This window comes from Pseudomonas sp. GW821-FHT09E12 (genome assembly GCF_059416085.1).
In genome coordinates this window covers 52,943-108,492 of record NZ_JBWKOM010000009.1, presented here as the reverse complement: position 1 = coordinate 108,492, position 55,550 = coordinate 52,943, and the positions used below count along the sequence as shown (strand labels likewise).

The 55,550-nt window shown below is 62.9% G+C and carries 55 protein-coding genes and 1 pseudogene (2 of these 56 running past the window's edge); 29 read left to right on the top strand and 27 right to left on the bottom strand.

Annotated elements, in window-relative coordinates; genetic code table 11:
* The 5 genes from miaB to lnt form a co-directional block, all read left to right on the top strand.
* On the top strand, window positions 1-511 hold the 3' end of the coding sequence (gene miaB / locus AC07PQ_RS24605) for a tRNA (N6-isopentenyl adenosine(37)-C2)-methylthiotransferase MiaB (RefSeq protein ID WP_493186594.1). 839 nt of this gene lie to the left of the window's left edge; the window shows 511 of its 1,350 coding nt (coding positions 840-1,350); its start codon lies off the left edge, out of view; it ends in the stop codon at window positions 509-511.
* Window positions 512-668: 157 nt separating this feature from the next.
* Window positions 669-1,688 (top strand): PhoH family protein, encoded by a 1,020-nt coding sequence (locus tag AC07PQ_RS24600; protein ID WP_007927082.1) that lies wholly within the window; start codon window positions 669-671, stop codon window positions 1,686-1,688.
* Window positions 1,681-2,175: an rRNA maturation RNase YbeY gene (gene ybeY, locus AC07PQ_RS24595; RefSeq protein WP_007927084.1), complete on the top strand. Its 495-nt coding sequence runs from the start codon at window positions 1,681-1,683 to the stop codon at window positions 2,173-2,175. The genes AC07PQ_RS24600 and ybeY overlap by 8 nt, the downstream gene beginning before the upstream one ends.
* Window positions 2,176-2,180: 5 nt before the next feature.
* On the top strand, window positions 2,181-3,020 hold the full coding sequence (locus AC07PQ_RS24590) for a CorC family transporter (RefSeq protein WP_007927086.1): 840 nt from the start codon (window positions 2,181-2,183) through the stop codon (window positions 3,018-3,020).
* A gap of 8 nt (window positions 3,021-3,028) precedes the next feature.
* The gene (gene lnt / locus AC07PQ_RS24585; protein ID WP_274304774.1) at window positions 3,029-4,552 is read left to right on the top strand and encodes an apolipoprotein N-acyltransferase; all 1,524 of its coding nucleotides are present in this window, start codon (window positions 3,029-3,031) and stop codon (window positions 4,550-4,552) included.
* Window positions 4,553-4,633: 81 nt separating this feature from the next.
* On the opposite strand, the gene AC07PQ_RS24580 is transcribed toward lnt, so the two are convergent.
* The gene (locus AC07PQ_RS24580) at window positions 4,634-5,404 is read right to left on the bottom strand and encodes a YdcF family protein (protein WP_493186564.1); all 771 of its coding nucleotides are present in this window, start codon (window positions 5,402-5,404) and stop codon (window positions 4,634-4,636) included.
* 127 nt (window positions 5,405-5,531) lie between these two features.
* Window positions 5,532-5,852 (bottom strand): hypothetical protein, encoded by a 321-nt coding sequence (locus AC07PQ_RS24575; RefSeq protein ID WP_009045783.1) that lies wholly within the window; start codon window positions 5,850-5,852, stop codon window positions 5,532-5,534.
* A 260-nt stretch (window positions 5,853-6,112) separates the two neighbouring features.
* Here AC07PQ_RS24575 and leuS point away from each other — a divergent pair, with 260 nt between their 5' ends.
* The 5 genes from leuS (at window position 6,113) to AC07PQ_RS24550 (ending at window position 12,188) form a co-directional block, all read left to right on the top strand.
* A complete protein-coding gene (leuS, locus tag AC07PQ_RS24570; protein ID WP_007927090.1) occupies window positions 6,113-8,719 on the top strand; it encodes a leucine--tRNA ligase in 2,607 nt (868 codons plus the stop codon).
* An 88-nt stretch (window positions 8,720-8,807) separates the two neighbouring features.
* Entirely contained in the window at window positions 8,808-9,413 is a 606-nt protein-coding gene (locus tag AC07PQ_RS24565) for an LPS-assembly lipoprotein LptE (protein ID WP_053262795.1), read from the top strand.
* A 39-nt stretch (window positions 9,414-9,452) separates the two neighbouring features.
* Window positions 9,453-10,490: a DNA polymerase III subunit delta gene (gene holA, locus AC07PQ_RS24560; RefSeq protein ID WP_493186565.1), complete on the top strand. Its 1,038-nt coding sequence runs from the start codon at window positions 9,453-9,455 to the stop codon at window positions 10,488-10,490.
* Between the two features lie 152 nt (window positions 10,491-10,642).
* Window positions 10,643-10,804 (top strand): alternative ribosome rescue factor ArfA, encoded by a 162-nt coding sequence (gene arfA / locus AC07PQ_RS24555; RefSeq protein ID WP_007927093.1) that lies wholly within the window; start codon window positions 10,643-10,645, stop codon window positions 10,802-10,804.
* 61 nt (window positions 10,805-10,865) lie between these two features.
* Entirely contained in the window at window positions 10,866-12,188 is a 1,323-nt protein-coding gene (locus tag AC07PQ_RS24550) for a lytic murein transglycosylase (RefSeq protein WP_493186566.1), read from the top strand.
* Between the two features lie 78 nt (window positions 12,189-12,266).
* Here the strand turns inward: AC07PQ_RS24550 and AC07PQ_RS24545 are convergent, their stop codons facing one another.
* From AC07PQ_RS24545 to AC07PQ_RS24485, 13 genes are all read right to left on the bottom strand, one after another.
* Entirely contained in the window at window positions 12,267-13,214 is a 948-nt protein-coding gene (locus tag AC07PQ_RS24545; protein ID WP_493186567.1) for a S66 peptidase family protein, read from the bottom strand.
* A gap of 168 nt (window positions 13,215-13,382) precedes the next feature.
* Window positions 13,383-14,405: a lipoyl synthase gene (gene lipA / locus AC07PQ_RS24540; RefSeq protein WP_103330761.1), complete on the bottom strand. Its 1,023-nt coding sequence runs from the start codon at window positions 14,403-14,405 to the stop codon at window positions 13,383-13,385.
* Between the two features lies 1 nt (window position 14,406).
* The gene (lipB, locus tag AC07PQ_RS24535) at window positions 14,407-15,054 is read right to left on the bottom strand and encodes a lipoyl(octanoyl) transferase LipB (protein ID WP_114761526.1); all 648 of its coding nucleotides are present in this window, start codon (window positions 15,052-15,054) and stop codon (window positions 14,407-14,409) included.
* Window positions 15,054-15,329, bottom strand: a complete 276-nt coding sequence (locus AC07PQ_RS24530) for a DUF493 domain-containing protein (RefSeq protein ID WP_493186568.1) — start codon at window positions 15,327-15,329, stop codon at window positions 15,054-15,056. The genes lipB and AC07PQ_RS24530 overlap by 1 nt, the downstream gene beginning before the upstream one ends.
* Before the next feature lie 80 nt (window positions 15,330-15,409).
* On the bottom strand, window positions 15,410-16,567 hold the full coding sequence (locus AC07PQ_RS24525; RefSeq protein WP_007927104.1) for a D-alanyl-D-alanine carboxypeptidase family protein: 1,158 nt from the start codon (window positions 16,565-16,567) through the stop codon (window positions 15,410-15,412).
* A gap of 185 nt (window positions 16,568-16,752) precedes the next feature.
* The gene (locus tag AC07PQ_RS24520) at window positions 16,753-17,754 is read right to left on the bottom strand and encodes a septal ring lytic transglycosylase RlpA family protein (RefSeq protein WP_007927105.1); all 1,002 of its coding nucleotides are present in this window, start codon (window positions 17,752-17,754) and stop codon (window positions 16,753-16,755) included.
* On the bottom strand, window positions 17,754-18,767 hold the full coding sequence (gene mltB, locus AC07PQ_RS24515) for a lytic murein transglycosylase B (protein WP_009045789.1): 1,014 nt from the start codon (window positions 18,765-18,767) through the stop codon (window positions 17,754-17,756). The genes AC07PQ_RS24520 and mltB overlap by 1 nt, the downstream gene beginning before the upstream one ends.
* A gap of 17 nt (window positions 18,768-18,784) precedes the next feature.
* Window positions 18,785-19,888, bottom strand: coding sequence for a rod shape-determining protein RodA (rodA, locus tag AC07PQ_RS24510; RefSeq protein WP_051003959.1), 1,104 nt, complete (start codon window positions 19,886-19,888; stop codon window positions 18,785-18,787).
* Between the two features lie 31 nt (window positions 19,889-19,919).
* Window positions 19,920-21,815: a penicillin-binding protein 2 gene (mrdA, locus tag AC07PQ_RS24505; protein ID WP_007927109.1), complete on the bottom strand. Its 1,896-nt coding sequence runs from the start codon at window positions 21,813-21,815 to the stop codon at window positions 19,920-19,922.
* Between the two features lie 12 nt (window positions 21,816-21,827).
* Window positions 21,828-22,295, bottom strand: a complete 468-nt coding sequence (gene rlmH / locus AC07PQ_RS24500) for a 23S rRNA (pseudouridine(1915)-N(3))-methyltransferase RlmH (protein ID WP_493186569.1) — start codon at window positions 22,293-22,295, stop codon at window positions 21,828-21,830.
* A gap of 9 nt (window positions 22,296-22,304) precedes the next feature.
* On the bottom strand, window positions 22,305-22,727 hold the full coding sequence (gene rsfS, locus AC07PQ_RS24495) for a ribosome silencing factor (RefSeq protein ID WP_007927111.1): 423 nt from the start codon (window positions 22,725-22,727) through the stop codon (window positions 22,305-22,307).
* 60 nt (window positions 22,728-22,787) lie between these two features.
* Window positions 22,788-23,432: a nicotinate-nucleotide adenylyltransferase gene (nadD, locus tag AC07PQ_RS24490; protein ID WP_007927112.1), complete on the bottom strand. Its 645-nt coding sequence runs from the start codon at window positions 23,430-23,432 to the stop codon at window positions 22,788-22,790.
* A complete protein-coding gene (locus tag AC07PQ_RS24485) occupies window positions 23,432-24,697 on the bottom strand; it encodes a glutamate-5-semialdehyde dehydrogenase (RefSeq protein WP_007927113.1) in 1,266 nt (421 codons plus the stop codon). Before AC07PQ_RS24485 ends, nadD begins: the two co-directional genes overlap by 1 nt.
* 176 nt (window positions 24,698-24,873) lie before the next feature.
* On the opposite strand from AC07PQ_RS24485, the gene AC07PQ_RS24480 reads away from it, so the two are divergent.
* Both AC07PQ_RS24480 and AC07PQ_RS24475 read left to right on the top strand, forming a co-directional pair.
* Window positions 24,874-25,560, top strand: coding sequence for a DNA-3-methyladenine glycosylase (locus AC07PQ_RS24480; RefSeq protein WP_007927114.1), 687 nt, complete (start codon window positions 24,874-24,876; stop codon window positions 25,558-25,560).
* 95 nt (window positions 25,561-25,655) lie between these two features.
* Window positions 25,656-26,972 carry a bifunctional DedA family/phosphatase PAP2 family protein gene (locus tag AC07PQ_RS24475; protein ID WP_007927115.1) on the top strand — a complete coding sequence of 439 codons (1,317 nt, stop codon included), beginning with the start codon at window positions 25,656-25,658 and terminating at the stop codon, window positions 26,970-26,972.
* 133 nt (window positions 26,973-27,105) lie between these two features.
* Here AC07PQ_RS24475 and AC07PQ_RS24470 read toward each other — a convergent pair whose 3' ends face one another.
* From AC07PQ_RS24470 to AC07PQ_RS24460, 3 genes are read right to left on the bottom strand one after another with little or no spacing between them, the layout of a single operon-like run.
* Entirely contained in the window at window positions 27,106-27,696 is a 591-nt protein-coding gene (locus tag AC07PQ_RS24470; RefSeq protein WP_007927116.1) for an LON peptidase substrate-binding domain-containing protein, read from the bottom strand.
* Between the two features lie 10 nt (window positions 27,697-27,706).
* A complete protein-coding gene (locus tag AC07PQ_RS24465) occupies window positions 27,707-28,423 on the bottom strand; it encodes an LrgB family protein (protein WP_493186570.1) in 717 nt (238 codons plus the stop codon).
* Window positions 28,420-28,782: a CidA/LrgA family protein gene (locus AC07PQ_RS24460; protein WP_009045794.1), complete on the bottom strand. Its 363-nt coding sequence runs from the start codon at window positions 28,780-28,782 to the stop codon at window positions 28,420-28,422. The genes AC07PQ_RS24465 and AC07PQ_RS24460 overlap by 4 nt, the downstream gene beginning before the upstream one ends.
* A gap of 183 nt (window positions 28,783-28,965) precedes the next feature.
* Between AC07PQ_RS24460 and AC07PQ_RS24455 the strand changes: the two genes are divergently transcribed.
* The 3 genes from AC07PQ_RS24455 to AC07PQ_RS24445 all read left to right on the top strand — a co-directional run bounded on the left by AC07PQ_RS24455 (window position 28,966) and on the right by AC07PQ_RS24445 (window position 31,913).
* Window positions 28,966-29,421 (top strand): MaoC family dehydratase, encoded by a 456-nt coding sequence (locus AC07PQ_RS24455; RefSeq protein WP_007927121.1) that lies wholly within the window; start codon window positions 28,966-28,968, stop codon window positions 29,419-29,421.
* Between the two features lie 103 nt (window positions 29,422-29,524).
* Window positions 29,525-31,243: a C13 family peptidase gene (locus tag AC07PQ_RS24450; protein ID WP_007927122.1), complete on the top strand. Its 1,719-nt coding sequence runs from the start codon at window positions 29,525-29,527 to the stop codon at window positions 31,241-31,243.
* A gap of 28 nt (window positions 31,244-31,271) precedes the next feature.
* The gene (locus tag AC07PQ_RS24445; RefSeq protein ID WP_007927124.1) at window positions 31,272-31,913 is read left to right on the top strand and encodes an oxidoreductase; all 642 of its coding nucleotides are present in this window, start codon (window positions 31,272-31,274) and stop codon (window positions 31,911-31,913) included.
* Between the two features lie 154 nt (window positions 31,914-32,067).
* Here the strand turns inward: AC07PQ_RS24445 and AC07PQ_RS24440 are convergent, their stop codons facing one another.
* From AC07PQ_RS24440 to AC07PQ_RS24425, 4 genes are all read right to left on the bottom strand, one after another.
* Window positions 32,068-32,355: a YceK/YidQ family lipoprotein gene (locus AC07PQ_RS24440; protein ID WP_009051050.1), complete on the bottom strand. Its 288-nt coding sequence runs from the start codon at window positions 32,353-32,355 to the stop codon at window positions 32,068-32,070.
* Window positions 32,348-32,980, bottom strand: a complete 633-nt coding sequence (ubiX, locus tag AC07PQ_RS24435) for a flavin prenyltransferase UbiX (protein ID WP_493186571.1) — start codon at window positions 32,978-32,980, stop codon at window positions 32,348-32,350. Before ubiX ends, AC07PQ_RS24440 begins: the two co-directional genes overlap by 8 nt.
* Window positions 32,977-34,326 carry a UDP-N-acetylmuramate:L-alanyl-gamma-D-glutamyl-meso-diaminopimelate ligase gene (gene mpl, locus AC07PQ_RS24430; protein ID WP_009045799.1) on the bottom strand — a complete coding sequence of 450 codons (1,350 nt, stop codon included), beginning with the start codon at window positions 34,324-34,326 and terminating at the stop codon, window positions 32,977-32,979. Before mpl ends, ubiX begins: the two co-directional genes overlap by 4 nt.
* Window positions 34,327-34,619: 293 nt before the next feature.
* The gene (locus tag AC07PQ_RS24425) at window positions 34,620-36,533 is read right to left on the bottom strand and encodes a sigma-54-dependent Fis family transcriptional regulator (RefSeq protein WP_284170943.1); all 1,914 of its coding nucleotides are present in this window, start codon (window positions 36,531-36,533) and stop codon (window positions 34,620-34,622) included.
* A 429-nt stretch (window positions 36,534-36,962) separates the two neighbouring features.
* On the opposite strand from AC07PQ_RS24425, the gene exaC reads away from it, so the two are divergent.
* The 9 genes and pseudogenes from exaC to AC07PQ_RS24380 all read left to right on the top strand — a co-directional run bounded on the left by exaC (window position 36,963) and on the right by AC07PQ_RS24380 (window position 46,618).
* Window positions 36,963-38,483: an acetaldehyde dehydrogenase ExaC gene (gene exaC / locus AC07PQ_RS24420; protein WP_007924088.1), complete on the top strand. Its 1,521-nt coding sequence runs from the start codon at window positions 36,963-36,965 to the stop codon at window positions 38,481-38,483.
* Between the two features lie 165 nt (window positions 38,484-38,648).
* The gene (gene eat, locus AC07PQ_RS24415) at window positions 38,649-40,097 is read left to right on the top strand and encodes an ethanolamine permease (RefSeq protein WP_007924089.1); all 1,449 of its coding nucleotides are present in this window, start codon (window positions 38,649-38,651) and stop codon (window positions 40,095-40,097) included.
* A gap of 55 nt (window positions 40,098-40,152) precedes the next feature.
* Entirely contained in the window at window positions 40,153-41,547 is a 1,395-nt protein-coding gene (locus AC07PQ_RS24410) for an ethanolamine ammonia-lyase subunit EutB (protein ID WP_493186572.1), read from the top strand.
* A gap of 10 nt (window positions 41,548-41,557) precedes the next feature.
* Complete coding sequence (gene eutC / locus AC07PQ_RS24405) at window positions 41,558-42,382, top strand: ethanolamine ammonia-lyase subunit EutC (protein WP_493186573.1); 825 nt, start codon at window positions 41,558-41,560, stop codon at window positions 42,380-42,382.
* A 107-nt stretch (window positions 42,383-42,489) separates the two neighbouring features.
* On the top strand, window positions 42,490-42,948 hold the full coding sequence (locus AC07PQ_RS24400) for a GNAT family N-acetyltransferase (protein WP_007924092.1): 459 nt from the start codon (window positions 42,490-42,492) through the stop codon (window positions 42,946-42,948).
* Window positions 42,949-43,200: 252 nt separating this feature from the next.
* A complete protein-coding gene (locus AC07PQ_RS24395; protein ID WP_007924093.1) occupies window positions 43,201-43,857 on the top strand; it encodes a DedA family protein in 657 nt (218 codons plus the stop codon).
* Between the two features lie 5 nt (window positions 43,858-43,862).
* On the top strand, window positions 43,863-44,672 hold the full coding sequence (locus AC07PQ_RS24390) for a M90 family metallopeptidase (RefSeq protein WP_493186574.1): 810 nt from the start codon (window positions 43,863-43,865) through the stop codon (window positions 44,670-44,672).
* Between the two features lie 264 nt (window positions 44,673-44,936).
* Complete coding sequence (gene ppa / locus AC07PQ_RS24385) at window positions 44,937-45,464, top strand: inorganic diphosphatase (protein ID WP_003228599.1); 528 nt, start codon at window positions 44,937-44,939, stop codon at window positions 45,462-45,464.
* Between the two features lie 807 nt (window positions 45,465-46,271).
* Window positions 46,272-46,618 (top strand): annotated as a pseudogene (locus AC07PQ_RS24380) (hypothetical protein).
* 112 nt (window positions 46,619-46,730) lie between these two features.
* Here AC07PQ_RS24380 and AC07PQ_RS24375 read toward each other — a convergent pair.
* Together AC07PQ_RS24375 and AC07PQ_RS24370 are read right to left on the bottom strand one after the other, a co-directional pair.
* The gene (locus AC07PQ_RS24375) at window positions 46,731-47,024 is read right to left on the bottom strand and encodes an addiction module antidote protein (protein ID WP_007924096.1); all 294 of its coding nucleotides are present in this window, start codon (window positions 47,022-47,024) and stop codon (window positions 46,731-46,733) included.
* Complete coding sequence (locus tag AC07PQ_RS24370; protein ID WP_493186575.1) at window positions 47,021-47,320, bottom strand: type II toxin-antitoxin system RelE/ParE family toxin; 300 nt, start codon at window positions 47,318-47,320, stop codon at window positions 47,021-47,023. Before AC07PQ_RS24370 ends, AC07PQ_RS24375 begins: the two co-directional genes overlap by 4 nt.
* Before the next feature lie 171 nt (window positions 47,321-47,491).
* Here AC07PQ_RS24370 and AC07PQ_RS24365 point away from each other — a divergent pair, with 171 nt between their 5' ends.
* Window positions 47,492-47,941, top strand: a complete 450-nt coding sequence (locus AC07PQ_RS24365; RefSeq protein ID WP_007924098.1) for a DUF3828 domain-containing protein — start codon at window positions 47,492-47,494, stop codon at window positions 47,939-47,941.
* A 24-nt stretch (window positions 47,942-47,965) separates the two neighbouring features.
* Here AC07PQ_RS24365 and AC07PQ_RS24360 read toward each other — a convergent pair whose 3' ends face one another.
* From AC07PQ_RS24360 to nirK, 3 genes are all read right to left on the bottom strand, one after another.
* Window positions 47,966-48,970: a zinc-dependent alcohol dehydrogenase family protein gene (locus AC07PQ_RS24360; protein WP_493186576.1), complete on the bottom strand. Its 1,005-nt coding sequence runs from the start codon at window positions 48,968-48,970 to the stop codon at window positions 47,966-47,968.
* A gap of 63 nt (window positions 48,971-49,033) precedes the next feature.
* The gene (locus tag AC07PQ_RS24355) at window positions 49,034-49,333 is read right to left on the bottom strand and encodes an ArsR/SmtB family transcription factor (RefSeq protein WP_007924100.1); all 300 of its coding nucleotides are present in this window, start codon (window positions 49,331-49,333) and stop codon (window positions 49,034-49,036) included.
* Window positions 49,334-49,399: 66 nt separating this feature from the next.
* Window positions 49,400-50,488 carry a copper-containing nitrite reductase gene (gene nirK, locus AC07PQ_RS24350; protein ID WP_493186577.1) on the bottom strand — a complete coding sequence of 363 codons (1,089 nt, stop codon included), beginning with the start codon at window positions 50,486-50,488 and terminating at the stop codon, window positions 49,400-49,402.
* A 226-nt stretch (window positions 50,489-50,714) separates the two neighbouring features.
* Here nirK and AC07PQ_RS24345 point away from each other — a divergent pair, with 226 nt between their 5' ends.
* From AC07PQ_RS24345 to AC07PQ_RS24330, 4 genes are all read left to right on the top strand, one after another.
* Entirely contained in the window at window positions 50,715-50,957 is a 243-nt protein-coding gene (locus AC07PQ_RS24345) for an exodeoxyribonuclease VII small subunit (protein WP_493186578.1), read from the top strand.
* Window positions 50,954-51,841, top strand: coding sequence for a (2E,6E)-farnesyl diphosphate synthase (gene ispA / locus AC07PQ_RS24340; RefSeq protein ID WP_101339231.1), 888 nt, complete (start codon window positions 50,954-50,956; stop codon window positions 51,839-51,841). The genes AC07PQ_RS24345 and ispA overlap by 4 nt, the downstream gene beginning before the upstream one ends.
* A gap of 111 nt (window positions 51,842-51,952) precedes the next feature.
* A complete protein-coding gene (gene dxs, locus AC07PQ_RS24335) occupies window positions 51,953-53,851 on the top strand; it encodes a 1-deoxy-D-xylulose-5-phosphate synthase (RefSeq protein WP_007924104.1) in 1,899 nt (632 codons plus the stop codon).
* 112 nt (window positions 53,852-53,963) lie between these two features.
* Window positions 53,964-55,550, top strand: the 5' portion of a protein-coding gene (locus AC07PQ_RS24330; RefSeq protein WP_493186579.1) for a TonB-dependent receptor domain-containing protein. The gene runs 303 nt beyond the window's last position; the window shows 1,587 of its 1,890 coding nt (coding positions 1-1,587); it begins with the start codon at window positions 53,964-53,966; the stop codon falls past the right edge of the window.

Here is a 55,550-nt window from a genome sequence, read left to right as displayed (position 1 = left end):
CCATACGGCGCTGGAATACAAATCCAAGCTGCGCAAACTGCGCGCCGCCGTGCCGGGCATCTGCATCAGCTCGGACTTCATCGTCGGCTTCCCCGGCGAGACCGAAAAAGACTTCGAACAGACCATGAAGCTGATCGAAGACGTCGGCTTCGACTTCTCCTACTCGTTCGTCTACAGCCAGCGCCCGGGCACCCCGGCGGCCGACCTGGCGGACGACACCCCGGAAGAGTTGAAAAAGGAACGCCTGAACGCGCTGCAACATCGGCTGAATCAGCAAGGATTCGAAATCAGCCGACAGATGGTCGGCTCGATCCAGCGCATCCTCGTCACCGACTATTCGAAGAAAGACCCGGGCGAACTGCAGGGGCGGACCGAAAACAACCGCATCGTCAATTTCCGCTGTGACAACCCGACGCTGATCGGCCAGTTTGCCGATGTGCACATCGACTCGGCCCAGCCTCACTCGCTGCGCGGATCGCTGCTGCAACAATCTCCTGCCGATGCTGGCTGACCAGCGGTAGCGGCCTCGGGCCCGCCATCGCCGGGAAGCCGGCTTCCAAGGAAAATGTGGCGAAAGACATTGCTTTGTATAAGAGCTTTCGCACCCAGGCCGCTGGCGTTATCCTTGAATTCATCCCTTATTGCCGTTGGGCGGCTAAAAAACGACCTTGAACGCACCCATAGAACCACATCGTTTCATCCTCGAGCCCTTTGAGGCTCGCCGCTTCGCCAATCTGTGCGGGCAATTCGACGAGCATTTGCGCTTGATCGAGCAGCGCCTGACCATCGAGATCCGCAACCGCGGCAATCAGTTCGAACTGATCGGCGAACCCAAGCACACCACCTCCGCGGAAAACCTCCTGCGCCGCCTGTACCGGGAAACCAAGGGTACCGAGCTGTCGCCGGACATGGTGCATCTGTTCCTCCAGGAATCCGCCGTCGAAGAACTGGACAATCACCCTGTCGCCGAAGCGGCCGTGGCCCTGCGCACCAAAAAAGGCATGATTCGCCCCCGCGGCTTGAATCAGCAGCGCTACGTCAAGGAAATCCTCGGCAACGACATCAACTTCGGCATAGGCCCGGCCGGTACCGGCAAGACCTACCTGGCCGTGGCCTGTGCGGTGGACGCACTGGAGCGCGAGCAGGTACGACGCATCCTGCTGGTGCGTCCGGCGGTCGAAGCCGGTGAGAAACTCGGTTTCCTGCCGGGTGACCTGGCCCAGAAGATCGACCCGTACCTGCGCCCGTTGTATGACGCGCTGTATGAAATGCTCGGCTTCGAACACGTGGCCAAGCTGATCGAGCGCCAGGTCATCGAGATTGCGCCGCTGGCGTATATGCGAGGCCGTACGCTGAACAACAGCTTCATCATTCTCGACGAAAGCCAAAACACCACCGTCGAACAGATGAAGATGTTCCTGACCCGGATCGGCTTCGGCTCCACCGCCGTGATCACGGGCGACATCACCCAGGTCGACCTGCCCAAGGGCACCAAGTCCGGCCTGGCCCATGTGATCAACGTCCTCAAGGACGTCCCGGGCATCAGCTTCACCCACTTCATGCCCAAGGACGTGGTGCGCCATCCGCTGGTGCAACGCATCGTCGAAGCCTATGAGCGCTTCGAGCAGCGCGTGGCCGACGAGTCCGCCCAGTCCGCCGCGGAAAAAGGCAATCGCCACGATGCTTGAGCTTGATCTGCAACTGGCAAGCGACAAGCCTGCTCCCAGTGAAGCCCTGTTCCGCCAATGGTGTGAGCTGGCCCTGCGCCAGCGCACGGCCGACTCGGAACTGACCATCCGCCTGGTGGACGAACCCGAAGGCCGCGAACTGAACCGCACCTGGCGGCAGAAGGACTACGCCACCAACGTCCTGTCGTTCCCTGCCGACGTGCCGGACGAGCTACTGGACATTCCATTGCTCGGCGACCTGGTGATCTGCGTCGAAGTGGTCGAGCGCGAAGCCGCCGAACAAGGCAAGGACCTCCAGGCCCACTGGGCCCATCTGGTGATTCACGGCTGCTTGCATCTATTGGGTTACGACCATATAGATGACGACGAAGCCGAAGAAATGGAAGCACTGGAACGAACGTTGCTTGCAGAACTGGGTCATCCCGACCCTTATGCGGACGACGAAACCGAAGAACATCCATCTGTAACAACCAAGGATTTAGAGTAATCGCTATGAGCGAAGACCGATCGAGCAGCGGGCAAAAGTCGTGGCTGGGTAAACTGACCCAGGCTTTTGCCCATGAGCCGAAAAACCGCCAGGAGCTGCTGGAGCTGCTGCGCGAAGCCCATCAGAACAAGTTGCTGGACAGCGAAGCGCTGGCCATCGTCGAAGGCGCCATCCAGGTCGCTGACCTGCAGGTACGGGACATCATGGTTCCGCGCTCGCAGATGATCAGCATCAAGGCGACCCAGACTCCCCGCGAATTCCTGCCATCCGTCCTCGATTCCGCGCACTCGCGTTATCCGGTGATCGGCGAAAGCCATGACGACGTCATGGGCGTCCTGCTGGCCAAGGACCTGCTGCCGCTGATCCTCAAGGAGAACGGCGACAGCTTCAACATCAAGGACCTGCTGCGTCCGGCGACCTTCGTTCCCGAATCCAAGCGCCTGAACGTGCTGCTGCGCGAATTCCGCGCCAACCACAATCACATGGCCATCGTCATCGACGAATACGGCGGCGTGGCAGGCCTGGTGACCATCGAAGACGTGCTGGAACAGATCGTCGGCGACATCGAAGACGAGCACGACGTCGAGGAAGACAGCTACATCAAGCCCCTGCCGAGCGGCGATTTCCTGATCAAGGCGTTGACGCCGATCGAGAACTTCAACGAGTTCTTCGACAGCGAGTTCTCCGACGACGAGTTCGACACCGTCGGCGGCCTGGTGATGAGCGCGTTCGGGCACCTGCCTAAACGTAACGAAATCACCGAAATCGGTGCCTATCGCTTCCGTATCCTGAACGCCGACAGCCGTCGGATTCATCTGCTGCGACTAACGCCTATCCCCCGCTAAGGATCGACATGCTGCGCTTAACCCGCCCCGGCTGGCCCGGTAACCTGCTAGCCATGGCGGCTGGCGCAATCACCACCCTGGCCCTGGCGCCGTACGACATCTGGCCGCTGGCACTGCTGGCGGTCGGCTTCTTTTATGCCGGCCTGCGCGAGCTGAGCCCGCGTCAGGCGCTGTGGCGCGGCTGGTGTTTCGGTTTCGGCCTGTTTGCCGCCGGCACCAGTTGGATCTACGTCAGCATCCATACCTACGGCGGCGCCTCGGTGCTGCTGGCCGGTTTACTGATGCTGGCCTTCATTGCCGCCATCGCCTTCTTTTTCGCCCTGCCGGCCTGGCTCTGGGCGCGTTGGCTGCGTCGCAATGAAGCCCCTCTCGCCGATGCCCTGGCCTTCGCCGCCCTTTGGGTGGGCCAGGAAGCCTTCCGCGGCTGGTTCCTGACGGGCTTCCCCTGGCTCTATTCCGGCTACAGCCAACTCGACGGCCCGCTGGCCGGCCTGGCCCCTCTGGGCGGCATGTGGCTGATCTCCTTTGCCCTGGCGCTGACCGCCGCCCTGCTCTACAACCTGCCCGGTCTGATCCGTGCCGGGCGCAAGGGGTTTATCGCCGCCGGCCTGGTGCTGCTGGTCGCCCCCTGGGTGATCGGCATCGCACTCAAGGGACATGCCTGGACCAGCCCGTCGGGCGAGCCGCTGACCGTGGCGGCGATCCAGGGCAATATCGAACAGAGCCTGAAATGGGACCCTGCGCAACTCAACTCCCAGCTGGCGCTGTACCGCGACATGAGCTTCAGTTCCAAGCGCGTGGATCTGCTGGTATGGCCGGAAACCGCGGTGCCCGTGCTCAAGGAGTCGGCCGAAGGTTATCTGAACATGATGGGCAATTTCGCCGCCGACCGGCATTCGGCGTTGATCACCGGCGTACCGATCCGCCAGGAAGTGCACCACCAGAAACGCTACTTCAACGGCATTACCGTGGTCGGCGAAGGCGATGGCGAGTACCTCAAGCAGAAGCTCGTGCCATTCGGTGAGTACGTGCCCCTGCAGGACTTGCTGCGCGGCCTGATTGCGTTCTTCGACCTGCCCATGTCGGACTTCGCCCGCGGCCCCGCCGACCAGCCTTTACTGCAAGCCAAGGGTTACCAGATCGCGCCGTTCATCTGCTACGAGGTGGTTTACCCGGAATTCGCCGCCAGCCTGTCAGCCCGCAGCGACCTGCTGCTGACCATCAGCAACGACACCTGGTTCGGCACTTCGATCGGCCCGTTGCAGCACTTGCAGATGGCCCAGATGCGAGCTTTGGAGGCCGGCCGCTGGATGATCCGCGCCACCAACAACGGGGTGACCGGCCTGATCGATCCATTCGGCAAGATCACCGTGCAGATTCCGCAGTTCGAACGCGGCATTCTCTATGGCGAAGTGGTGCCGATGCACAACCTGACGCCTTACCTGCAGTGGCGCTCGTGGCCCCTGATCATCCTGAGCGTCCTGCTGTTCGGCTGGGCCCTGCTGGCCAGCCGGATCGCCAAGACCGTCTGACCTTATCGCGGGCCATCGAACGTCGAGCGGCTGCTCCTGGTGGGAATTTGCGATTCCAGCAGGAGCAGGCTCGAGATGAACCTAGTCCTCTCCACGATAAAACAGCTTGTAGCCCACCAGCCCCACCGCCTCGTTCAACAACTGGCCGCTCTGCCAGATCGACTTGAACTCCGGCATCCAGCCACCCAGCGGCCTGGCGTTATCCACCCCGAGGAACCCCACGGGCGCCGGCACCACGGTGAATCCTGCCTGTTCGAAACTCCAGACAGCCCGCTGCATATGCCAGGCCTGGGTGACCAGCACCACACGCTTGATGCCTTGCGGCTCCAGCACTTGCGCGGTGAATTGGGCGTTTTCCCAGGTCGTGCGGCTACGCCCTTCCTGCCAGCGCACCGTCACGTCAAAGTCGTTCAGCAACGACTCGGCCATCAGCGCGGCTTCCGTTGGCGGCGTGCCGTAGTGCAGGCCACCGCTGGTCAGGATCGGCAGCCCGGAAGCCTTGGCCAGGCGCGCCGCATAACGCTGGCGCTCCAGGCCAACACCGGTCGGCTGGTCGGAACCCCAGGCCGGATCGCCACGTTCACGCCCCGACCCCAGCACCACAATCGCATCGGCCTGTTTGGCCAGGGTCGACCACTGGCTTTGCGTCAGCGCCGGCTCACTTTCCAGGGCACTGGCGCCCCACTCCACCATCACAGGCAGGCTCATCAACCAGAACCCGCCCAGGCCGAGAGCAAAACACACACCGGCCAATCGCGGCCTCGAGCGGCGAAACCACCAGGCAAGCAGAAGCAGCAGCAACAGAAGGCCTGGCGGCAGGAGTAGTTGTTTGACGAAATAACGAAAAGGCATCGAGCATCTCCAAAGATGCTCGAAGCCTAAGTGGGTAAAAGCAAAGCGACAACAGATACGAAACAGATTTCACGCACAAGGTACGCGGCGTTGACGCTGCGCAGATGCCCGCATGGGCTGCGCAGACTCACTTGAACTGCAGGGATCGGACCTTTACCGCATCCCGGGCGGGCACCTTGTCTTTCAACCAGATGACCTTGGCCGAATGTGGAGTCACTTCGTGCCTCAGGCATTCGAGCACGCTCAATTGCGTCTCACGCTCGCTACGATCCAAATAGGCTTTGATCACCTCGAGCTCGGCGTGACTCAGGCCCCGCAACTCCAACTCCGCAGGACGCTCATTACGCAAGCTCCCTGCTGTTTTCGCTGTATCCAAGGCCAAAGCCAGACGATCTATCAATCGTTCGTACAACTCGGGTTTTGTAACTTTTCGCTGCGACTCAACCATCCACTCACCTCATGAAAGTAAGAATCACTCCCCCTTTTTGAGCTTAGCCGCACTGCCGAAACCGGCAGGGTGCCGCGACCAACGGCCCACGGCGCGTAATCAGGGTTTCCCTCGGTAGAGCGCGGTCATGTATGCTACGGCGCTTCCTGTAACTCCACTTCCAGCTCGACTGGGTAGCGAAAACGCCATATCTGGCGTCATCACCGCCCAACGTTGCATTGAAGAGGATTAGGCCACCCCTATTCAGTTCAAAAGTAGCCATGCACGAACACTATCAGCCCCGTGAAATCGAAGCCGCCGCCCAGTCGTTCTGGGATGAGCAAAAGTCCTTTGAAGTCAGTGAACAGCCAGGCAAGGAAACTTACTACTGCCTGTCGATGTTCCCTTACCCCAGCGGCAAGCTACACATGGGGCACGTGCGTAACTACACCATCGGCGACGTGATCTCTCGCTACCAGCGCATGCAAGGCAAGAACGTACTGCAACCCATGGGTTGGGACGCCTTCGGCATGCCGGCGGAAAACGCCGCGATGAAGAACAACGTCGCACCGGCCAAGTGGACCTACGAAAACATCGCCTACATGAAGTCCCAGCTGCGCAGCCTGGGCCTGGCGGTGGACTGGTCCCGCGAGGTCACGACCTGCAAGCCGGACTACTACCGCTGGGAACAGTGGCTGTTCACTCGTCTGTTCGAAAAAGGCGTGATCTACCGCAAGAACGGCACCGTGAACTGGGACCCGGTCGACCAGACCGTCCTGGCCAACGAACAGGTGATCGACGGTCGCGGCTGGCGTTCCGGCGCGCTGATCGAAAAACGCGAAATCCCGATGTACTACTTCAAGATCACCGCCTACGCGGATGAGCTGCTGGAGAGTCTCGACGAACTGCCGGGCTGGCCCGAGCAGGTCAAGACCATGCAACGCAACTGGATCGGCAAATCCCGTGGCATGGAAGTGCAATTCCCCTACGACCAGGCCTCCATTGGCGAAGCGGGCGCACTGAAAGTCTTCACCACCCGCCCTGACACCCTGATGGGCGCGACCTACGTCGCCGTGGCTGCCGAGCACCCGCTGGCCACCCTGGCAGCGCAGAACGACCCGGCGCTGCAAGCCTTTATCGCCGAGTGCAAGGGCGGCAGCGTCGCCGAAGCCGACATCGCCACTCAAGAGAAGAAAGGCCTGCCGACTTCGCTGTTCGTCGAACACCCGCTGACCGGTGAAAAACTCCCGGTATGGGTCGCCAACTATGTGCTGATGCACTACGGCGATGGCGCGGTAATGGCCGTTCCGGCACATGACGAGCGCGACTACGAATTCGCCACCAAGTACAACCTGCCGATCAAGAACGTGGTGCGCACCAGCGCTGGCGACGAAACGCCAGCGCCTTGGCAGGACGCCTACGGCGAGCACGGCGAACTGATCAACTCCGGCGAGTTCAACGGCCTGGATTTTGCCGGTGCCTTCGATGCCATCGAAGTCGCCCTGCTGAAGAAAAACCTCGGCCAATCCCGCACCCAGTTCCGCCTGCGCGACTGGGGCATCAGCCGCCAGCGCTACTGGGGCTGCCCGATCCCGATCATCCACTGCGACAGCTGTGGTGATGTGCCGGTACCGCAAGACCAACTGCCGGTAGTGCTGCCGGAAGACGTGGTGCCGGACGGCGCCGGTTCGCCACTGGCGCGCATGCCCGAGTTCTACGAATGCAGCTGCCCGAAATGCGGCAAGCCTGCCAAGCGTGAAACCGACACCATGGACACCTTCGTCGAGTCCTCCTGGTACTACGCCCGCTATGCCTCGCCAAAATACGAGGGTGGCCTGGTCGACCCGGCCGCGGCCAACCACTGGCTGCCGGTGGACCAGTACATCGGCGGTATCGAACACGCGATCCTGCACCTGCTCTATGCCCGCTTCTTCCACAAGCTGATGCGCGACGAGGGCCTGGTCAGTTCCAACGAGCCGTTCAAGAACCTGCTAACGCAAGGCATGGTGGTCGCCGAGACCTACTACCGCCGCGAAGCCAACGGTGCCTACACCTGGTACAACCCGGCCGATGTCGAGCTGGAGCGTGACAGCAAGGCCAAGATCGTCGGCGCCAAGCTGATCAGCGACGGCCTGCCGGTGGAAATCGGCGGCACCGAGAAGATGGCCAAGTCGAAGAACAACGGCGTCGACCCTCAGTCGATGATCGAACAGTACGGCGCGGACACCTGCCGCCTGTTCATGATGTTCGCTTCGCCGCCTGACATGAGCCTGGAATGGTCCGACTCCGGCGTCGAGGGTGCCCATCGCTTCCTCAAGCGCGTCTGGCGCCTGGCTCAGGCTCACGTAGCCCAGGGCCTGCCGGGCACACTGGAGCTGGGTTCGCTGAACGACGAACAGAAAGTCATTCGTCGTGCCATCCACCTGGCGATCAAGCAAGCCAGCCAGGACGTCGGCCAGAACCACAAATTCAACACCGCCATCGCTCAGGTCATGACGCTGATGAACGTGCTGGAAAAAGCACCGCAAGCCACCCCGCAGGACCGTGCCCTATTGCAGGAAGGCCTGGAAACCGTGGCCCTGCTGCTGGCGCCGATCACCCCGCACATCAGCCACGAGCTGTGGAGCCAGCTGGGTCGCAGCGGCGCCATTATCGACGCCGGCTGGCCGGTGCTGGATGAGAACGCCCTGGTTCAGGACAGCCTGCAGTTGGTCATTCAAGTGAATGGCAAACTGCGTGGCCAGATCGAAATGCCGGCCAGCGCCAGCCGTGAAGAGATCGAAGCCGCCGCCCGGAGCAACGAGAACGTGCTGCGCTTCACCGAAGGCCTGACGATTCGTAAAGTGATCGTCGTGCCTGGCAAGCTGGTCAATATCGTCGCTAGCTAATTGGATCAGGCGTCAGCCCAAGGCTGACGCCGAATAAAACCTCCAGGGCCGCCCTGTCGGCCCACATGGTTTCAAGGGGAGCAACAAGATGATCAAACGCAACCTCCTGGTGATGGGCCTGGCCGTACTGCTGAGCGCCTGCGGCTTTCAGCTGCGCGGTACCGGCACCACCGAACTGGCGATCAAGGAACTCGACCTGAGCGCCCGTAACGCTTACGGCGAAACCGTGACCCAGCTGCGCCAGGTTCTGCAGAGCAGTGGCGTCAAGGTCTACGCCGGTGCGCCCTACAAGCTGGTGCTGACCCGCGAGCAGGAATCCCAGCGCAGCCTCAGCTACGCCGGTGCCGGTCGTTCGGCCGAATATGAAATGACCACCGTGCTGAACTACGAGATCCAGGGCCAGAACAACCTGACCCTGCTCAGCGACAAGCTGCAAGTGCAGAAGGTCTACATCCACGACGGCAACAACCTGGTGGGTTCCGACCAGGAGTCGCTGGAAGTGCGTAAGGAAATGCGTCGCGACCTGGTGCAGAACATGATGCTGCGCCTGCAACTGCTGACCCCGACCCAGCTGGATCAACTGCAGCAGACCGCGGATGCCCGCGCCAAGGCCGAAGCCGAGGCGCTGGAAGCCGCGCAGAAGGCTGAGGCGGAAACCCCGCAACAGTCGCCCATGCAGCTGCCGAACCAGTAAGTCTCGTGGGGCGCGCAAGCGCCCCGCTTGCCCTTCCTTATGAAACTCGCCCCCGCTCAACTCGGCAAACACCTGCAAGGCACGCTCGCACCGGTCTATGTCATCAGTGGCGACGACCCGTTGCTGTGCCAGGAAGCCGCCGACGCCATTCGCACCGCCGCCCGCCAGCAAGGCTTCGATGAACGCCAGGTATTCAGCGCCGACGCCAATTTCGATTGGGGAACGCTGCTGCAAGCCGGCGCGAGCATGTCGTTGTTCGCCGAAAAACGCCTGCTGGAACTGCGCCTGCCTTCGGGCAAGCCCGGAGATAAAGGCGCCGCGGCCTTCATCGAATACTGCTCACGGCCGGCCGAAGATACCCTGCTGCTGATCAGCCTGCCCAAGCTCGATGGCAGCGCGCAAAAGACCAAATGGGGCAAGGCCCTGATCGATGGCGAGCAGACCCAGTTCATCCAGATCTGGCCGGTGGATACCAACCAGTTGCCGCAGTGGATTCGCCAACGCCTGTCCCAGGCCGGGCTTTCCGCCAGCCAGGACGCCGTGGAACTCATTGCGGCCCGGGTAGAAGGCAATCTGCTGGCCGCGGCCCAGGAAATCGAAAAGCTCAAGCTGATGGCCGAGGGTGGCCAGATCACGGTGGAAACCGTGCAAGCGGCAGTCGCCGACAGTGCGCGCTTCGATGTTTTCGGGCTGGTGGACGCCATCCTCAATGGCGAGGCCGCGCATGCCCTGCGCATGCTCGAAGGCCTGCGCGGCGAAGGTGTCGAGCCGCCGGTGATTCTCTGGGCACTGTCCCGGGAATTGCGGGCGCTGGCCAACATGTCGCTGCAGTACAGCCAGGGCACTCCGCTGGATAAAGTGTTCAGCCAGGCCCGTCCGCCCGTCTGGGACAAACGCAAGCCGCTGATGAGCAAGGCCCTGCAGCGCTATTCCGCGCCGCGCTGGGCGCAATTGCTGCTCGACGCCCAGCGTATCGATGCGCAGATCAAGGGGCAGGCCGCCGGTTCGCCCTGGAGCAGCCTGAGCCGCCTGTCGCTGTTGATGGCCGGGCAACGCCTGCCTCTCCCAGCCGAGTAACCCCAACGTCTTACAGAAGCAAGGCTCGTTCCTACAGGGAATGGGGGAATCCGTGAGGTTTGCTGAAAAACCCTACGCATCACAGGGCTGGACAGCCGGGTCAAGCTGGCCGATCATCTGCCGCGCAAACCCACCTCAAGCGAGAACCGAAAATGAGCAAGCCATCCAAGCATGGCCCCAACAAGGCCAAATCCATCATCGCCCAGCCACTGTTCCGCAGCCGTCAGGAACGACCCGCCAAGGGCAAAGGCAGCTACCGCCGCGAAGCCTTCCAGTCTAAAAGCTGGGAGGCTTCTTACTTTCTGGCTGCATAAAGCAGAGAACCCCGCCGGCGTGATAAGGTCTGTATCTGATTCGTATTCTCTGGACCTGTGCATGCCCTTTTGTCTTTCCCGTCGTTGGCACCTGCGCCAACTGATCGCTGCCTCCAGCCTTGCCCTGCTCGTCGCCTGCGCGGAAAAACCCACCGCCGCCGATGCCCAGCCACTCCAAAGCATTCAAGCCGCCCCTCTCGCCGCGCCTGCAACCGTCGCTCCACTGGCCGTCGACAACCTGGACATCCAGCCAACCCAGACCTTTGCCCAATGGCAGGCAGGCTTCCGTGTCGAAGCCCTGAACGCCGGGATCCGCGCCGATCTTTTCGACCGTGCATTCGCCGGTATCACCCCGGACATGGGTGTGATCAAGGCCGACCGCAGCCAGCCGGAATTCACCCGGCCGGTGTGGGAATACCTGGACGGTGCCCTGTCGCCGCTGCGCGTGCGCAAGGGCCAGGCACTGCTCAATCAGTACGCCGACATCCTGCAGCAGATCGAACAGCGTTATGGCGTCGATCGCCAGGCCCTGGTGGCGGTCTGGGGTATGGAAAGCAACTTCGGTGAGTTCCAGGGCAACAAATCGGTCATCCGTTCCCTCGCGACCCTGGCCTACGAAGGTCGCCGTCCGGCCTTTGCCAACAGCCAGCTGCTGGCCGCCCTGCAGATTCTCCAGCACGGCGACATCCAGCCCGAGAAGATGCTCGGCTCCTGGGCCGGCGCGATGGGGCAGACCCAGTTCATCCCGACCACCTACAACACCCATGCCGTGGACTTCGACGGCGATGGCCGCCGCGACATCTGGAACAGCCCGGCCGACGCCCTGGCCTCGACCGCGCACTATCTGCAAAGCTCCGGCTGGCAGAAGGGCCAGCCATGGGGTTTCGAAGTGCAGCTGGCGAACGGCTTCGACTATGCGCTGGCGGATGGCGCGATCCACAAACCGGTAGCCGAATGGCTGCGCCTGGGCATGCAGCTGCCCAACGGCGCCAGCGTTCCGGCCGGCGCCGAGCAGCTTTCGGCAGCCTTGCTGTTGCCGGCGGGTTATCGCGGTCCGGCGTTCCTGATCCTCGACAACTTCCGCGCCGTTCTGAAGTACAACAACTCCTCGTCCTATGCCCTGGCGGTGAACCTGCTGTCACAACGCTTCAACGGTTCAGGCCTGATCAACGGCGTCTGGCCGAAGGACGACATGCCCCTCAGCCGCTCCGAGCGCATCGAGCTGCAGAGCCTGCTCAGTGCCAACAATTACGATGCCGGCAACCCGGATGGCATTATCGGCGCCAATACCCGCAAGGCGATTCGCAGCGCCCAACAATCGCTGGGCTGGCCTGCCGACGGCTATCCGACCCACAAGCTGCTGGAGAGCCTGCGCTCGCGTTGAACCAGGCCTGCGCGCCGAATCATAGGGGCGCCATAGTTGAGCAAGCTCGCTCCCACAAGGGCAGCGAGCACGGGCTGATCAGCCGAATACCACGTCCTGCTCCAGGATCAATTGCTTCTCCCCCGCATCCAGCCTGACCATCGCCCCCATCGGCAGGGTCAGGTTCGGATCGCAGTGGCCACTGCGCCATCCAGCCAGAACAGGAATGCGCAAGGGTTCGAAGGTCTGCTTGAGCAGTCCGGCAAGCGCCTGGGGCTCCACTCCTGCCACATCCCCCACCAGCACCCCGCGAAGCCTGTCGAGCTTGCCCGCCAGACGCAGATGCGTCAGCAGACGGTCGATCCGGTACAGCGGCTCGTTGATGTCTTCGATAAACAGAATGATGCCGTCGCCATTGATCTCGTATGGCGTGCCCATGGTCGTGGCGATCAACGACAGGTTGCCCCCCAACAACTGGCCGCAGGCGATGCCAGGCTCGACGGTGGTCAAGGGATAAGCCGCCGGATGCGGCAGCAGGCTGCCAGCCTTCAACTGCCCCCGGAGCAGGCTGAATAGCGAGGACTCGGTAGGTGGCTGTTTGTCACCCAACAAGTCGGCATTGAGCATCGCCCCGTGAAAGGTCACGAAACCCGCATGACGATTGATGGCCAGATGCAGCGCGGTGATGTCGCTGTAGCCGACAAACGGCTTGGCATGGCGGCGTAGCAGGTCGTAATCGATCCGGTCGAGCAAGCGCGGGCTGCCATAGCCGCCCCGCAGGCACAGGATGGTATCGACATCGTCATCGGCGAAAGCGGCGTGCAGGTCGTTCAGGCGGACCTCGTCGCTACCGGCCAGATAGCCATCCTTCTGTTGGACCCCAGGATAAATCCGCAGTGAATAACCTCGAGCGCGCATCCAGCGGGCGGCTTGCTCGGTATCCAGGGCCGCGGGCCCGGCGGGTGCAATCAAGCCGATCAGCCCTTGCGAAGGCAGCGCCGGCACTGGCCGTTGTGCACAAAGGACGTCAGTCGGTTGGAGGGTCATCCAATGGTTCTCCCTGTGTGGATTCTCTAGTGCACAGTAGCCATGAAAGCGGGCAAACAGAAGTGCCGAAACGCCACGGCGCTTGCAGGAAAAGTCTATGAAGGGAGGGAGACGCAGGCGTAACGGAAGATGACGCCCGCAAGGAAAAGACCTTGCGGGCGTATTACATCAGGAGACCAGGCCTTCTTTGGCCAGCTTCGCCTGCTCGTCGGCGTGGTAGGAGGAACGTACCAGCGGGCCCGAGGCGACGTTCTTGAAGCCCATCTTGTAACCTTCCTCGGCGAACCAGGCGAAGGTGTCCGGGTGCACGAAACGCTGCACCGGCAAGTGGCTGCGGGACGGTTGCAGGTACTGGCCGAGGGTCAGCATGTCGATGTCGTGCTCGCGCATGCGCTTCATGACCTCGATGACTTCGTCGTCGGTCTCGCCCAGGCCCAGCATCAGGCCAGACTTGGTCGGTACGTGCGGCACCAGTTGCTTGAACTTCTGCAGCAGGGTCAGCGACCACTGGTAGTCCGAACCCGGGCGCGCGGCCTTGTACAAGCGCGGCACGGTTTCCAGGTTGTGGTTGAACACATCCGGCGGCTCGGCAGCGGTGATTTCCAGCGCTACGTCCATGCGGCCACGGTAGTCCGGGACCAGGGTTTCCAGCTGCACGTTCGGCGACAGCTTGCGGATTTCGCGGATGCAGTCGGCAAAGTGCTGGGCACCGCCGTCGCGCAGGTCGTCGCGGTCCACCGAAGTGATCACCACGTACTTCAGGCGCAGGTCGGCGATGGCCACCGCCAGATTCATCGGTTCATCGACGTCCAGAGGCTTCGGACGGCCGTGACCAACGTCGCAGAACGGGCAGCGACGGGTGCAGATGTCGCCCATGATCATGAAGGTCGCGGTACCGCCGGAGAAGCACTCACCCAGGTTCGGGCAGGAGGCTTCTTCGCAGACGCTGTGCAATTTGTGCTTGCGCAGCAATTGCTTGATCCGGTCGACTTCCGGGGAAACCGGAATACGCACGCGAATCCAGTCCGGTTTCTTCGGCAGTTCGGTGGTCGGGATGATCTTCACCGGGATACGCGCGACTTTCTCGGCACCGCGCAATTTAACGCCGGTTTCAACTTTCGCACGGGCCGGGCGCTCGGAAACATCCAGCGTCGGGATCAGGGTTTGCACAGTGTCTTGCGCAGTAGTCATATCAGTCGATTCCGCCCGTTAGGGTCGTCTGCTCAGCATAGTCGAGGTGTTTGACGAGCTGCGCACGCAGCCGGGCACTTACCTCGGCAAATTCAATCGGTCCTGTGTGGTCGCTCAGCTGGGTCATTGCCAGCCCGGCATAGCCACAGGGGTTAATCCGTCGAAACGGCTGCAGATCCATGTCCACGTTCAAGGCCAGGCCATGAAAGGAACAACCATGGCGGATCCGCAGGCCCAGGGAGGCGATTTTCGCGCCATCGACGTAAACGCCGGGGGCATCCGGCTTGGCCGCCGCGGTCACGCCGTAGCTGGCCAGCAGCTCGACCAGGCACTGCTCCATCCGGCTGACCAGGTCGCGCACGCCAAAACCCAGGCGACGAACGTCCAGCAGCAGATAAGCCACCAGTTGGCCAGGACCGTGATAGGTCACCTGGCCACCCCGGTCGACCTGCACCACCGGGATATCCCCGGGAAGCAACAGGTGTTCGGCCTTGCCCGCCTGGCCCTGGGTAAAGACCGGCGGATGCTGCACCAGCCAGACTTCATCGGGAGCGTCGGTGCCGCGTTCGTTGGTAAAGCGTTGCATGGCCTGCCAGACCGGCTCGTAGGCCATCTGGCCGAGCTCGCGAAAGCCCAGCGTTTGTGGCATCACAGCACCATGTGCACGAAGCCGGTGGCCCGCAGCTCGCTGTTGATGTCGTACAGCTGTTCTTGACCGGTGGCGACGATATGCAACTGGATGGTCGTGTACTTGCCGTTGGTGCTCTGGCGCTCGGCCAGGGTCTTGTGGTCAACGGTCGCGTGTTTTTCAAGGATCGCGATGATTTTGTCCTTGAAACCCACGCCGGTGTCGCCGATCACCTTAATCGGGTAATCCGTGCAGGGGAATTCGATCTTTGGCGCCTTTACTTCGGTGTCTGTCATGGCGTAACGGCCTCGTAAGCCGTGGCGACGGACGCGGCCCCCGCTCTATTTCAGAGCAAGGGCCGCGCGGGTCGACAATATCAGTTGAACAAGCCGTAGAAGAATAGACGGATGCTATCCCACATGCGGCGGAAGATACCACCTTCGTCGACCGCGTCCAGAGCGATCAGATCGGCGCTGTGCACCACCTTGTCGTCCAGTTTCACTTCGACTTTACCGATCACGTCGCCCTTGGCGATAGGCGCGATCAATTGTGGATTCATGGTCATGCTGGCAGCGAGCTTTTTCAGCTGGCCTTTTGGCATGGTCATGGTCAGGTCCTGGGCCAGGCCGGCCTTGATCTGGGAGGTGGTGCCTTTCCAGACAGGGGCCTGAGCCAGCTCGGTGCCCTTCTGGTAGAAGGTCTGGGTTTCGAAGAAGCGGAAACCGTAGGTCAGCAGCTTCTGGGTTTCGGCCGCGCGAGCCTGCTCGCTGTTGGTACCGAACACCACGGCGATCAGGCGCATGCCGTCACGCACGGCCGAGGACACCATGCAGTAGCCGGCTTCGTCGGTGTGACCGGTTTTCAGGCCGTCGACGGTCTTGTCGCGCCACAGCAACAGGTTGCGGTTAGGTTGCTTGATGCCGTTCCAGAAGAACTCCTTCTGCGAGTAGATCGCGTAGTGAGCCGGGTCTTCGTGAATGATGGCGCGAGCCAGTACCGCCATGTCGTGCGCCGACGAGTAGTGCTCGGGGTTCGGCAGGCCGGTCGGGTTCATGAAGTGGCTGTTGCTCATGCCCAGATCGCCGGCGGTCTTGTTCATCATGTCGGCAAAGGCGTCTTCGCTGCCGGCAATGTGCTCGGCAACCGCGACGCTGGCGTCGTTACCCGACTGAATGATGATGCCGTGCAACAGGTCGCTGACAGTGACCTGCGAGCCGACCTTGATGAACATCCGCGAACCGCCGGTACGCCAGGCGTTCTCGCTGACGGTCACCGGGTCGTTCTCGCCGATCTGGCCGCGACGGATTTCCAGGGTCGCGATGTAGGCCGTCATCAGCTTGGTCAGGCTGGCTGGCGGCAGGCGCTGGTCACCGTTGTTCTCCACCAGCACGTTACCGCTGCTGGCATCCATGAGCACATAGGACTTGGCGGCCAGCTGCGGTGGCGACGGCATCACTTCTACCGCCCAGGCGGCAGGCGTGATGATCAGCGGGACAAGCAGACACAGGCGTTTGGCAAAGGTGGTGATGTTCATCCGTCTCTCGAAATTGCTAATGGAAACTTGTCCTCGCGGACAAAACTATTCAGACAGCCTTCTAAAGGGCTGTCGCGTGTTCAGTTGTTCACTCACTGACCCTTGCCGGGCTTTTGTTGTACGACGAGCCAACAACCTGGGTTCACCCCCCAAATACCGCAGGCGAACCATGAATCAATGTCCGATTACTCGGCGGTTACCAGGCTCGGCTGCCCCAGATTGGCCAGCCGGACACTGTTCTGCACTTGCTGGATCTCACCCGGCGAGCCGATCGGCCCCAGGCGCACCCGGTGCAGGGTCTGTTGATTGCGCACGATCGAGCTGATGAACACCGGAGCGCTCACCATCCCGCTCAGCTTCGAGCGCAGGAGCTCGGCAGCGTCCGGGTTGGCGAAGGCGCCCACCTGCAGATACTGGCCAGAGGCTTGCGCAGAAGCGTTTTTTTTTGCATCCAGCTGCACCGGCACAACGGCCGCGGCGTGCTGCTGTGCAGGTGGCGTCCATTGCTCGACGGTCCCCGTGGACGCCGTCATCACTGGCGCGGCTTTCGGCTCATTGAGCATCAAGGGTGCCGGCCGACCGCGCTGGGCCCACCATTCCTGCGGGTCGATACCCTCGACCTTGACCCGGGCGGTGCCGATCTCGGCATAACCGAGCTTCTTGGCCGCGGCGTAGGACAAATCGATGATCCGGTCCGAATAGAATGGCCCACGGTCGTTGACCCGCAGGATCACGCTTTTGTGGTTATCCAGGTTGGTCACCCGAACATAACTCGGCAATGGCAGGGTCTTGTGCGCGGCACTCATGCCATACAGGTCATACACCTCGCCATTGGCGGTGTTCTGCCCGTGGAACTTGGTGCCGTACCAGGAAGCCGTGCCCGAAGCGACATAACGCTTGGATTCGGCCATCGGGAAATAGGTCTTGCCCAGCACCGTATAAGGGTTGGCCTTGTACGGGCCGGTGTGCAGGGTCGGCGTGGCGTCGGGGATGCGCGATACATCGACGTCCCACCAGGGTGCGCCGTCTTTGTGGGCACGGTTGATGTCCAGGCCCGGCGTCGAACGTACGGCCGTCGTCGGGCCTTTCTGTTTCGGCGCCTGGGTTGACGAACAACTGACCACCAGCAAGGACAACGCGGCAAGAGCCACCAGCTTCAGGGGTTTGCGGTTTGGCGATGCCAGCATTACTTGACGCCCCGTGCTTGGACCAGCTGTTCAGAGAGCTGATGTACGGCCATGGCGTACATCACGCTGCGGTTATAACGCGTGATCGCGTAGAAATTCTTCAGGCCCATCCAGTATTCGGGGCCATTGTCACCTTCCAGGCGAAAAGCCGTGACCGGCATATCATCGCGCAGCGCATCATGACTCGACCAGCCCAGCGCCCGCAACTCCCCGACGGTTTTCGTTGGTTCGATACCGGTGGTCAGGCCTTCGTCGACCTGATCGCCACGCACTTCGGCCCGGCTGACCACCGGCTGCCCGGCCTCCCAGCCGTGACGCTTGAAATAACTGGCGACGCTGCCGATGGCATCGTCCGGATTGGTCCAGATATTGATGTGGCCATCACCGTCGAAGTCCACAGCATAGGCGCGAAAACTGCTCGGCATGAACTGTGGCAAGCCCATGGCTCCCGCGTAGGAGCCTTTCAGGGTCAGCGGGTCGACCTGTTCTTCACGGGCCAGCAGCAGGAACTCGCGCAATTCCTTGCGGAAGAACTCGGCACGTGGCGGGTAATCGAAGCCCAAAGTCGACAGTGCATCGATCACCCGATAATTGCCGGTGTTGCGCCCGAAGAAGGTTTCGACGCCAATGATCGACACGATCACCTGGGCTGGCACGCCGTATTCCTGCTCGGCACGGGCCAGTACCGCTTCGTGCTGGCGCCAGAAGTCCACACCGCGGGCGATACGCGCGTCGGTGATGAACATCGGCCGGTATTCTTTCCACTGCTTGACCCGCTCGGCGGGCCGGGAAATGGCGTCGAGGATCGACTGCTTGCGCTCGGCCTCGCGAAACACGCCCATCAGCTGTTCGCCCGCAAAGCCATAGTCGCGAGTCATTTCGCCCACGAATTCGGCTACTTGGGGGGAACCTTCGTATTCGCCGCCGGCCAGCGCTTCCTGCGCCGCACCAAGGATGCCTACCAGACCGACCCACGGCGCATACCGAGCGGTCCAGCCACGCATTACTTGCATTGAATTCTTCACCTTATTCAAACCTGCGCGATCCACTTACGATGGGTATGGATCGACATCAAAACCCCAAACGCTGACAGCAGCGTCACCAGCGAAGTTCCTCCGTAGCTAATGAACGGCAACGGCACCCCCACGACCGGCAACAGGCCACTGACCATACCGATGTTGACGAAAACGTAAACAAAAAACGTCATGGTCAGGGCGCCGGCGAGCAATTTGCCGAACAGCGTCTGCGCCTGGGCGGTGATCACCAGCCCACGACCTATCAGCAGCAGATAGATCAGCAGCAGGGCGCAAATGCCCACCAGGCCGAACTCTTCGCCCATGACCGCGATAATAAAGTCGGTGTGGCTCTCGGGCAAAAAGTCCAGGTGGGACTGAGTGCCGAGCAGCCAGCCCTTGCCGAAGACGCCGCCGGAGCCGATGGCCGCCTTGGACTGAATGATGTTCCAGCCAGTGCCCAATGGATCGCTTTCCGGGTCGAGGAAGGTCAGGATCCGTTGCTTCTGGTAGTCGTGCATGATGAAGAACCACATGGCGATCGCCACCGGTACCGCGGCAGCCAGCACGCTGAGAATCCAGCGCCAGCGCAGCCCGCCCATGAACAGCACGAAGGCGCCACCGGCGAGAATCAGCAGCGAGGTCCCGAGGTCCGGCTGGCGCACGATCAGAATGAACGGAATACCGATCAGGACCAGGCTGATGCCCACATGCTTGAGCTGCGGCGGCAAGGTGCGCTTGGCCAGGTACCAGGCGATGGTCGCCGGCATGATGATCTTCATGAATTCCGAGGGCTGGAAGCGAATCACCCCGGGGATGTTGATCCAGCGGGTGGCGCCCATGGCGTTGTGGCCCATGACATCCACCACCACCAGCAGTATCACGCCGAACACATAGGCCAGCGGCACCCAGCGCGCCATGAATCGGGGCTCGAGCTGGGCAATGACGATCATCGACACCAGGCCGATGCCGAACGAGGTCGCCTGCTTGCCCAGCAGGTCCCAGCTCTTGCCGCTGGCCGAATACAGGACGAACAGGCTGCCGGCCGCCAGGGTCAGCAGCAGGATCAGCAATGGGCCGTCGATGTGCATGCGCTGCAGCAACGTCGCCCGGCGACGCATCACATCCTCGCTGGACAGGATGCGATCGAAATTACTCTTCACGGGCCGTAGCCTCCGCACTGATAGGGCCGGCAAACTCAGGCTTGAGCAGGCCATCCGGGCCGAGGAGCCAGGCGTCCATCACCTGGCGCACCACCGGGGCCGCCACGCCGGAACCGGACTCGCCGTTCTCGACCATGACCGAGACCACGATTTTCGGGTTTTCCGCCGGCGCAAAACCGACGAACAGGGCGTGGTCGCGATGGCGTTCCTGGACCTTGGAGCGGTCGTACTTCTCGCCCTGCTTGATCGCGACCACCTGGGCCGTACCACTCTTGCCGGCGATCCGGTATTGCGAGCCGATGGCTGCCTTGCGCGCCGTACCGCGGGCGCCGTGCATCACCTGCTGCATGCCGTGATTGACCTTTGTCCAGTCCGACGGATCGCGCAGGATGATGTCCGGCATCGGGTTTTCGTCCACCGGCTTTTCGCCCTCGATGGTCTTGGCCAGGTGCGGACGGTTCCATTTACCCTTGTTCGCCACCAGCGCCGTGGCCTGGGCCAGCTGCAACGGGGTGGACTGCATGTAACCCTGGCCGATCCCGAGAATCAGCGTCTCGCCCGGGAACCAGGCCTGGCGACGGGTGGCACGCTTCCATTCCCGCGACGGCATCAGGCCCGGCGACTCCTCGAACATGTCCAGCGAGACCTTCTGGCCGATCCCGAACTTGTTCATGTAGGCCGACAACCGATCGATCCCCAGTTTGTGGGCCAGGTCATAGAAGTAGGTGTCGTTGGACCGCATGATCGCGGTGTCGAGGTCGACGTAACCGTCACCGCTGCGGTTCCAGTTACGGTACTTGTGATCGTAGTTGGGCAGTTGGTAGTAGCCCGGGTCATAGACCCGTGTGGAGGCCGTCACCACCCCGGAATCAAGACCGGCGATCGCCACCGCCGGCTTGATGGTCGAGCCCGGCGGATACAGACCGCGCAGCACCCGGTTGAACAGTGGACGGTCAATGGAATCGCGCAGCTCGGCATAGGCCTTGAAGCTGATACCGGTGACGAACAGGTTCGGGTCGAAGCTCGGCTGGCTGACCATGGCCAGCACTTCTCCGGTGCGAGGGTCCAGCGCGACCACCGCGCCGCGCCGGCCACCCAATGCCGCCTCCGCGGCTTCCTGCAGCTTGATGTCCAGGCTCAGGACAATGTCCTTGCCGGGAATCGGGTCGGTACGCTTGAGCACTCGCAACACGCGGCCGCGAGCGTTGGTCTCGACCTCTTCGTAACCCACCTGGCCGTGCAGCTCGGGCTCGTAGAAGCGCTCGATACCGGTCTTGCCGATGTGGTGGGTGCCGCTGTAGTTCACCGGGTCCAGGGTCTTCAGCTCTTTCTCGTTGATCCGCCCCATGTAGCCCACCGAGTGCGCGAAGTGCGCGCCCTGGGGGTAATGACGGACCAACTGCGCCACCACTTCCACCCCAGGCAGGCGGAACTGGTTGACCGCGATCCGGGCGATCTGCTCTTCGTTGAGCTCGAACAGGATCGGCACCGGCTCGAACGGCCGACGCCCCTGTTTCATGCGTTTTTCGAACAGGACCCGGTCTTCCGGCGTCAGCTCCAGCACCTCGACAATGACATCGAGCACCTGGCGCCAGTCACCGGAACGCTCGCGGGTCATGCTCAGGCTGAAGCTCGGCCGGTTGTCGGCCACCACCACGCCATTACGGTCGAAGATCAGGCCGCGGGTCGGCGGAATCGGCTGGACATGAACCCGGTTGTTTTCCGACAGGGTCGAGTGATAGTCGTACTGGATCACCTGCAGGTAATACAGCCGCGCGATCAGCACCCCGATCAGGCAGACCACGGCAATAGCCCCGAACACGACCCGGCCACGCACCAGACGGGCGTCTTTTTCGTGGTCCTTGATACGGATCGGCTGGGACATTAGGGGCGCGGACTATTTGTGATAAGGGTGCCCGGACAGGGCTGTCCAGGCGCGATACAGCTGTTCACCGATCAGGATCCGTACCAGCGGGTGCGGCAAGGTCAGCGGCGACAGCGACCAGCGCTGATCCGCCCGCGCGCAGACTTCCGGCGCCAGCCCCTCGGGGCCGCCGACCATGAAATTCACGGTACGCGAGTCGAGGCGCCAGCGATCCAGCTCCACCGCCAGTTGCTCGGTGCTCCAGGGCTTGCCGTGGACCTCGAGGGTGACGATCCGCTCGTTCGGGCCGACCTTGGCCAGCATGGCTTCGCCCTCCTGACGGATGAAACGGGCCACATCGGCGTTCTTGCCACGGGTATTGAGCGGTATTTCCACCAGTTCCAGCGCCAGCTCGGATGGCAGACGCTTGGCATACTCGTGCCAACCCTCTTCCACCCACTTGGGCATGCGTGAACCGACAGCGATCAGACGCAGGCGCACAGCCGTCCCTTATTGCTGGTCTTTGTTGAGCTTGGTGAAGTGCTCATGGGTGTGCTCCGGGCTGTGGTGCTTGCCATCGGCCGCACGGCTCTGCTCGGCGCCCTGCCACAGACGCTCCAGGTCGTAGAACTGGCGCGCGGAGGCGGTCATCATGTGCACGATCACGTCGTCCAGGTCCAGCAGCACCCAGTCGCTGTCGCCCTTGCCTTCCTCACCCAGCGGCTTGACGCCCTGGGCCTTGACCATCTCGCGGACCTTTTCCAGCATCGCGCCGATCTGGCGGTTGGAAGTACCGGTGGCGATGATCATGTAGTCGGTGATGCTCTGCTTTTCGCGAACATCGATCACCAGGACGTCCTGGGCCTTGACGTCTTCCAGCGCGGCGACTGCCACCTTGACCAGATCTTCGCCTTTCATTACTTGGTTAGTCATATAAAACTCGTTCAGCTCGTATGTGTGGCGCGTTGCACGGCATCAGCCGGCAGCGCGCCTTCAGTTCGGCCCACGGTAAAGACCGTGGGCATCGATATAGGCCAGGACCGCATCAGGCACCAGGAAACGTACCGACTTACCGCTGGCCAGCAGTTGACGGATCTGGGTGGCGGACACCGCGAGCGGTGTCTGCCAGACGAATGCAATGTGTCCTCCGGGCCCTTGCAGGGCCAGGGGATCGCTCACCGAGCGCGCCGCCAGCAGGTTGCGCAATGCATCCGGCGGCTCGCTGTCGGCATCCGGGCGTTGCAGCACCAGGATGTGGCAATGCTGGAGCAACTCTTCCCAGCGATGCCAGGTAGGCAGGCCGCAAAAAGCGTCCCAGCCCAGCAACAGGAACAACTGGTCATCCGCGGCCATCTCGGCCCGCATCTGTTCCAGGGTGTCTAGGGTGTAGGACGGTTTGTCCCGTTTCAGCTCACGATCGTCCACCACCAGGGGTGAAACGCCCGCCACCGCACACTCGACCATCGCCAGACGGTCCAGCGCCGACACCTGCGGTGCATCGCGATGCGGCGGCCGCGCGCTGGGGGTCAGGCGCAGCTCATCGAGCCCCAGCGAATCGGCCACCTCCAGCGCACTGCGCAGGTGACCGATGTGCACGGGGTCGAAGGTACCGCCCAGCAGACCGATACGTTTGCTCATCAAGTGCGCACATGGCCGTCGCCGAAGACGACATATTTCTCGCTGGTCAGCCCTTCCAGGCCGACCGGGCCACGGGCGTGCAGCTTGTCGGTGGAAATACCGATCTCCGCGCCCAGGCCATATTCGAAACCGTCGGCAAACCGGGTCGAGGCATTGACCATCACCGAGCTGGAGTCCACCTCGTTGAGGAAACGCCGGGCGTCGGTGAAGTTCTCGGTGACGATGGCGTCGGTGTGGTGCGAACCGTAGGTGTTGATGTGCTCGATGGCCGCGTCCAGGCTGTCGACCACCAGGATCGACAGGATCGGCGCGGTGTATTCGGTGCGCCAGTCTTCTTCGGTGGCCTCGATCACATCGTCGCCCAGCAAGGCACGGGTACGCGGGCAACCGCGCAGCTCGACCTGCTTGTCGCGATAGATCGCCGCCAGCGGCGGCAGTACGCGCTCGGCAATACCGGCGTGGACCAGCAGGGTCTCCATGGTGTTGCAGGGTGCGTAGCGCTGGGTCTTGGCGTTGTCGGCGATACGAATCGCCTTGTCCAGGTCGGCCGCCACGTCGATGAACACATGGCAGACGCCGTCCAGGTGCTTGATCACCGGCACCTTGGCGTCGCGGCTGACCCGCTCGATCAGGCTCTTGCCGCCACGCGGCACGATCACGTCGACGAATTCGGGCATGGTGATCAGCGCGCCAACGGCCGCGCGGTCGGTGGTTTCCACCACCTGCACCACTTGCGCCGGCAGGCCGGCCACCGCCAGCCCTTGCTGGATGCAGGTGGCGATAGCACGGTTGGAATTGATCGCCTCGGAGCCGCCACGCAGGATGGTGGCGTTGCCGGACTTCAGGCACAGGCTGGCCGCATCGATGGTCACGTTGGGACGCGACTCGTAGATGATGCCGATCACGCCCAGGGGCACGCGCATCTTGCCGACCTGGATGCCCGAAGGCAGGTAGCGCATATCGCGGATTTCACCGATGGGGTCAGGCAGCTTGGCCACCTGACGCAGGCCTTCGATCATTTCGTCGATACGCACCGGAGTCAGCGCCAGACGATCGAGCAATGCAGGTTCCAGACCATTAGCCCGGCCGTTGGCCAGGTCCTGCTCATTGGCTGCGCTCAGCTCGGGGCGAGCAGCGTCCAATGCATCGGCAGCCGCCAGCAATGCGCGGTTTTTCTGCGCAGTGGTGGCACGGGCGATTACCCGAGAAGCCTCGCGGGCAGCGCGACCCAAACGGGTCATGTAGTCAAGAACGGACTCAGTCATGGTCTGCTGTGGTCTTGGCAAAGAGGAAAGCGGCTGATTATAGCTGTCGCGCCGGTCCACGGACAGCGGTCACGGGCGGATGGTCGAAATGGACGGCAAATACCTCTCGTTCAGCCTGAATTAAGCCTGGAATTGATATCATTCCGACCCAATTCCCGTCATCGCTCCTGGCTACCATGTCCATTCTGTCCACTCCGACGCTGCCCAAGGCCCTGCCCGACCGCTTTTTCGATCGAGACGCCCAGGTCCTGGCCCGTGAACTGCTCGGCAAAATCATCCGCCATCGGGTCGGCGATCTGTGGCTGTCGGCGCGCATTATCGAAACAGAAGCCTATTACTGCGAGGAAAAAGGCAGCCATGCCTCCCTCGGCTACACAGAAAAGCGTAAGGCTTTGTTTCTGGACGGTGGCCACATCTATATGTACTACGCCCGTGGCGGCGATTCGCTGAACTTCAGCGCCCAGGGCCCGGGCAACGCAGTGCTGATCAAGTCGGCCTACCCCTGGGTCGACGAAGTCTCCGGCCCCGCCAGCCTGGCGCAGATGCTCCTGAACAATCCCGATGCCAGCGGTCGGCCGCGCCCCTCGCAAAAGCTCTGCGCCGGCCAGACCCTGCTGTGCAAGGCGCTGGGCCTGAAAGTCCCGGTATGGGATGCCAAGCGCTTCGACCATGAAGTGCTGTTCGTCGAAGATGTCGGCACGCCCGTCGCCAGCATCATCCAGACCACTCGCCTGGGCATTCCCCACGGCCGCGACGAACACTTGATGTACCGCTTTGTCGATGCCGCCTACGCCCCCTACTGCACCCGGAACCCGCTACGTCGCGGGCAGGTCGAAGGTCGCGACTATTTACTGCTCGATTGATCCCTTTCGCAGGAGCCGGCGTGCCCTCGGACGACCTGATCGCGAGCAAGCCCGTTTCTACAGTTGAACCACCGAATAACCGGAGTTGAAAACCTATGGGCCAATGGCTCGATGGAATAACCGGCTGGCTGACGATGAACCCCCAATGGCTGGCGGCAGCCGTGTTCATCGTCGCCTGCGTCGAATGCCTGGCGATTGCCGGCCTGATCGTACCCGGCACCGTGCTGCTGTTCGCCATTGCCGTGATGGCCGGCAGCGGCGCACTGTCCCTGGGTGAAACCCTGGCGCTGGGGTTCTTTGGCGGTTTGCTTGGGGACGTGGTGTCTTATCTGCTGGGCCGGCGTTTTCACCAGAATATCCGCCGCCTGCCAGGCCTGCGCCATCACCCGGAATGGATCAACGGCGCCGAAGCCTATTTCCAGCGGTATGGCATCGCCAGCCTGTTGGTCGGGCGTTTTATCGGCCCCTTGCGGCCCATGCTGCCGATGGTCGCCGGGATGTTCGACATGTCGTTCCCGCGCTTTTTCGCCGTCAGCCTGCTGGCCGCGGCCGGTTGGACAGTCGCCTACCTGCTGCCGGGCTGGGCCACGGGCGCGGCGATCCGCCTGCCCTTGCCTGAAGGTTTCTGGCCGCAAGCGGGAATAGTCGCCGCCAGCATCGCCGTGCTGCTGGGCCTGAGCATCAACAGCACCGTGCGCCGCCATCGCAAGGCCAGCCCGCTGGTGGCCGGCCTCAGCCTGGCGATCCTGGCGGGGCTGTTCATCGGTTACCCCTACTTGAACCATTTCGACCAGGGCCTGATGGCGCTGGTCCAGGAGCACCGCAGCCCGGCGATGGACGAGGTGATGGTGGTGCTCACCCAGTTCGGCGAATTCCGCACCATGCTGTTCGCCAGCGCCCTGGTCACCCTGCTGTTGCTGGTTGCCCGACAATGGCGGCAGGCGATTTTCGCGGGCGCCACGCTGTTGTGTACCGCACTGGCCAACACCGGTACCAAGCTGTTCTTCGCCCGGGTACGCCCGGAAGTCCTGACCGACCCACTGACCAGCTACAGCATGCCCAGCGGCCACAGCTCCGGCTCGTTCGCCCTGTTCCTGACCCTGGCGGTGCTCGCCGGCCGCGGCCAGCCGCCGCGCATGCGCCTGACCTGGCTGCTGCTGGGCTGTCTGCCCGCGGCCGCGATTGCCGTGTCACGGATTTACCTGGGCGCGCATTGGCCCTCCGACATCCTTGCCGGCGCCATGCTTGCCGCCTGCGTGTGCGCCGCCAGCCTGTGGGTCGCCCAGCGCCAGACCCCGCTGGAACCCATGCCGGCCAAGATCTGGTGGCTGGTCTTGCCGGCGCTGATCGCGTTGTTCGGCTTCGAAGCAGTCAGGCATCTACCCCACGCCATGCTGCGTTATGCCTACTAGATAGAGCGAACGCCCCTGTAGCCGCCGCAGGCTGCGACAGACCGAAGGCCTTCAGCGGTTTCGGAATCTGCGCCCACTGTGTGGGCGATCGCAGCCTGCGGCAGCGGCTACAGGATCAGGATCAGGATCAGGATCAGGCGAACAGTTCGCCCTGCAACTCGTCCAGCAAGGCCTGGATCGCATCCAGGCGTTGCTGCGGATCGTCCAGTTGCAGCAGGTCGATCTTGTCCAGCTCGGAGAACGGCAACAGGTAGGCCAGCTGGTTGGCCAGCGACTGCTGGCCAGTGGCTTCGGTGCCCATGTTCAGGGCTTCGACCATCGGGTGTTCGGCCAGCGCCTTGAGCAAGGCGATCAGGTCCCCGTCTTCATCCTGCAGCGGCCGCTCCGGCGCCTCGTCCAGCCACTCGACTTCAGCCACCCGCAACTGATCGCGCTGCACTTCGCTGCTCAGCACCCGAAAACGCCGCCCGCCCTTGACCCGAATCCCCAGCAGGCCGTTGTCCTGCTGATGGAAGTCGGTGATCAGCGCTTCACAGCCCACCCGCGCAAAACCTTCCGGGGCGATGCCCACCTCTTCGCCTTCGAGGATGCACACCACGCCGAAGCCGCTGCCCTGTTTCATGCAGCGACCGATCATGTCCAGGTAGCGCGCCTCGAAAATCTGCAAGTCGAGAATGCAGTCGGGGAACAGCACCGTGTTCAGCGGGAAAAGCGCCAGGCTCATACAGGTTTCCTTAAACCACCAACGACACCGCCAACGGCAGGAAAACCGCCGTGGCCACACCCATCAGACTCATCGCCAGCGCCGCGAAAGCACCGCACTCTTCACTTTCCTGCAAGGCCACCGAAGTGCCCACCGCGTGAGCCGTCATGCCCAGCGCCATGCCCCGGGCTTCCGGGCTATGCACCTGCAGGCGGTTGAGGATGGCCGGACCGAAAATCGCCCCGATCACCCCGGTGATCAATACGAATACCGCGGCCAGCGCTGCGACACCGCCAATCTGTTCGGCCACCAGCATGGCGATCGGCGAGGTCACCGATTTCGGCGCCATGGTCATCAGGATCATGTTCTCGGCACCGAACCACCATCCCAGCAATACACCCAGGCCGGTGGCGACCACCCCTCCAATCACCAGCGTAGTAAATATCGGCCAGAACAACTGTCGAATCCGCCGCAGGTTGAGGTACAGCGGTACGGCCAGCGCCACCGTGGCCGGGCCCAGGAGAATACTGAGGATCTCCGTGCTCTTGCGGTACTCGGCGTAGCTCAGGCCACAGCTCAGCAGCACGCCGATCACCAGCAACATGGAGACCAGCACCGGTTGCAGAAAGATCCAGCGGGTTTTCTCGAAGGCCGCGAGCACCAGTTGATAGGCGCCCAGGGTAATGCCGATGCCGAATAATGGATGGTGGATCACCGACGCCCAGGCGCCCTGCCAATCGAACATCATTGGCCGCCCTCCCGATGTCCGTGGCGCTTGACCAGCCGCTGCATCAGCACGCCGACGAAGGCCATGGAGATCACCAGCGACAATACCAGCGCGCCGACTATCGCCCAGAAGTCCGCGGCGATATCCGCCGCGTACACCATCACCCCCACCGCGGGCGGCACCAGCAACAGCGGCAGGTAACGCAGGAGGCTGGAGGCGGCCAGGTTCAGCGGCTCGCCTACCTCGCCGCGCGCCACCAGGAAAATCAGCAGCAACAGCAGACCGACAATCGGCCCCGGCAGGATCGGCAGGAACAGATGGTTGATCGCCGTGCCGAGCAATTGAAACAGCACCAGCCATGTCAGACCGCGTAACAACATCTCTCATCCCCCCCCGAAAAAACGCCGGGCATTATAAGCACGCGAACGCTATGCACCGGCATTCGCCAAAAGCATGGAAGGTTGACCGGAGCAAACCCCCATGATGATCTACAGTGGGTGGTCAGGGGGTACGTCCCCCGCCCCTTTAGAACGATAAAACCGATGAACCCAAGGAGAGTCTCAATGCCGTATGTTCCTGTTGCAGAGCTCAAAGATTATGTCGGAAAGGAACTAGGACGTTCCGAATGGCTCACCATCGATCAGCAGCGTATCAACCTGTTCGCCGAAGCCACGGGTGACTTCCAGTTCATCCACGTCGACCCGGTGAAAGCCGCCCAGACGCCGTTCGGCGGCACCATCGCCCACGGTTTCCTGTCGCTGTCGCTGATCCCGAAACTGATGGAAGACATCCTGATCCTGCCCGTGGGGCTGAAGATGGCGGTCAACTACGGCCTGGACAGCGTGCGCTTCATCCAGCCGGTCAAGGTCGATTCCAGGGTCCGCCTCAAGGTCGACCTGGTGGACGTCACCGAGAAGAAACCCGGCCAATGGCTGCTCAAGGCCACCGCCACACTGGAAATCGAAGGCCAGGAAAAACCAGCCTACATTGCCGAGCCCTTGTCCCTCTGCTTTGTCTGAAACCTTCCTGATGCGAAACAGCTCACGCTGTTTCGCGCAGCCTCTCTATATATAAGCCTCGTTGCTACGGCATACTCGGTCCCCTAATTATCCGGATCCCGCTATGCACCCACTTGTACCCCTGGCTCTGACCCTGTTGCTCACCGCATGTGGAGACGGCGAATCGCTGCTGCCTCCCGACGCCCGTCTGCCAGACGGTGGCCGCTACCGCGGCGATGTGGTCAACGGGTTGCTGCAGGGACAAGGGCGCATCGACTACCCCAACGGCAGCTGGTATGCCGGCCAGTTCGACAGCGGCCAGTGGCACGGCCAGGGCGAATGGCACGGCAGCGACGGCGAGGTCTACCGCGGTCAATTCCAGCAGGGCCTGTTCCACGGCCAGGGCAGCCTGACCACCAAGGACAGCAGCTACACCGGCGGTTTCAAACTGGGCCGGCGCGACGGTGAAGGCACCCTCAAGGAACGCGGCATGACCTACCGCGGCGAATTCAAGTCCGACCTGTATTCCGGGCTCGGCCGTCTCGAACTGGAAGACGGCAGCCAGTACCAGGGCCAGTTCTCTCGTGGCAAACCCAACGGCGAAGGCCAGCGCAGCGATGCCAGCGGCAACCAGTTCAGCGGCCACTTCGTCGATGGCCAGCTGGAAGGTAACGGCACCTTCAGCAGCGCCGAGGGCGACCTCTACGTCGGCGGCTTCAAACAGAACCAGCTCAGCGGCAAGGGCCGCTACGAAAACGCCGACGGCGATGTCTGGATCGGCCAGTTCAAGGAGGGCGCCCTCAGTGGCAAGGGAGAGCTGATTGGCGTCGACGGCAGCCACTACATCGGCCGTTTCAGCGACTGGCGCTTCAGCGGCCAGGGCCGCCTGAACCTCAGCGACGGCAGCTTCTATATCGGCGGCTTCGAAGGCGACAACTACCAGGGCCACGGCGTGCTGGTGCTGCGCGATGGCTCCGTGCAAAGCGGCGACTGGATCAATGGCCTGCGGGTTCGCGATGCCGACGGCCGACTGTTGCCCGACCCACTGGAGACCGGCCTGCTGGCCCAGGGCCGCCTGCTCGACGACGCCCTCAGCGCGGTGCCGGCGTCGACCCCCGCCATCGAGCTCTACAGCCTGACGCTGGCCGGCGATGGCAAGCAAAGCGTGTTTCTGCGCGAGGCCGACTATGTCAGCAACATGCTCGCCACCCGCTTCGGCGCCTACGGGCAGATCCGCCTGGTCAACCACCGCGACCGCCTCGACAGCCGGCCCATGGCCACCCGGGAAAACCTGCGGCGCGCGGTACAGGTCCTGGCCGAACGCAGCGGCCCGGAAGACCTGTTGTTTCTCTACCTGACCAGCCACGGCACCAGCGAACACGAACTGGTGCTCGACCAGCCACGCCTGGAGCTGGCCGACCTGCCGGCCGACGAGTTGGCCGCGGTGCTGGCGCCACTGAAAAACCGCGACAAGATCATCGTGATCTCGGCCTGTTATTCCGGCGGGTTCATTCCCGCGCTCAAGGATGAGCGGACTCTGATCATGACCGCTTCGCAGGCCGACCGCGTATCGTTCGGCTGCTCGGAAGAAGCCGACTTCACCTACTTCGGCGACGCCCTGTTCGCCCAGGCGCTGAACCAGACCGACGACCTGGAACAGGCCTTCAAGCTGGCCAGGGCGACCGTGGCCGAACGTGAACTGGCGGACAACTTCGAAGCCTCCGAACCGCAGATCTGGGCGCCCAAGGGGGTCTTGGCGCACTGGCAGCATCTGCGCAAGCAACAAGCACGAAAGGCGCTGCAAAGCGCCGCCAATGACAGCAAGGAAGCAAAGAGCAACTAAGCTGGAACAGTATCAAGGGGGAAACATTATGTACTTGACGCCTCAGCATATCTTGCTCGCCGGCGCGACCGGCCTGACTGGCGAGCACTTGCTCGACCGCCTGCTCAACGAACCCACGGTAACCCGCGTACTGGCGCCCAGCCGGCGCCCCTTGAGCGAACATCCGCGCCTGGAAAACCCGGTCGGCGAGCCGGCGGTACTCCTGCCGCAGCTCAGCGGCCGGGTGGACCTGGCGTTCTGTTGCCTGGGCACCACTATCAAGAAAGCCGGCTCCGAACAGGCATTCCGCGCCGTCGACCTGGACCTGGTGGTGGCCTTCGGCAAACGCGCGCGGGAGATGGGTGCGCGGCACCTGGTGGTGATCAGCGCCCTGGGCGCGGACGCGAAATCCTCGATTTTCTACAACCGGGTCAAAGGCGAAATGGAACAGGCGCTGAAGGCCCAGGACTGGCCGCAACTGACTATTTGCCGGCCGTCGCTGCTGCTTGGCGAACGCATCGAACCGCGTCTCGCCGAACAGCTGGCCGGCCCGCTGTCCAAGCTGATTCCCGGCAAATACCACGGCATCGAAGCCTGCCATCTGGCCCGGGCCATGTGGCGCCTGGCGCTGGAAGAGCAGGATGGAGTGCGGATCGTCGAGTCCGACGAATTGCGCAAGCTGGGTAAATAAACGCCATGGATCGCGCCTGTAGCCGCTGCCGCAGGCTGCGATCGACTGCGCAGCAGGCGCAATCCTGACGACGCGATTTGCCGCACCGACGCGCAGCCCGCCTCTACGGCCGCTACGCGACCGATCGCCGCCTTCGGCAGCGGCTACAAGGTCGTTACAACCCGCCTGTAGCCTGGAAACCAACCCCCAATACCGTCAGCACCGACAGCGGCAACAGCAGCGTGTCGAGCAAGGCGCTGGCCGGCAGATCGACACCCGGATAGCTCGGCGCTTCGGCACCGAAGCGATCCATCGGGCAACAACCGCCCTGCATCACATACAGATCCAGGCGCGTCCCGGAATACACCACCGGTGCGCCCGGCTTGGCCGCGTTCAGCGTGCGTGCCGTGGCGCAGCCGCCCAGTTGCAGGGCGACCAGCAGGATCAGCAGCGACTTACTCATCGCTGCTCAGGTGATGCTCGCCCCACCGCGGCAGCATGTCTTGCGGGATGTTCAACAGGTTGAGAATCCGCGCCACGACAAAATCCACCAGGTCGTCGATGGTCTGCGGCTGGTGATAGAAACCCGGAGAAGCCGGCAGAATGGTCACGCCCATGTTCGACAGCTTGAGCATGTTTTCCAGGTGGATGCTCGAGTAAGGCGCCTCGCGCGGTACCAGGATCAACTGGCGGCGTTCCTTCAGGGTGACGTCCGCCGCCCGCTCGATCAAGTTGTTGCAGGCGCCCGTGGCGATGGCCGACAAGGTACCGGTGGAGCAAGGCACCACCACCATCGCCGCCGGCGAACCGGAGCCCGAGGCCACCGGCGACATCCAGTCTTCCTTGCCATACACGCGAATCTGCCCGGCTGCCGCACCGGTGTACTCGGTGAGGAAGGCCTGCATGGTCTGCGGCTTGGGTGGCAGGGTCACGTCGGTCTCGGTCGCCATCACCAACTGCGCGGCCTTGGAGATCAGGAAGTGCACTTCACGATCTTCGCGCACCAGGCAATCGAGCAGGCGCAGGCCGTACTGGGCGCCCGAGGCGCCGGTCATCGCCAGGGTGATGCGTTCCGGGCCGTTGTTCATCGCAGTGCCTCGGCCAGCTTGCCGTGCAGGCCGCCGAAGCCGCCGTTGCTCATGATCACCACGTGGGTGCCCGGCTTGGCCTGGCTCTTCACCCGCTCGATGATGCCTTCCAGGGAGTCGCTGACAATCGACGGCACGCTGCACAGCGCGGCGGTGGCGCCCAGGTCCCAGCCGAGATTGGCCGGCGCGTACCAGACCACCTGATCGGCCTGGTTGACGCTTTCCGGCAGCCCGTCACGGTGGGCGCCGAGCTTCATGGAGTTGGAGCGCGGCTCGATGATCGCGATCAATGGCGCATCGCCAATGCGCTTGCGCAGGCCATCCAGGGTGGTGGCGATGGCGGTCGGGTGGTGAGCGAAGTCGTCGTAGATGGTGATGCCATGGACTTCAGCCACCTTCTCCATCCGCCGCTTGACGCTCTTGAACGCGCTCAGCGCAGCGATACCCATGGCCGGCACCACACCGACATGGCGCGCCGCGGCCAGGGTGGCCAGGGCGTTGGCGACGTTGTGCTGGCCGGTCAGGTCCCACTCGACCACACCTTGGGCCTCGCCTTCGAACATCACTTCGAACTTCGAGCCGTCTTCGCTGAGCAGCTTGACCTGCCATTGGCCGCCCGCGCCGGTGGTTTGCACCGGGGTCCAGCAGCCCATGTCGATCACCCGTTGCAGGGCCGGCTCGGTGGTCGGGTGGATGACCAGGCCTTCGCTCGGGATGGTCCGCACCAAGTGGTGGAACTGCCGCTCGATCGCCGGCAGATCGGGAAAGATGTCCGCGTGATCGAACTCGAGATTGTTCAGGATCGCCGTGCGCGGACGGTAGTGCACGAACTTCGAGCGCTTGTCGAAGAAGGCGCTGTCGTATTCATCGGCCTCGATCACGAAGAACGGTGTGCCGCCCAGGCGGGCCGACACCGAGAAATTCTGCGGCACGCCACCGATCAGGAAGCCCGGGCTCATGCCCGCATGCTCCAGCACCCAGGCCAGCATGCTGCTGGTGGTGGTCTTGCCGTGCGTGCCGGCCACCGCCAGCACCCAACGGCCTTGCAGCACATGGTCGGCCAGCCATTGCGGGCCGGAAACATAGGGCAGGCCCTTGTTCAGCACATATTCCACTGCCGGGTTGCCGCGGGACATGGCATTGCCGATCACCACCAGGTCCGGTGCCGGGTCAAGCTGGGCCGGGTCGTAGCCCTGGGTCAACTCGATGCCCTGGGCTTCGAGCTGGGTGCTCATCGGCGGGTAGACGTTGGCATCGGAGCCGGTGACATGATGGCCCAGCTCTTTGGCCAGAACCGCCATCGAGCCCATGAAGGTGCCGCAAATACCGAGAATATGAATGTGCATAGAAGGCCTCGTAAAACATCGAGGCAGGTTAGCGTAGAGGGCTGCAAATCGCACTCTTTAGCTGATGGGGGAACACGCGGTTGTCGTTGCCGGAGGCTGTGACGAGTTCTGTGGGGCTTTTGACGGGGAATCGCTCGAACGCGGCTGGAGCCTTGGACCGCGGTTACCGATGTATCGGCGGCTGCGCCGCCTATCGCGAGCAAGCTTCGCTCCTACAGAGGAATGCGCATTTTCTGTAGGAGCAGCCGGTCGACGCTCGATTGCTCGCGATGAACGATAACCCGGTGCCGCGCCTAGCGAGCGATCCCATGCTTGCGCAGCTTTCTATAGAGGGTATTGCGGCTCACCCCCAACTGCTCGGCGGTGTGGGTCATATGCCAGCGCTGTTGTTCCAGCACATTGAGCAAGGCCAGGCGTTCGGCATCGTCCAACGGGTATCCGCCCGCCTCCTCGACAGCTGCCGGCACCGGTGCCGGGCGGCCCTGGCGAATCATCGCCGGCACATCCTCCAGGCCGATGCGTCCGTCGTCGCAGAGCGCCGCCAGGGTGCGCAATACGTTGCGCAGTTGCCGCACGTTGCCTGGCCAGTGGAAGTCCAGCAGGGCCTGGCGTGCCGGGCCGTCGAGCGAGACCTGCTGGTCGCCGGCCTCTTGCGCCAGGAGAAAATCCAGCAGCTGGGATTTGTCGCTGCGCTCGCGCAGCGCCGGCAGGGCGATTTCCAGGCCATTGAGCCGGTAATACAAATCCTCGCGGAAGCTGCCATCCCGCACCCGCTCCAGCAGGTCCCGGTGAGTGGCGCTGATGATGCGTACGTTGACCGCCTGCGGCTCGCCGCCGATAGGCACCACCATGCGGTCTTCCAGCACCCGCAACAGGCGGGTCTGCAAGGCCAGCGGCATATCGCCGATTTCATCGAGGAACAGCGTGCCGCCATCGGCCTGCTGCAACTTGCCGCGCATGCCTTCCTTGCGTGCCCCGGTGAAGGTGCCGCCGCGATAACCGAACAGCTCGCTTTCGATCAGGCTTTCGGGAATGGCCGCGCAGTTCAAGGCAACGAAGGCTTTCTCCGCCCGCTGGCTGGCATGGTGCACCGCCTTGGCGAACGCCTCCTTGCCGGAGCCGGTTTCGCCGTTGATCAACAGCGGCACATCGCGCTCGAACACGCGCAAGGATTTGCGGAAGTCGTCTTGCAGGGCCGCATCGCCCAGACAGATCTCGGGCAGGCGCGGACGCTCCAGCACCGCCCTCGGCGGCAGCGGTTGCGGCACGCTGCGCGGCTGGCCACGCAACACCGCGAACAGATGCCGCCCATCACAGGTGCGCAGCGGCCAGCTGGCGCTGGCATTGACACTGGCGCGGCCCAGCAACTCGTCCAGCGAGCAGTCGAAAAAGGCTTCCACCGGCTTGCCCAGCAAGCCGCCGCGAATATGCCCCAGCAGGTTCAAGGCGCTCTGGTTCACCGCGCTGATCCGACCTTCCCCGTCGAATGCCAGCAAGCCTTCGCTGAACAAGCCGACGGACTCGGCCTGCAGGTGAAAACGCAGCAGCCATTGATTGTCGAAATAACGCAGGAAATAGCAGCTCTCGATCATCTTCGCCGAGAGGTTGACCAGGGCCATGGTGTGGAACTGGCTCTGGCGCGACACATCCGGGCGCGCCGAGGAAACGTCGAGCACCGCCAGCAGTTCACCGTGAGGGTCGAACACCGGGCTGGCCGAGCAAGTCAGGCCGGTATGGCGGCCACGGAAATGTTCGTCCTGGTGGATGGTCAGGGACTGGCGCTCCACCAGGCAGGTGCCAATACCGTTGGTGCCCTCGCAGGCCTCGCTCCAGTCGGCGCCGAGCCAGAGCCCGGCGCGTTCGAAAATCTTGCGCTCGGCGGGCGCGGTGACACAGTTGAGGATCACCCCGCGGGCGTCGGTCAGCAGCACCGCATGGCCGGCGCCGGACAGCTGCTGGTGCAGGCTGGTCATCTCGTTGCCGGCGATCTGCAGCACCTGCTGCAGGCGTTCGCGGCTTTCCAGCAGACGTCCGTGCTCGAGCACGGTGGGCGCCATGCTCAGGGCCGGGTCGAGGTGATAGTCCTCCAGGCAACGCAGCCAGGAGCGGGCGATGGAAGGGTCGCTGCCGGGCCCCTGCAGATGGGCCTTGCCTTGGGTCACGGTCAGCACTTGCTGGGCGTGCCGGGTGAGGTGATTGCTGTGCATTTCTTATTGTTCTCCTGCTGCGCTGACTGCTCAGAAGGCACCCACCTGTAGCCGCTGCCGCAGGCTGCGCCAAGCCCCGCAGGGGCTTCCGCGATCTGAAGAGCAGCGCCCGCTTCGCGGTCGTTCGCAGCCTGCGGCAGCGGCTACAGAAGAGTTCTTCAGATCCTCGCGGCCCACCAGCATCCTCCAGCCATGGATGCATTGCAATGCTGCTTCGACCAATGAGTCACAGGCTGTGCCACAAGCGGTACAAAGTGTCACCCGGCCTGTGCCACAACTGCCACATACGCCCGGTACGCAGCCGCTGAAACATTCGTAAACCCTTGATTTTCCTGGCCTGCAACGCAGTGGCCCGGGCTTTGCTCTACGCTTTTACAAGCGCAACAGCGCGTCCTCCCTTATAAGCACAAAAGCCAGGAGATACCCACCATGCGTTATGCACACCCCGGTACTGAAGGCGCTATCGTTTCGTTCAAGAGCAAATACGGTAACTACATCGGCGGCGAATTCGTCGCGCCTGTCAAAGGTCAGTACTTCACCAATACCTCGCCAGTAAACGGCCAACCGATCGCCGAGTTCCCGCGTTCCACCGCCGAAGACATCGAGAAAGCCCTGGACGCCGCCCATGCCGCCGCCGATGCCTGGGGTGCCACCTCGGCACAGGCCCGCTCGCTGATCCTGCTGAAAATCGCCGACCGCATCGAGCAGAACCTCGAACTGCTGGCCATCACCGAAACCTGGGACAACGGCAAGGCCGTGCGGGAAACCCTCAACGCCGACATCCCCCTGGCCGCCGACCACTTCCGCTACTTCGCTGGCTGCCTGCGGGCCCAGGAAGGCAGCGCCGCGGAAATCGACGGCAACACCGTGGCCTATCACATTCACGAACCGCTGGGCGTGGTCGGGCAGATCATCCCGTGGAACTTTCCGCTGTTGATGGCCGCCTGGAAACTCGCCCCGGCCCTGGCCGCCGGCAACTGCGTGGTACTCAAGCCGGCCGAGCAGACCCCGCTGGGCATCTGCGTGCTGATGGAACTGATCGGCGACCTGCTGCCGCCGGGCGTGCTCAACGTGGTGCAAGGCTTCGGCAAAGAAGCCGGCGAAGCCCTGGCCACCAGCAAGCGCATCGCCAAGATCGCCTTCACCGGTTCGACGCCGGTGGGCTCGCACATCATGAAATGCGCCGCCGAGAACATCATCCCGTCTACCGTGGAACTGGGCGGCAAGTCGCCGAACATCTTCTTCGCCGACATCATGCAGGCCGAACCGAGCTTCATCGAAAAGGCCGCCGAAGGCCTGGTGCTGGCGTTCTTCAACCAGGGCGAAGTCTGCACCTGCCCGTCGCGCGCCCTGGTGGAAGAGTCGATCTACGACGAGTTCATGCAAGTGGTGATGAAAAAGGTCGAGCAGATCAAGCGCGGCGACCCGCTGGACACCGACACCATGGTCGGCGCCCAGGCGTCCGAGCAGCAGTTCGACAAGATCCTCTCGTACCTGGAAATCGCCAAGGGCGAAGGCGCGCAGTTGCTGACCGGCGGCAAGGTGGAGAAACTCGAGGGCAACCTGGCCAGCGGTTATTACATCCAGCCGACCCTGCTCAAGGGCAACAACAAGATGCGTGTGTTCCAGGAAGAAATCTTCGGCCCGGTGGTGAGCATCACCACCTTCAAGGACGAAGCCGAAGCCCTGGCGATTGCCAATGACACCGAGTTCGGCCTTGGCGCCGGCCTCTGGACCCGCGACATCAACCGCGCCTACCGCATGGGCCGGGCGATCAAGGCCGGCCGTGTGTGGACCAACTGCTATCACCTGTACCCCGCCCACGCGGCGTTCGGCGGTTACAAGAAGTCCGGCGTTGGCCGTGAAACCCACAAGATGATGCTCGACCACTACCAGCAGACCAAAAACCTGCTGGTGAGCTACGACATCAACCCGCTGGGCTTCTTCTAAAAACCAGCAACGCCAGGGACAAGGGTGAAGCCGCCAACGCGGTTTCACCCTTGGGGGCCGCTCGCGCAAGCTCGCGATGACGACCTCAAGGCAGAACACTCCATCGCCTTGCAACACCGATCCGGTCTGCCGACCGGGCACAACAATAAGAACAGGTGAACCCTTATGCCTAGCGAACATACCGGCGTGCAGTCGGCTGGCTCTTCGGTCGACTTTGAAAAAGTCGGCTCCGACTATTTCCAACAACGCGAACTGAAAAAAGGCGCGGCAGGCTGGGTCCTGCTGGTGGGCCTGGGCGTGGCCTACGTCATCTCCGGCGACTACGCAGGCTGGAACTTCGGCCTGGCCCAGGGCGGCTGGGGCGGCATGTTCCTCGCCACCCTGCTGATGGCCACCATGTACCTGTGCATGTGCTTTTCCCTGGCCGAGCTGTCCTCGATGATCCCCACCGCTGGCGGTGGCTACGGTTTCGCCCGCAGCGCCTTCGGCCCCTGGGGTGGCTTCCTCACCGGCACCGCGATCCTCATCGAATATGCGATCGCCCCGGCGGCGATCGCGGTGTTTATCGGCGCCTATTGCCAATCGCTGTTCGGCATCGGCGGCTGGATGATCTACCTGGCGTTCTACATCGTGTTCATCGCCATCCATATCTTCGGGGTCGGCGAGGCACTGAAGCTGATGTTTATCATCACTGCCGTGGCCGCCATCGCCCTGGGCGTATTCCTGGTGGCGATGGTGCCGCACTTCTCGGTGGCCAACCTGCTGGATATCCCGGTCACCGAGGCCGTGGGCGCCAGCAGCTTCCTGCCGTTCGGTTATGTCGGTGTGTGGGCGGCGATTCCCTACGCCATCTGGTTCTTCCTGGCGGTCGAAGGGGTCCCGCTGGCCGCGGAAGAAACCAAGAACCCCAAGCGCGACCTGCCCCGCGGCCTGATCGGCGCCATGCTGGTGCTGCTGAGCTTCGCCCTGCTGATCCTGGTGATCGGCCCCGGTGGCGCGGGTGCCAACGCCCTGCTGACCTCCGGCAACCCGCTGGTGGAAGCCCTGGCCAAGGCCTACGGCGGCTCGACCTGGATGGGCAGCTTCGTCAACCTGGTGGGCCTGGCCGGCTTGATCGCCAGCTTCTTCTCGATCATCTACGCCTACTCGCGGCAGATTTTCGCCCTGTCCCGCGCGGGTTACCTGCCGCGCAAGCTGTCGGAAACCAACAAGAGCAAGGCGCCGGTCCTGGCGCTGGTGATCCCCGGCATCATCGGTTTCGGCCTGTCGCTGACCGGCCAGGGCGACCTGCTGATCCTGGTGGCGGTGTTCGGCGCCACCATCTCCTACGTGCTGATGATGGCCGCGCACATCACCCTGCGCATCCGCCGCCCCAAAATGGATCGTCCGTACCGCACCCCGGGCGGCATCTTCACCTCCGGCGTGGCCCTGGTACTGGCCTGCATCGCCGTGGTGGCGGGCTTCCTGGTGGATCCGCGGGTGGTCATTGGCGCCGCGATCATCTATGGAGTATTAATTGCTTACTTTGCTTTCTACAGTCGGCATCACTTGGTAGCAGGCACGCCCGAAGAAGAATTCGCGGCCATTCAGAAAGCTGAAGAAGCCTTGCACTAACCGCCGAAAACCTCGACGCGGGGGCCACGTCCCTGCGTCGTCACGGAGAACCTGTATGGCAAGTTTCGCCCACACCGTCGGCGCCCAGACCTACCGCTTCGACAGCCTCAAGGAGGTCATGGCCAAGGCCAGCCCGGCGCGTTCCGGGGACTTCCTGGCCGGCGTCGCCGCCCTCAACGACGGCGAGCGGGTCGCCGCGCAAATGACCCTGGCGGATATTCCGCTCAAGCATTTCCTCGAAGAAGCGCTGATTCCCTACGAGACCGATGAAGTCACCCGGTTGATCATCGACACCCACGACAAGACCGCCTTCGCCACCGTCAGCCACCTCACGGTCGGCGGCTTTCGCGACTGGCTGCTCAGCGACGCCGCCGACGAACAGAGCCTGCGCGCCCTGGCACCGGGGCTGACCCCGGAAATGGCCGCCGCCGTGTCGAAGATCATGCGTGTCCAGGACCTGGTGCTGGTGGCGCAGAAGATCCGCGTGGTCACCCGGTTCCGCGGCACCCTGGGCCTGCGTGGGCGGCTGTCGACCCGCCTGCAGCCCAACCACCCGACCGACGAACCGGCGGGCATCGCCGCGAGCATTCTCGACGGCCTGCTCTACGGCAACGGCGACGCCATGATCGGCATCAACCCGGCCACCGACAGCATCGCCTCGATCTGCGCCCTGCTGGAAATGCTCGACGCCATCATCCAGCGTTATGAAATTCCCACCCAGGCCTGCGTGCTGACCCACGTCACCACCTCCATCGAGGCGATCAACCGTGGCGTGCCGCTGGACCTGGTGTTCCAGTCGATCGCCGGCACCGAGGCGGCCAACGCCAGTTTCGGCATCAACCTCAATGTGTTGCAGGAAGGCTACGAGGCCGGCCTGAGCCTCAAGCGCGGCACCCTGGGGCAGAACCTGATGTATTTCGAGACCGGCCAGGGCAGCGCGCTGTCGGCCAACGCCCACTTCGGCGTCGACCAGCAGACCTGCGAAACCCGCGCCTATGCCGTGGCCCGGCACTTCAAGCCGTTCCTGGTGAACACCGTGGTCGGCTTCATCGGCCCGGAGTACCTGTACAACGGCAAGCAGATCATCCGCGCCGGCCTGGAAGACCATTTCTGCGGCAAGCTGCTGGGCGTGCCCATGGGTTGCGACATCTGCTACACCAACCACGCCGAAGCCGACCAGGACGACATGGACACCCTGCTGACCCTGCTGGGCGTGGCCGGGATCAACTTCATCATGGGCATCCCCGGCTCCGACGACATCATGCTCAATTACCAGACCACCTCCTTTCACGACGCGCTCTACGCCCGCCAGACCCTGGGCCTGAAACCGGCGCCGGAGTTCGAGCAGTGGCTGGCGAAAACCGGCATCTTCACCCAGCCCGACGGCAAGGTGCAGTTCGGCCACAACCTGCCGCCGGCCTTCCGCCAGGCACTGGCACAGCTTCAGTAAGGACAGGCTCATGGACAAACATCCGACCGACAGCCAGGACCCCTGGCTGGAGCTGCGCCGCCTGACCCCGGCGCGTATCGCCCTGGGCCGCACCGGCACCAGCCTGCCCACCGGCGCCCAGCTGGACTTCCAGTTCGCCCACGCCCAGGCCCGCGATGCGGTGCACCTGCCCTTCGACCATGCCGGGCTGAGCAGCCAACTGGCCGAACGCGGCCGCGACAGCCTGCTGCTGCACAGCGCAGCCAGCGATCGTCACAGCTACCTGCAACGCCCGGACCTGGGGCGCAAGCTCTGCGACGATTCGGCCCAGGCCCTGCGCGATCACGCATCCGCCAATCCGGGCGGGGTGGATCTGGCGGTGGTCGTGGCGGACGGTTTGTCGGCGCTGGCGGTGCATCGCCATACCCTGCCGTTTCTCGCCCGTTTTGAAGAACAGACCGCGGCCGAAGGCTGGTCGCTGTCGCCGGTAATCCTCGTGGAACAGGGCCGGGTGGCGGTGGCCGACGAAATCGGCGAGCTGCTCGGGGCGAAAATGACCGTGATCCTGATCGGCGAACGCCCGGGCCTCAGCTCACCGGACAGCCTGGGGCTATATTTCACCTACAACCCGAAGGTCGGGCTCACCGATGCCTATCGCAACTGCATTTCCAACGTGCGCCTGGAGGGCCTGAGCTACGGCATGGCGGCCCACCGCTTGCTGTACCTGATGCGCGAGGCCTGCAGGCGGCAGCTTTCGGGGGTCAACCTGAAAGACGAGGCCCAGGTGAACACCCTGGACAGCGACTCGCCCGACACCACCAAGGGCAATTTCCTGCTGGGGCCTGCAAAGCCATGACTTTTCGAGACGATTGCGCTTTTTCCAGGCTTTAGGCAGCATCGAAACACGGCTGCCCGAGTAATGAACCGTTTGCCGTCGTATCCATTCGAAGTTGAGGACAACTCATGCGGATTACTCAAGCGACCCTCGAACACCTGGATCTGTTGACCCCCCTGTTCGTCAAATACCGCGAGTTCTATGGCGCCCTGCCTTTTCCGGACTCGTCCCGGGCCTTCCTGGAAAAGCGCCTGCGCCGCAAGGAATCGGTGATCTACCTGGCCCTGCCCGACGATGACGATAAGAAACTCCTCGGTTTCTGTCAGCTCTACCCCAGCTTTTCCTCCCTGTCCCTGAAGCGCGTGTGGATCCTCAACGATATCTACGTCGCCGAAGACGCTCGCCGACAACTGGTGGCCGACAACCTGATCCGCACCGCGAAGAAAATGGCCAAGGACACCCAGGCCGTACGCATGCGTGTCTCCACCAGCAGTGACAACGAAGTGGCACAGAAAACCTATGAATCCATCGGTTTTCGCGAAGATACCGAGTTCAAGAACTACATATTGCCGATCAGCGACGACTAAACCCCTCTGCAACCGCCTGATCACAACCTTCGACAGCGCCTGGGAAGACGCTGCCGAAGGCCACGATCTTTCGCCTTTGGCCAGCCAGCGCCGTCAAGACATCCCTCGCTACAAACTCAACGCCCATTTCACCTATCAGGTCTTATAATGCCGACCTTTTCGGGGCGTAAGATGAATCTGCGCCAGCTGTAAGTTTTTTGCCCCAGTCATCGCACAGGCCCGCAGAGTCAGGCCGTCACCACAGGTGCCCCAATGGATTTCAACCCGATCGACCTCATCCTCCATCTCGACGTTTACCTCGACATGTTGGTGACCAACTACGGGCCATGGATCTACGCCATCCTGTTCCTGGTGATTTTCTGCGAGACCGGCCTGGTGGTGACGCCGTTCCTGCCTGGCGACTCCCTGCTGTTCATCGCCGGCGCGGTCGCCGCCGGTGGCGCCATGGACCCGGTGCTGCTCGGCGGCCTGCTGATGCTGGCGGCGATCCTCGGCGACAGCACCAACTACATCATCGGGCGAACGGTGGGCGAACGACTGTTCAGCAACCCGAACTCGAAGATCTTCCGCCGCGACTACCTGCAAAAAACCCACGACTTCTACGACCGGCACGGCGGCAAAACCGTGACCCTGGCGCGTTTCCTGCCGATCATCCGTACCTTCGCCCCCTTCGTCGCCGGCGTGGCCAAGATGCCGTATCCGCGCTTCTTCGCCTTCAGCGTGGCCGGCACCATCCTGTGGGTCGGCGGCCTGGTGACCCTGGGCTACTTCTTCGGCAACGTGCCATTCATCAAGAAAAACCTGTCGCTGCTGGTGGTGGGCATCATCCTGCTGTCGCTGGTGCCGATGATCATCGGCGTGGTGCGCAGCCGCCTGGGCCGCTCGGCGGCAAAGGCTGAAAGCCACTGATCGCTATGTGGCCCCTCAGTGCCTGGCGCCGCCGGCGCCGGCTGGCCAAGCACCCGGTTGCCGATGAAATGTGGCAACGGGTGCGCCAGCACCTGCCCTTTCTCGACGGCCTGAGCGATGCCGAGGATCAGTGGTTGCGGGAAACCAGCGTCCTGTTTCTCGACGACAAGCACCTGAGCGCCCTGCCCGGGGTCGAGTTGCACCAGTTCGAACGCCTGCTGCTGGCCGCCCAGGCCCAGTTGCCGCTATTGCACCTGGGGGATTTGAACTGGTACCAGGGCTTCCACGAAATCGTCCTCTACCCCGACGACTTCCTCAGCCCCCAGCGCCATCGCGATGCCAGTGGCGTCGAACATGAATGGGACGGCGAACACAGCGGCGAAGCCTGGCAACAGGGCCCGATCATCCTGGCCTGGCCCGGCGTGCTCGCCAGCGGCGGCTGGGAAGCCTACAACCTGGTGATCCACGAGCTGGCGCACAAGCTGGACATGCTCAACGGCGACGCCAACGGCCTGCCGCCGCTGCACAGCGACATGCGCATCAGCGACTGGGCGCAGGTGATGCAGGCGGCCTACGACGACCTCAACCGCCAGCTCGACCACAACCCGGACGCCGAAACCGCCATCGACCCTTACGCCGCGGAAAACCCCGCGGAATTCTTCGCCGTCACCAGCGAATACTTCTTCAGCGCCCCGGATCTGCTGCACGAGACCTATCCGAAGGTCTACCAGCAACTGCAGCTGTTTTACCGGCAGAATCCCCTGGCCCGGCTCCAGCAATTGCAGGCCAGCGACCCGCACTACCAGCAACACTGAGGCGTCCTGCCGGAACGCGCCCGCTGGCGAAATAATCGCTGATCCTGACGGGTGTCTCTGAACTAAACAGGCTGCAGCGACTCTTCTTTTCGCAAGCAATCGAGCGTCGACCGACGGCTCCTGCACAGGGTTCGCGGCGTTTGGCCCAAGGCGTCCATACGTCCTTCGGTACGTGGCATAGCCCTTGGAATATGCCTATAATCGCCGCCACTTTTTGGTCAATCCGGCCAAGACATTTTGGTCAACTAACGGGGGCATCGCCCAATGAGCTACAGCAAGATTCCGGCTGGCAAAGACCTGCCGAACGACATCTACGTCGCAATCGAGATTCCGGCCAACCACGCGCCGATCAAATACGAAATCGACAAAGACAGCGATTGCCTGTTCGTTGACCGTTTCATGGCCACCCCGATGTTCTACCCGGCCAACTACGGCTACATCCCGAACACCCTGGCCGACGACGGCGACCCCCTCGACGTGCTGGTCGTGACCCCTTACCCGGTGGCTCCAGGCTCGGTCATCCGCGCCCGTCCGGTCGGCATCCTGAACATGACCGACGACGGCGGCGGCGATGCCAAAGTCATCGCTGTACCACACGACAAGCTGTCCCAGCTGTATGTCGACGTGAAGGAGTACACCGACCTGCCGCCACTGCTGATTCAGCAGATCGAGCACTTCTTCGCGAACTACAAAGATCTCGAAAAAGGCAAATGGGTGAAGATCGAAGGCTGGGACGGCGCCGACGCCGCCCGCGCCGCGATCACGAAGTCGGTTGCCGCCTACAAAGGCTAAGCAGCTGCAAGCTTCCAGCGCCAAGCTTCAAGAAAAAGCCCTGCTGACCCGGGGCTTTTTTATGCCTGTCGAATGCCCTCCCCGTAGGAGCGAGGCTTGCCCGCGATCTCCCCAGAACAACACTCCATCCCCCGCCAATCACACCCTCCGATACAAAACGCCTCTGCTTTTCACCCTCGTCACAGGCTCCGGCTAACGCTTTGCGCTGGGAATTCTCTTCGAATATCAGTATGCTGCGCCCCACCTTTGCGCATCGACCTGTTCAACCGGTCAGATCCGCCCGACGCGGCAGATGATTTTCTCGCCAAGTCCCACAGCCAGCCGCAAGAGCTGGGTGTACGTTTTGCAGGCTGGTGCGGTTTACCAAAAATGAACCAAGCCAGTCCCCGAGAAGCCGGCCACAAGCCGGCTTTTTAATGCCTGGAAAACCCTGTTCAATGCGTAACCCGATGGGACCGGACAGGTCATCGGCCCCCGTTTCTGCCCCGGCAAAAGTAAGGTTCTTCGCTTTCTATTGAGCGACTTTTCCTAGAAACTCCCACCCGCTTGCGCCTGTGAAACCTGCTGTCTAGGCTCGGCCTGTCACTGCTTATTCAGTGATCGGGTTTAGCAGCTCGAAACATCACATTGGGCGCATCGATGTCACCGGTCGGTAGATTTTTTATTCTGCCTGTCATGGTGGCTGTGCGCAGGGCATCTTCGGATGCGTCGGTTTTCCAATGTGACCGGCCTGCTAACCTGCGTACAGCTGCCACCCCATCGTTTAGCAGCGACATCTGGCAGCTCCACTCACGTTGGAGATGCACCATGAAAAAGCTTGTTCCCGATCCGCCCCTGCCCGGGCAATTCAGAACCCCCGAACACGATCTCGCCACCCAGCGCATCCGCCTGGCCCTGGCCGCGAATACAGCTGAAACCTCAATCCTCGGCAACCTGAAAGCCACCGCCCCGGCGTCAGCGCCGAAGAGGCCTTGGTGCATGTGTCGCTACTACTGGATTGCGCGGTACAGGTCAGCGACGAGATCAGCGAACGCGCCAGCGGTGTGGAGCGCGGGCTGATCTGGTCGATGATCCACTCGATGGAGATGGCCAATGCCGTAGTGAGCGCGTTGCTCGACACTAACCGGCCGGCCGAGGCTGGCGCGGGGCGTTAAAAATCGGCGAACGCTGGAACGGGGCGAAGTTCATTCGCCCCGTGCTCCATGAATTCCCGCCAGGCGTGTTAGGCAGGACCGCCCCCCCGACATTGGCGGCTCGGCCCAGCCATCAAGACGCCCCATGCACCCGCGCCGTCATGTCCAACCCCAGTGCACGCATCACCGCCAGCAGGGTCTTCAGAGTCGGGTTGCCCTTGTCGCTAAACGAGCGATACAGCTGCTCGCGGGACAGCCCGGTTTCATGGGCCAGCTCAGTCATGCCCTTGGCCCGCGCCACCACACCCAGGGCTTTGGCGATATAGCCGGCATCGCCGGTTTCGAAGGCGTCCGCCATGAACAGGGCGATGGCTTGCGGGTCGCGCAAGGCCGTGGCGGGGTCATAGTCGAATAGCGGTTCGTTCATGATCGACTCCAACGACGGGCCAGGTATTTGACCAGTTCGATATCGCGGCTCTGGCGAGTCTTGTCGCCGCCGCACAACAGGATGACGAGTTGCAAGCCGCGCTGCTGGAAGTAAACCCGGTAGCCCGGCCCGTAATGGATGCGCAACTCACTGACGCCTTCGCCCACCGGGGACACGTCCCCGGCAAGACCGTTGGCCAGGCGAAAAATCCGCGCAGCAATCAACGCCCTGGCTCTGGAATCCTTGAGCCTGTTTTCCCACTCCATAAAGGTCGCGGTCTGTTTGATCTCGATCATCCCGCAACTGTAGTTTCAAGACTACAGTATTTGAAAGCGTATTTGTATTGCAAAGCGCTGCCAGCGCACAGGCCGATAGCGATCCGGGCCACAGCGTGTTGAAATCGAGCACTCGGCCATAAACCTGATGTCTCAACGGCTCAATGTCTTAACTCCTGTAAGGACGTCCCCATGAGAAAGCTGTTCCCCCTGCTGCTCCTCGCCGCGGCTTTCCATCAACCCCTCGCGCTCGCTGACTGCGCCAGCTCGCCCAAGCCAGTGGCCGAGGCCTTCTACAACTGGTACCTGCAGAGTTTCAGCAACGAAAAAGACCCGATCACCGATGACCTGCCGCACCTGCAGCAGTACGTCACGCAAACGCTGATCGAACGGATCAAGAAGCAGATGAGCAGCCCCGAGGGTCTGGAAGAGGACTACTTTCTCAAGACCCAAGACTACATGGATGAGTGGCTGACCCAGATCAAGGTCAGCGAACCGCAGGTGCAAGGCACCTCGGCGCGTGAGTCGGTGACCCTGGGCAACACGCCGGACACCACGCAGATCGTCGACCTGCTGCTGGTCAAGGACAAAGGCTGCTGGAAGATCAACGAGGTGCTGGCCACCACGGATCAGAGTGAGTGATCCGCGGTAGCCGGCCAGGCAGGATCAGATATCGAGAATGATCTTGCCGAAGTGCTGGTTGCTTTCCTGGTAGCGGAAGGCATCGACCATCGCGTCCAGGGCGAAGTGCTTGTCGAGGATCGGATGCATGCCGTTGGCGTCGATCGCGCGGACCATGTCCTGCTGCTGCCGGCGGCTACCCACCAGCACGCCTTGCAGACGCAGTTGCTTGACCAGCGCGGTGACGATCGGGAACTCGCCGGCAACCCCGGTCAGGATGCCGATCACCGAGATATGGCCACCGGCCCGCGCGGCGATCATCGACTGCTCCAGGGTGGAGGGGCCGCCGACTTCGATCACATGGTCGACGCCACGGCCGGCGGTGAGCTTCTGTACGGTCTCGCCCCAGGTCGGGTCCTGGCGGTAGTTGATCAGGTGATCGGCGCCGAGGGCTTTCAGCCGTTCCAGCTTGGCATCGCTGGACGAAGTGGCGATCACGGTAGCGCCGAGCATCTTGGCGAATTGCAGGGCGAAGATCGACACGCCGCCGGTGCCTTGCACCAGCACGGTATCGCCGGCAGTTACGCGGCCGTCGTCCACCAGCGCGCGCCAGGCGGTAAGGCCGGCGGTGGTAAGGGTCGCTGCTTCGGCGTGGCTCCAGCCCCTGGGCGCACGGGTGAAGGCGGTGGCGCGGGCGGTGACGACTTCCCGGGCGTAACCATCCAGGCCATCGCCCGGCACTGTGGCGAAACCTATGACATTGGGCCGGCCGTCCAGCCATTCGGGGAAGAAGGTGCTGACCACCGAGTCGCCGATGGCGAATTCACTGACACCCTCGCCCACCGCTACCACTTCACCGGCGCCATCGGCCATCGGGATGCGCGACTCAGTCGGCCCCCACATGCCGCTGACCACCGCGAAGTCGTGGTAGTTGAGGGAGCTGGCGCGCAGGCGCACGGTGATTTCGCCCGCTTGTGGCACCGCGGCCGGAGCCTCGCCGACCACTACTTTGTCGTAGCCACCACCGGGTTGTACGTAGATTGCTTTCATGAACAGATCCTCCTGGGTTGCCTTTTCATTTCGAAAAATAACGAAATGTTCAAGTAAAAAAACTCAGAGTTCGCGCTTCAGTTGCTCGGCAAAAGCAGCAATGGCCGCTTCGTTACGGCGAAAGTAAGTCCATTTGCCGATACGCGTGGCCTCGACCAGCCCGGCCTGCTGCAGGATCGCCAGATGGCTGGACGTGCTGGACGCCGAAAGCGCGGCCTTGTGCTGCAGGTGAGTCATGCAGATGCCGATTTCTTTCGGCGCGTCATGCCCCTGGGGCGGGAAGTTGCCTTCCGGGTCCTTCAGCCATTCGAGCATCTGCATACGGATGTCGCTGGCCAGGGCTTTGATTTGGTCGATGAGCATGGCGAGGATATTACGGACTTTTACGAAATGTTCAAGATCCGAGCAATATCCCCGCCCGTCCACCTATTACTTGCTCTCGACGATCGGCCCCGGCGCTTTCACCTGGGTCATCAGGTCATCGTCCCACTGCCCTTCCACCTTGATCTGGGCCAGGGCCCCCAGTTCCATGGCCTCGATCAGGTTGTGGCTGAGGTACACGTAGGTACCCGGCTGCTTGAAGGTGTACAACGCCGCGACCGCGGAGCCGCCGGGGATAAACCAGGTTTCCATGTTGCGTTGCGGCGGGTTGGCGAATTTACCGGTGGTCCAGACCCAGTCCCCATGGCCGCCAATCAGGTGCGGACGGCTGTCGCGGTTGGCCTGGGAATGGATGAACAGCACGCTTTCACCGACCTTGGAGGTCAGCGCGTTGGCACCGGTCAGGGCGCCGACACGGCCGTTGAACACCACGTGGCTCGGAGTCAGGGTGCGCATGACCGCGCGAGTGTCCTGGTAGCTGGACGCCAGGTCCGGGTAGTCCTTGTAGTGGCCGTCCTTGTCTTTGGGGATATACAGGTCGGATTCGCCTATGGTGTAGACGCGGTCGTAATGCAGGGGCTTGCCCTGAGGATCGCGCAGGCCGTCACGGGGTAGCACCATCAGTGCGCCGTTCATGCCCGACACCACGTGCCACGGCACCATGCCTTGCGGCGCGCAATGGTAGACAAAGGTACCGCTGCGATCAGCCTTGAAACGCAGCACCACTTCCTGCCCTGGCACCACCTGGGTCAGGCCCGCTCCGCCCAGGGCGCCGGTGGCCGCATGAAAGTCGACGTTATGGGGCATGCTGTTGGTCGCGGGATTGACCAGCGTCAGCTCCACATAGTCACCCTCATGCACCACCAGCGTCGGGCCGGGCATGGACCCGTTGAAGGTCATGGCCTGGAGCGTGGTGCCCTGGTCGTCGATGACCATTTTTTTCTCTTCGATACTCATGCGGAACTGCACCACCTTGGGCGGCCCGTTGACCACTTGCTCATGAGGATGAACCAGCGGCGGTGCGACCAGCTCGACCTGCACCCGCTGCAAACCCTCTGCCCCACCGGCCAGGACCAGGCTGCTGGTACAGCTGCCAAGCAGCACACAGGCTCCCAATACACTTCGAAAAACACTCATTGCAGCTTCTCCTTGCCAATCAACGATGGGGCATTGCAAGGCAAGTGCGCGCAACTTTCCTTGTCGTAAAGCAAGAAATGGCGACAGAAGGTCGACCCGCGCAACCAGGCCCTGACCCAGGGCAGAAAATCGCCCTGCCGAGCCGTTCGGCAACCGCCGCTCATTTGCCCCAAAACCCCATGTCTGCTAGTGTCGCGCCGGTTTAACGTCAACCGGGATAGCCGCCATGGCCCGCAAAAAAGCTGCCTTAGATTTCGAACAATCCCTCGCCGACCTGCAAACGCTGGTCGAGCGTCTGGAGAACGGCGAGCTGTCGCTGGAAGACTCGTTGACCGCCTTCGAGCAAGGCATCGGCCTGACCCGCGATTGCCAGGCGGCCCTGGCCCAGGCCGAGCAGAAGGTGCAGATCCTGCTGGAGCGCGATGGCGAACTGGTCGAAGAACCCTTCGACGCGGAACAACCAGAATGATCGCGGCCTATCAGGCCAGCAGCCAGGCCCGGGTCAATGCTGCACTGGAAACCCTGTTCCACGCGCCAAGCCCGGAGCTGGCCCGTCTTTACCAGGCCATGCGCTACAGCGTGATGAACGGCGGCAAGCGCGTGCGTCCGCTGCTGGCCTACGCCGCCTGCGAAGCCCTCGGTGCACGGCCGGAACAGGCCAACGGCGCGGCCTGCGCGGTGGAGCTGATCCACGCCTATTCCCTGGTGCACGACGATCTACCGGCGATGGACGACGACGATCTGCGTCGCGGCCAGCCAACCACCCACAAAGCCTTCGATGAAGCCTGCGCGATTCTCGCCGGCGACGGTTTGCAGAGCCTGGCCTTCAGCGCCCTGCTCGACCCGCGCCTGAGCGATTCGAACGCCGAGATCCGCCTGCGGATGGTCAGCGCCCTGGCGCTGGCGGCGGGCCCGGCGGGCATGGTCGGTGGCCAGGCCATCGACCTCGGTTCGGTCGGCCTCAAGCTCGACCAGAAAGCCCTGGAGTACATGCACCGGCACAAGACCGGCGCGCTGATCGAGGCCAGCGTCAAGCTCGGCGCCCTGGCCAGCGGCCGGGCCGAAAAAGACGAGCTCAAGTCCCTGCAGACCTATGCCCAGGCCATCGGCCTGGCGTTCCAGGTGCAGGACGATATTCTCGACGTGGAAAGCGATACCGCGACCCTCGGCAAACGCCAGGGTGCCGACATCGCCCGGGACAAACCGACCTACCCGGCCCTGCTCGGCCTGGAAGCGGCCAAGGCCTATGCCCTGGAACTGCGCGATCAGGCCCTGCACGCACTGCGACCCTTTGACGCGGGCGCCGAGCCCCTGCGGGAGCTGGCGCGTTATATCGTCGAACGACGCAGCTGATCGACCCCGGCGCGGCAGACCGCATATCGACCAAGTTCCGCGCTCTGCGTGGGCAGCTTGCGATGCATAAGGTAAACTGCCGCCTCTTTTATACCTATAACGATTCGCCTGATGCCCACGACGTTTCATGAGATTCCCCGCAAGCGCCCGACCACGCCCCTGCTCGACCGTGCCAACACGCCGGACGGCCTGCGCCGGTTAGGCGAAGCCGAGCTGGAAACCCTGGCCGATGAGTTGCGCCTGGAATTGCTCTATACGGTCGGCCAGACCGGTGGGCATTTCGGTGCCGGCCTGGGCGTCATCGAGCTGACCATCGCGCTGCATTACGTCTTCGACACGCCGGACGACCGCCTGGTGTGGGACGTGGGTCATCAGGCTTATCCGCACAAGATCCTCACCGGTCGTCGCGAGCGCATGGCCAGCCTGCGCCAGAAGGACGGCCTGGCCGCCTTCCCGCGGCGTTCCGAGAGCGAGTACGACACCTTTGGCGTCGGCCACTCCAGCACCTCGATCAGCGCGGCGCTGGGCATGGCCATTGCCGCCCGCCTGCAGAACAGCGAGCGCAAGGCCATCGCGGTAATCGGCGACGGCGCCCTGACCGCGGGCATGGCCTTCGAGGCGCTGAACCACGCGCCGGAAGTGGACGCCAACATGCTGGTGATCCTCAACGACAACGACATGTCGATCTCGCGCAACGTCGGCGGCCTGTCCAATTACCTGGCCAAGATTCTTTCCAGCCGCACCTACGCCAGCATGCGCGAAGGCAGCAAGAAGGTGCTGTCGCGCCTGCCCGGCGCCTGGGAAATCGCCCGCCGCACCGAAGAATACGCAAAAGGCATGCTGGTTCCCGGCACCCTGTTCGAAGAGCTGGGCTGGAACTACATCGGTCCGATCGACGGCCACGACCTGCCGACCCTGATCGCCACCCTGCGCAACATGCGCGACCTCAAGGGCCCGCAGTTCCTGCACGTGGTGACCAAGAAGGGCAAGGGTTTCGCCCCGGCGGAAGTCGACCCGATCGGCTACCACGCCATCACCAAGCTCGACCCTCTGGACAGCCCTGCCGCCGCGCCGAAAAAGGCCGGTGGGCCGAAGTACTCCGGGGTGTTCGGCGAATGGCTGTGCGACATGGCCGCTGCCGACCCGCGCCTGGTGGGCATTACCCCGGCGATGAAGGAAGGCTCGGACCTGGTGGCCTTCAGCGAGCGCTTCCCGCTGCGCTACTTCGACGTGGCGATTGCCGAGCAGCACGCCGTGACCCTGGCGGCCGGCATGGCCTGCGAAGGCGCCAAGCCGGTGGTGGCGATCTATTCGACCTTCCTGCAGCGCGGCTACGACCAGCTGGTGCATGACGTAGCGGTGCAGAACCTCGACGTGCTGTTCGCCATCGACCGCGCCGGCCTGGTGGGCGAAGACGGCCCGACCCACGCCGGCAGCTTCGACCTGTCGTTCCTGCGTTGCATCCCCGGCATGCTGGTGATGACCCCGAGCGACGAGAACGAGCTGCGCAAGATGCTCAGCACCGGCCACCTGTACAACGGCCCGGCCGCCGTGCGTTATCCACGCGGTACCGGCCCGAACGCCACCATCGAAAAGGACCTGCAGCCGATCGAGATCGGCAAGGGCGTGGTCCGTCGCCAAGGCAGCAAGGTCGCCCTGCTGGTATTCGGTGTGCAACTGGCCGAGGCGCTGAAAGTCGCCGACAAGCTGGATGCCACTGTGGTCGACATGCGTTTCGTCAAGCCGCTGGATGAAGCCCTGGTATGCGAAATCGCCGCCAGCCACGAACTGCTGGTGACTATCGAAGAGAACGCCATCATGGGCGGCGCCGGTGGCGCGGTCGGCGAGTTCCTGGCGCGCGAGGCGATCCTCAAGCCGATCCTGCACCTGGGCCTGCCGGATCTCTACGTCGAACACGCCAAGCCGGCGCAGATGCTGGCCGAATGCGGCCTGGACGAAGCCGGTATCGAAGCCGCCGTACGGGCACGCCTGCAACGGCTCGGCCTGTAACCTGTAAGCCTTAAAAGCGACGGCCCCTTCGGGGCCGATCGCAGCCTTCGGCAGCGGCTACAGGAGTTATCCCCCCGCTCCCGCCTCGCTCGCCAAGCGCCACGGATTGCCGATGAAACCCGCCCTCCTCGTCCTGCCCCTTGTCCTGCTGCCCACCGGCCAACTGCTGGCCGACACTCTCGACCGCGAACAGGCCCTCAAGCTGCCCGACACGCTGATCAGCGCCAACCGCCAGGTAGAGGCACGCAACGACAGCAGCGCCGCCAACACCGTATTCACCCGCGACGACATTGACCGCCTGCAACCCTCCAGCGTCACCGACCTGCTGCAACGGGTGCCTGGTGTGCAAGTGGCGCAGAGCGGCGGCCGGGGCAGCGTGCCGGGGATCTATATCCGCGGCACTTTGTCGGCGCAGACCCTGGTACTGGTGGATGGCCAGCGCATCGGCAGCTCGAGCTCCGGCGACAGCAACCTGCAGCATCTGAATATCCAGCAGATCGAGCGGGTGGAAGTGCTGCGCGGCTCCCGCTCGGTGATCTACGGCAGCGACGCCATCGGCGGGGTGATCCAGATCTTCACCCGGCGCAGCGCCGAGCAGGGCCTGCAACCCCGCCTGCACCTGGGGGTCGGCAGCCACCAGACCTGGGAGCGCAGCATCGGCCTGTCCGGCGGCGACCAGCAGACCCGCTTCAGCCTGGGCGCCAGCCTCGACGACACGGTCGGGAGCAATCGCACCCATGAGTCCTATGCCAGCGATCGCGACAATGACGCCTACCGCAACCAGTCCCTCAGCCTGAGCCTGAGCCACGCCTTCAACGACGACTGGGAAGCCGGTCTGAACCTGCTGGATAACCGCGGTAAAAGCGAGTTCGACAACCCCTTCGGGCGTTCGTATTTCAATGGCAGCGCCTTCGAGAGCCTCCCCCAGAAGCCCTACAGCGAATTCGCGGTCAGCAGCTTCAGCAGCTATATCGACGGGCGTATCAACGACGTCTGGAAGTCGCGCCTGGAACTGGGCCACAGCGAAAACCGCGAGAAGACCTTCGACAAGCTCAGCGACGAACGCACGGTGTTCAACACCTACCGCGACTCGGTCAACTGGCAGAACGACCTGACCCTCGACGAACGCAACAGCCTGATCGTCGGCGGCGACTGGTACCAAGACCGGGTCAACAGCAGTACCGCCTTCGCCGAAGACAGCCGCTGGAACCGCGCGGCCTTTGTCCAGCATCGCTTCAAGGCCGACAGCTTCTCCACCGAACTGGGCCTGCGTCGCGACCAGAACCAGCAGTTCGGCGGCCAGAACAGCTGGAGCGGCACCCTCACCCTGCCGTTGAATGCAGACAACGATGTCCTGCTGACCTACAGCGAAGGCTTTCGCGCCCCGACCTTCAACGACCTGTATTACCCCGACTTCAGCAACCCTGACCTCAAGCCCGAGACCTCGAAAAGCTACGAATTGCAATGGCGCAGCCAGTTGAGCGAGAGCACTCGCCTGGAGACCTCGCTGTACCGCACCGACCTGGAAGACGCGATTATCTTCGGCAGCAATTCGCGCCCGCAGAACGTCGCCTCGGCACGCATCAACGGCTTCGAGGCGACGCTGCAGCAGGAGTTGTTCGGCTGGCAGAGCAATCTGGGGCTGGCGATCATCGATCCCCGCGACCGCGACACCGGCCACACCCTGGCCCGTCGTGCC

Bases quoted from the DNA above. Each gene is read 5' to 3' on its own strand.
- AC07PQ_RS24575 (WP_009045783.1), bottom strand. From the start codon at position 5,852: ATGGTTGAGTCGCAGCGAAAAGTTACAAAACCCGAGTTGTACGAACGA.
- ispA (WP_101339231.1), top strand. From the start codon at position 50,954: ATGATCGCGGCCTATCAGGCCAGCAGCCAGGCCCGGGTCAATGCTGCA.
- AC07PQ_RS24345 (WP_493186578.1), top strand. From the start codon at position 50,715: ATGGCCCGCAAAAAAGCTGCCTTAGATTTCGAACAATCCCTCGCCGAC.
- AC07PQ_RS24355 (WP_007924100.1), bottom strand. From the start codon at position 49,333: ATGCTCATCGACCAAATCAAAGCCCTGGCCAGCGACATCCGTATGCAG.
- AC07PQ_RS24530 (WP_493186568.1), bottom strand. From the start codon at position 15,329: ATGACAGACACCGAAGTAAAGGCGCCAAAGATCGAATTCCCCTGCACG.
- dxs (WP_007924104.1), top strand. From the start codon at position 51,953: ATGCCCACGACGTTTCATGAGATTCCCCGCAAGCGCCCGACCACGCCC.
- rodA (WP_051003959.1), bottom strand. From the start codon at position 19,888: ATGCGTCGCCGGGCGACGTTGCTGCAGCGCATGCACATCGACGGCCCA.
- leuS (WP_007927090.1), top strand. From the start codon at position 6,113: ATGCACGAACACTATCAGCCCCGTGAAATCGAAGCCGCCGCCCAGTCG.
- lipA (WP_103330761.1), bottom strand. From the start codon at position 14,405: ATGACTACTGCGCAAGACACTGTGCAAACCCTGATCCCGACGCTGGAT.
- ybeY (WP_007927084.1), top strand. From the start codon at position 1,681: ATGCTTGAGCTTGATCTGCAACTGGCAAGCGACAAGCCTGCTCCCAGT.
- AC07PQ_RS24370 (WP_493186575.1), bottom strand. From the start codon at position 47,320: ATGATCGAGATCAAACAGACCGCGACCTTTATGGAGTGGGAAAACAGG.
- lipB (WP_114761526.1), bottom strand. From the start codon at position 15,054: ATGCCACAAACGCTGGGCTTTCGCGAGCTCGGCCAGATGGCCTACGAG.
- AC07PQ_RS24480 (WP_007927114.1), top strand. From the start codon at position 24,874: ATGTCCATTCTGTCCACTCCGACGCTGCCCAAGGCCCTGCCCGACCGC.
- AC07PQ_RS24465 (WP_493186570.1), bottom strand. From the start codon at position 28,423: ATGATGTTCGATTGGCAGGGCGCCTGGGCGTCGGTGATCCACCATCCA.
- AC07PQ_RS24550 (WP_493186566.1), top strand. From the start codon at position 10,866: ATGCCCTTTTGTCTTTCCCGTCGTTGGCACCTGCGCCAACTGATCGCT.
- AC07PQ_RS24580 (WP_493186564.1), bottom strand. From the start codon at position 5,404: ATGCCTTTTCGTTATTTCGTCAAACAACTACTCCTGCCGCCAGGCCTT.
- AC07PQ_RS24360 (WP_493186576.1), bottom strand. From the start codon at position 48,970: ATGAAAGCAATCTACGTACAACCCGGTGGTGGCTACGACAAAGTAGTG.
- AC07PQ_RS24460 (WP_009045794.1), bottom strand. From the start codon at position 28,782: ATGTTGTTACGCGGTCTGACATGGCTGGTGCTGTTTCAATTGCTCGGC.
- exaC (WP_007924088.1), top strand. From the start codon at position 36,963: ATGCGTTATGCACACCCCGGTACTGAAGGCGCTATCGTTTCGTTCAAG.
- AC07PQ_RS24455 (WP_007927121.1), top strand. From the start codon at position 28,966: ATGCCGTATGTTCCTGTTGCAGAGCTCAAAGATTATGTCGGAAAGGAA.
- eutC (WP_493186573.1), top strand. From the start codon at position 41,558: ATGGACAAACATCCGACCGACAGCCAGGACCCCTGGCTGGAGCTGCGC.
- AC07PQ_RS24525 (WP_007927104.1), bottom strand. From the start codon at position 16,567: ATGAACATCACCACCTTTGCCAAACGCCTGTGTCTGCTTGTCCCGCTG.
- lnt (WP_274304774.1), top strand. From the start codon at position 3,029: ATGCTGCGCTTAACCCGCCCCGGCTGGCCCGGTAACCTGCTAGCCATG.
- mrdA (WP_007927109.1), bottom strand. From the start codon at position 21,815: ATGTCCCAGCCGATCCGTATCAAGGACCACGAAAAAGACGCCCGTCTG.
- AC07PQ_RS24410 (WP_493186572.1), top strand. From the start codon at position 40,153: ATGGCAAGTTTCGCCCACACCGTCGGCGCCCAGACCTACCGCTTCGAC.
- AC07PQ_RS24375 (WP_007924096.1), bottom strand. From the start codon at position 47,024: ATGAACGAACCGCTATTCGACTATGACCCCGCCACGGCCTTGCGCGAC.
- eat (WP_007924089.1), top strand. From the start codon at position 38,649: ATGCCTAGCGAACATACCGGCGTGCAGTCGGCTGGCTCTTCGGTCGAC.
- AC07PQ_RS24395 (WP_007924093.1), top strand. From the start codon at position 43,201: ATGGATTTCAACCCGATCGACCTCATCCTCCATCTCGACGTTTACCTC.
- AC07PQ_RS24520 (WP_007927105.1), bottom strand. From the start codon at position 17,754: ATGCTGGCATCGCCAAACCGCAAACCCCTGAAGCTGGTGGCTCTTGCC.
- AC07PQ_RS24450 (WP_007927122.1), top strand. From the start codon at position 29,525: ATGCACCCACTTGTACCCCTGGCTCTGACCCTGTTGCTCACCGCATGT.
- AC07PQ_RS24475 (WP_007927115.1), top strand. From the start codon at position 25,656: ATGGGCCAATGGCTCGATGGAATAACCGGCTGGCTGACGATGAACCCC.
- AC07PQ_RS24485 (WP_007927113.1), bottom strand. From the start codon at position 24,697: ATGACTGAGTCCGTTCTTGACTACATGACCCGTTTGGGTCGCGCTGCC.
- nadD (WP_007927112.1), bottom strand. From the start codon at position 23,432: ATGAGCAAACGTATCGGTCTGCTGGGCGGTACCTTCGACCCCGTGCAC.
- AC07PQ_RS24365 (WP_007924098.1), top strand. From the start codon at position 47,492: ATGAGAAAGCTGTTCCCCCTGCTGCTCCTCGCCGCGGCTTTCCATCAA.
- mpl (WP_009045799.1), bottom strand. From the start codon at position 34,326: ATGCACATTCATATTCTCGGTATTTGCGGCACCTTCATGGGCTCGATG.
- rsfS (WP_007927111.1), bottom strand. From the start codon at position 22,727: ATGACTAACCAAGTAATGAAAGGCGAAGATCTGGTCAAGGTGGCAGTC.
- arfA (WP_007927093.1), top strand. From the start codon at position 10,643: ATGAGCAAGCCATCCAAGCATGGCCCCAACAAGGCCAAATCCATCATC.
- ubiX (WP_493186571.1), bottom strand. From the start codon at position 32,980: ATGAACAACGGCCCGGAACGCATCACCCTGGCGATGACCGGCGCCTCG.
- ppa (WP_003228599.1), top strand. From the start codon at position 44,937: ATGAGCTACAGCAAGATTCCGGCTGGCAAAGACCTGCCGAACGACATC.
- holA (WP_493186565.1), top strand. From the start codon at position 9,453: ATGAAACTCGCCCCCGCTCAACTCGGCAAACACCTGCAAGGCACGCTC.
- AC07PQ_RS24590 (WP_007927086.1), top strand. From the start codon at position 2,181: ATGAGCGAAGACCGATCGAGCAGCGGGCAAAAGTCGTGGCTGGGTAAA.
- AC07PQ_RS24565 (WP_053262795.1), top strand. From the start codon at position 8,808: ATGATCAAACGCAACCTCCTGGTGATGGGCCTGGCCGTACTGCTGAGC.
- AC07PQ_RS24445 (WP_007927124.1), top strand. From the start codon at position 31,272: ATGTACTTGACGCCTCAGCATATCTTGCTCGCCGGCGCGACCGGCCTG.
- AC07PQ_RS24470 (WP_007927116.1), bottom strand. From the start codon at position 27,696: ATGAGCCTGGCGCTTTTCCCGCTGAACACGGTGCTGTTCCCCGACTGC.
- nirK (WP_493186577.1), bottom strand. From the start codon at position 50,488: ATGAGTGTTTTTCGAAGTGTATTGGGAGCCTGTGTGCTGCTTGGCAGC.
- AC07PQ_RS24400 (WP_007924092.1), top strand. From the start codon at position 42,490: ATGCGGATTACTCAAGCGACCCTCGAACACCTGGATCTGTTGACCCCC.
- AC07PQ_RS24390 (WP_493186574.1), top strand. From the start codon at position 43,863: ATGTGGCCCCTCAGTGCCTGGCGCCGCCGGCGCCGGCTGGCCAAGCAC.
- AC07PQ_RS24545 (WP_493186567.1), bottom strand. From the start codon at position 13,214: ATGACCCTCCAACCGACTGACGTCCTTTGTGCACAACGGCCAGTGCCG.
- AC07PQ_RS24425 (WP_284170943.1), bottom strand. From the start codon at position 36,533: ATGCACAGCAATCACCTCACCCGGCACGCCCAGCAAGTGCTGACCGTG.
- AC07PQ_RS24440 (WP_009051050.1), bottom strand. From the start codon at position 32,355: ATGAGTAAGTCGCTGCTGATCCTGCTGGTCGCCCTGCAACTGGGCGGC.
- mltB (WP_009045789.1), bottom strand. From the start codon at position 18,767: ATGCAAGTAATGCGTGGCTGGACCGCTCGGTATGCGCCGTGGGTCGGT.